Here is a 57,671-nt window from a genome sequence, read left to right on the forward strand (position 1 = left end):
CGGCTTGGGCGCCACGGAGCTGAGCGGTAGCCCCGAGCGGGTAGAAATCCGACACGGCGAACAGCGTTGGCTGAGTTTGGATCCGGCCGCAGATTTAGCGCAAATGACGGGGGTAGAGTTGCCCGTGGAAACCTTGCAAGCGTGGTTGTTGGGGACTCCTCGCGCCCAATTTCAAGGGGCGCTGGTGGATGAATGGTCAGCCCAGGGCTGGACGGTAGAGGTCGGAGCTCGGGAGCAGGTAGAGCAAGCCTGGGTGCCAACGGAGCTGCGCTTGTACAGTGCGGAGCAAGAGCTGAGCTTGAGCCGGATGCGTTGGTCGCCGCTGCCCGCGCTGGCCCCATGAGTGCGCAGTTAGCGGCCGGGCAACGCTTTGCGGCTCCGGCCAAGGTGAACCGATGTCTGCATGTGCTGGGGCGCGGTGCCGATGGTTACCACCGCCTGCAAACCGTGTTTCAGTTCCTGGACTGGGGCGATGAGCTTGAGATCGAAGCCCAGCCTGAGCCTGCCATCAGCTTGGCCGGTGATCTGAGCGGGGTCGCGGTGCCAGATAATTTGGCCTGGCGTGCTGCTACGCTGCTTCAGCGCGCGGCAGGAGTGCGGCGTGGGGTGCATATTCGACTGTTCAAGCGCATTCCTCCCGGTAGTGGGCTAGGCGGGGGAAGCTCCGATGCTGCCACGGTGTTGTGTGTGCTCAATCGCCTTTGGGGCTTGCATTGGCCCTTGAGCCGATTGGAGCAACTCGGTCTGGAGCTGGGCGCCGACGTGCCTGTGTTTGTTCGCGGTCGAGCTTGCATTGCCGAGGGGAGAGGCGAGCATATGCAGCCTGTGGAACTACCGGAATCCGCAGTGTGTGTAGCGTTGCCCGCCGTGCATTGCTCAACGGCTAAGGTGTTCGCACGCCCTGAAGTGAGGCGGAATACGGCGCGTTTCGAGTGCTCTGATTGGCCGCAGGCCGTGGCGCAGGCGCGCAATGATTGCCTTCCGGGGGCCCTGGCCTTGTATCCGCAGCTAGCCTCGCTGGAACAACGCTTGCATGACTGTCATAACAATTTCACAATGAGCGGAACTGGCAGCGCGTTTTTTTGCACTATGCAAAACCGTGAAGAAGCGCGTACAATTGCGGGCTTCGTTAAGGCGGCAGGCATTCAAGCAGTCGTTACCAATCTGAGCAATGTTTCGGCGTTGCATCAGGCCTGGGATCAACTGTGAGGGCAAGCCTTTAGCTTTGACAAGCCAGAGACCAAATACTGGGGCGTAGCCAAGTGGTAAGGCAGCGGGTTTTGATCCCGCCATGCGCAGGTTCGAATCCTGCCGCCCCAGCCATCTCCATGTCTAGCGCGGGGTCTCTGCTCTGGCTCCGTGACCTCTCGGGGGCCATCGTGCAAGATTCTTCGTTAATGTTGTTTAGCGGCAATGCCAACAAGCCGCTCGCTTTGCAGATTGCTGAAGCCATGCGTTCGCGCTTGGGCAAGGCGACCGTGGGTCGATTCTCGGACGGTGAAGTTGCCGTCGAAATCGAGGAAAACGTCCGCGGAAAAGACGTGTTTGTGGTGCAGCCAACCTGCGCACCCACCAACGACAACATCATGGAGCTGCTGACCATGATCGACGCCTTACGGCGTGCGTCAGCGGGTCGTATCACGGCTGTCATTCCGTACTTTGGCTACGCCCGGCAAGATCGCCGGCCGCGCAGTGCGCGTGTGCCGATTACGGCCAAGTTGGTTGCCGACATGATTTCTGAAGCCGGCGCTAGCCGGGTGCTCACCGTGGACTTACACGCGGAGCAGATTCAAGGCTTCTTTTCTGTTCCTGTCGACAATGTCTATGCGTCTCCGGTGTTGCTATCCGATATCTGGAAGCAGAAATACGCCAGCCAAATTGTGGTATCGCCCGATGTTGGCGGTGTGGTGCGGGCGCGAGCCGTGGCGAAGCGCTTGGATGCCGACCTGGCCATCATCGACAAGCGCCGGCCGCGCGCCAATGAGGCCGAAGTGATGCATATCATCGGTAGTGTCGAGGGGAAAACCTGCATTATCGTTGACGACTTAGTCGACACGGCAGGCACCCTGGCGCAAGCCGCCAAGGCCCTGAAAGATCGCGGCGCGTTGGCTGTGCATGCTTACGTGACTCACGCCGTTTTGTCGGGCAAGGCTCCGCAGAACCTCGTGAGCTCTGCGCTGGACTCTTTGGTTGTTACCGACACCATCCCGCTCTCCGAGCCCATTATCGCCACCGGAAAAGTGCGGACCTTGCCCATTGCTACCCTGTTAGCCGAAACCATTCGCCGGGTGTCTGCAGAAGAGTCGGTGAGTTCGCTGTACATGGACTGAGGCCCTAGGCCACACGCTCCTGCAGCAGGGCTACGTAGGCCTTCACTTGCTGGCGCCGTGAACAAGCCGCTAAAATGGCGGGCTGACCAAGCTGAGCTGGTCGGTTTAGATGTGGCGCTTAAGCTGGTCGCGGCTAAGGCCCACAATATTTCTCCATAGCTATACCCCGGCTGGAAGACCTTCCTCCGAGGTAGTAGGACATATCTCATGCAAGAAGATTTCATCATTAATGCGCAGCCGCGCACCGCGCAGGGTAAGGGTGCGAGCCGCCGCCTGCGCCGTGAAAACCTGGTGCCGGCTATTCTCTACGGCGGTCATGCGGAACCGGTGAACCTGCAGGTCAACCGCTTCGAGCTCGACAAGCATCTGGAGCACGAGTCTTTCTACTCACATGTGCTCACCGTGAAACTGCCGGATGGCGAAGAAAAAGCCGTTCTCAAAGACGTACAACGCCACCCAGCTAAGCCTTTGGTGCTCCACCTGGACCTGCAGCGTGTTGTTGCTGGCGAAGCCATCAAAATGCAGGTGCCTGTGCACTTCATCAACGAAGGCGGTAGCCCGGCCAAGAAAGCTGGCGGCGTGATCGAGCACTTGGTAACTGAAGTGGAAGTGACCTGCCTGCCTAGCAAGCTGCCGGAGTACATTGAAGTGGATTGCGCCAATTTGGAATTGGATGCGTCTATTCACATGACTGAGCTGGCACTGCCCGAGGGTGTGAAGCTGGTCGCCCTGATGCATGGTGACGATCAAACCATTTGTGTAGCTCACAAAACGCGTGCACAGGTTGAGCCGGATGCCGAAGACGCTGAAGAAGAAGAGGGCGGCGACGAAGACTGATCAAAGATCAGTTCTCATTGCAGCACATGCGGGGCCGGTGGGCGATAGTCCATCGGCCCTGTGTTGTTTTTAGGAGGCCCTGAGCATGCCAGTACAACGCACTCTCATCGCCGGCCTGGGTAATCCGGGTGACAAGTATTCACGAACCCGGCACAACGCTGGATTCTGGATGGTGGATCTCTTGGCTCGTTCCGGACATACCAGCTGGAAGCTTCAGTCAAAGTTGCATGCCGAGGTGTGTGAGATTGAATTGGCTGGTGGGCGGCGCGCGCTACTGGCCAAACCCCAGACATTCATGAATAAATCCGGGCTCGCGCTGCGCGCCATCATGGATTTCTACAAAATCGACCTCGCTCAGGTGCTGGTCGCTCATGATGAACTGGATCTGCCACCAGGGCGGGTGCGGATGAAACGGGGTGGGGGAGCTGGCGGACACAACGGCCTTAAAGACATCATCCAACACTGTGGCCCCGACTTTCTGCGGATGCGCATAGGCGTCGGTCACCCCGGACGTAAGGAAGCGGTGCTGGGGTACGTGTTGTCTGCGGCGGGCGCAGAGGAACAAGCGCAGCTTGATCAAGGCTGTGACTTGGCGGCCGGCGCCGTTGAGGACTGGATGCTTGCGGGTTGGGACGCTGCCGTGCAAAGGCTGCATAGTGCTTGCTAAGGCGAATTTAGGCCCACACACACTCTCAAACAAGGGCGGGGCTCCCGCGCTGGTCAAAGATTAGGATAGGACATCAAATATGGCGATTCGTTGCGGCATCGTAGGTCTTCCCAACGTGGGTAAGTCGACGCTCTTTAACGCGCTGACCAAGGCGGGTATTGCAGCCGAGAACTACCCCTTCTGCACCATTGACCCCAATGTTGGCATTGTCCCGGTGCCCGATCCCCGTCTACAGTCCTTGGCCGACATTGTTTCGCCGCAGAAAATTTTGCCGGCAACCTGCGAGTTTGTGGACATTGCAGGCTTGGTTGCTGGGGCGTCAAAGGGCGAAGGGCTAGGCAATCAGTTCTTAGGGCATATTCGGGAAACCCATGCCATCGCCCATGTTGTGCGCTGCTTTGAGGATGATGATGTCATTCATGTGAGTGGCAGCATCGGCCCTGTGCGCGACGCAGAAGTGATTAATACCGAGCTGGTGCTGGCCGATTTGGAAGTTGTCATGCGTACCCGCGAGCGGAGCGCCAAGGTGGCCAAAAGCGGCGACAAATCGGCACGCGCAAGGGTTGAGCTGCTGGATCAGCTTATTGCGCATATGGATGAAGGCAACCCTGCGCGCACCTTGGAGCTGGGCGACGAGCAGCGCCTGAGTTTGCGGGACCTCAACTTGCTCACGCTCAAGCCAATTCTGTACGTGGCCAACGTTGCCGAAGATGGCTTCAGCAATAACCCGTTGCTCGACGCCGTGCATGCTATGGCGGAGCGTGAAGGGGCTCAGGTGGTGGCCGTATGCGGTGCTATGGAAGCGGAGCTGGCGGTCCTGGACGCTGACGAACAAACGGAGTTTCTGGCCGACCTTGGCCTGGAAGAGCCTGGCCTCAACCGGTTGGTGCGCGCTGCTTACGAGCTGCTCGGGCTGCAGACCTATTTCACTGCAGGCGAAAAAGAAGTGCGCGCCTGGGCCGTGCGCAAGGGTGCGACTGCTCCGCAGGCCGCTGGCGTCATTCATACCGATTTTGAAAAAGGTTTCATCCGGGCCGAAGTGGTGGCCTATGATGATTACATCGCCTGCGGTGGCGAGGCCAAAGCTAAAGAGGCCGGAAAGTGGCGCCTGGAGGGCAAGGATTACATTGTCCAAGAAGGCGATGTGATGCACTTCCGCTTCAATGTTTGAATTATCTTTTGACCAGAATTTAAAAGCCCGCTAAAATGGCGGGCTTGCCAAAGTGGCACCGTGGCTACGTAGCTCAGCTGGTTAGAGCGCGGCACTCATAATGCTGAGGTCGGTGGTTCGAGTCCACCCGTAGCCACCATCTAATATTCCCTAGTGGAAAAACGGGGCTGTCCAGTCCACCCAACACGGGTGTGGTGCAAGCCAAGCATGGTGCTTTGCTCTTTGATCCCTTGGAAGACTCTTCCAAACGTCCCTAGAACATCTGCTCCAGGCCTTCACTGAGCTCGGCCAGGGGCGGCATTTCATCCAGCGCTTCTATAGGGATGCTGGCTTTGCGTAGCCGCTCCAATAAGCCTGCGTGCTCTTCCTTTTCTAGCTCACGCCCGGCCTCTTCTTGACCTACGATCCATGCGCCGACAGCGACGGCCGTGCCCAAGGGGCTGGCGGAGGCGTATTGGCTAGTGTCCGACTGGGCCAGGATAGCGATGAGCTCTTCGGGAAAGTTCCACTGGCGCGCCAGGGCACAGGTGATGTCAACGTAGTTAAAGCCCAGAGTCTGCGTTTCTTGGTGCAAACGCTCAGCCTCATAAAACGGGGTTTGTCTATTGATCTCCATCATTTGATCTTGCATGGCGGAGGCGGCCAGCGGCTCCCCAATCGCCCGAATGAGTCCAGTGGCGAAGGCTGTTTCTGGGTCTTTACGCCCACTACGAGCGAAATAGCGCGCCGCTACACCGGTATGCAGGCTAAAGCGCCAAAAGTCTTTTTTAGGAAACCAATTGGGGAACCGAATGCTGGCGGCCAGCCCAGTTGCCAACACGAGGTTACGAGTGGCGTGGGTTCCAATGAACACCACGGCGTCGTCAATACGGCTCACTGTGCGCGACCGATGATAGAAAGCAGAGTTCGCTAAACGGAGCAACTTGGCTGCAAGCACAGGGTCGGCGCCGATCAACGCCGCAATCCGGTCGATGTCGGCCTCCTCCTGGTTAAACTCGTCCATCAGGGCGAGGATGGTTTTGGGCATCATCGGTAGGTCATTGATGCGGGCGAGTAGGCTGTCGACGTCCGATTGGCTCATGAGTTCTGGGCTCCGGTAATACAGTCTTTAGGCCGGGGTAGGCGGGGTTGGTGCTAACCCTGGCTAGCGCTGGCCGTGAACATGGGGCGCCTTGCTGAAGCTCAAAACAGCAATGCGCTGAATCTGCCGGGATGCAAGCGCTGGGCACTCAGGGCCGCAGCCTAAGCAGCCGCACTGCTGCGGAGTAAGGGCTAGCAATATTTATGACTCTCTAGTGCCATAAAACCACCTAGACTTAAGTGCTTGGCACGCGCGGGTTTATTAGTCGCGTGGCCGCGAACCTGACAACGAGGAGACACCATGAAAACCCAACTCACGCTGGCCGGCGTGTTGGCCCTATTGCTGGCCTGTACGCCAGGCGGGCGCACAGACTCTGCCCTGGACGGGCGGGCTGATGGAACAGGTTCGCGCGACAAACTGACTCTAGAAGTTTTATCCAACCGCGCAGACCTGGTCAGTGCCGGTGATGTGCTAGTGGCTGTAAAGGGTGCAGATGCGGCGCAAGCGCCCCTGCTTCAAGCCTGGTTGAACGGAGACGAGGTCAGCGACCGCTTTGCCTGGCGTGGCGCCGAATTTGGGATCATGGCGCTGCTTGAGGGCTTGCGCTTGGGGTCTAACCAGCTGCGGGTGAGCTTGGCTGGTGCGGGTGATGATGAGATCGTGATTCGTAATTACCCCAACGAGGGGCCAATTTTCTCCCGGCCTGAGATCAAGCGTTTACGCTGTCAGGATGGGGCTGTAGATATGTTTTGCAACCAGCCGGCGGAGTACAGTTTTCTCTACCGTCCGCAGGCGGCCTTGCAGGATGGGCTCAATGATGCGCTTGGTCCGCTGGCTCCGGCCCGTCTGGGGGTTGAGCTGCAGCCCTATGATCCGGCGAACCCACCAGGTGATGTGGCCATGACCACCACGCAGACTGGCGAAACGGTGCCATTCATTGTGCGCCAGGAAGTGGGCTATCAAGATCGCGATCAGTACAAGATCCTGACACTGTTCAACCCTGAGGATGACTGGCAGTCCTGGGCGCCACAACCGCAATGGAATGGCAAGCTATTCATTCCTCATGGCGGCAATTGTGGGGCATCGTATACGCCGGGTCGGGCGCCGCTGAATGATTACTCCGGCACCTTGAATGATGTGCCGCAAGTCGAGCAAAGCTATGTCTACGCTCTGAGCCAGGGATATGCGGTGCTCTCCACCGCCTTGAACAACGGGGGCCATAACTGCGACCCCATCCTGCAGGCCGAGTCGATCATGATGGCCAAGGAGCGTTTCGTTGAGCAATATGGGCCGCTGCGCTACACCATTGGCTCGGGCTGCTCCGGCGGTGCCATCGCGCAGTTGACCATGGCGAACGCCTATCCAGGGCTGTATCAGGGGCTGATTACTCAGTGTGCCTACCCGGACTCATTGTCTCCAGGTTTGCAGTTCTTCGATTTGCATCTCATGCGCCTGTACTTTGAAAACCCTCAGAATTGGGGGCCAGGCGTCGTTTGGAGCCCACACCAATGGGGTCTCGTAGAAGGGCATATTTCTCATGTCAATGCCGTCACGGCTGATGAGGGTCTGTTCAAGGCGGCCACTCGTACGACGGGAAGCTGCTTTGGCGACAACAGTTATGACCCCGACACCAATCCCAGCGGGCAGCGCTGCGGCATCATCGAGTGGATGCCACATGTTTTTGGCCAACGCCCGCCGGAGGTATGGTTTGCACCAGAGCAGCAGGTCGGTTTTGGTTTCACCGGCATCCCGCTCGGGAACGTCGGCGTGCAGTACGGCTTAGAAGCCCTGCGGAACGGGCAGATCACCACCACCCAATTCGTAGACCTCAATCAGCGTATTGGTGGCCTGACCTTAGATATTCAGCCACAAGCCGAACGTACCCAAGCCGACCCCATGGCGGTTGCGAATGCCTACAAGAGTGGTGCGATCAATATGGCCAATAACCTGGATACCGTTCCCATCCTGACGCTGGTGGGGCCGGACCCAGGTATTGCCCACGACTCTGTGCACGCCTGGTGGGTTCGCTGGCGTATTGAGCGCGAGCATGGCAGTGCTCGCAACCATGTGATGTGGGCAGGGCCCGCGCCTTTAGTGGGCGATCTGGATTATGTGTATTCGGGCTTAGATGCCATGGACCGCTGGTTGGCCGCTATAGAGGCAGACAACAGTGCCACGCCGCTGGCCGACAAAATTTCGCGGAGTCGACCCGCAGATATCGAAGACCAATGTGCGCTCCTGAGCGGGCAGAGGGTGCTCGGTGAGGTTTGCGTCGACCTTCTTCGTCCTCTGTATGCTTATGGCACGCCGCGCACCGTGGCGGGAGATACCCGTACCGCCGACAACTTCAATTGCCAACTCAAGCCCTTCTCCAGAGACTTCGATTATGGGCCGGTGCCTTTCACCGAAGAGCAGTGGAGCGTGTTGGAGGAGGTGTTTGCCGATGGCGTTTGTGATTACCGCGCACCGGGGCAGGGCAAACAGCCCACGCAGACATGGTTGCGTTATGTGGATGACAGTGGCCGCATGATTGTGGGTGGCGAGAAGCTACCCGCTCCTCCTATGCAGTCAGGAACAGGCCTTTACGCCCCGGCTTTCGTCTACCCGCAGCGCTGAGGCTGAAGGCGCTTGGACATGGCGCTTAGCGCCGCCAGTCCAGGCGCATATGCCATTGCACGGTGGGGTCATCCATAGGTGTGCGTCGTCCATCTGAGCTCCATTGGCCGTAGCTCAGTTCGGTGTATACACGGTGGCCCCGCCAAGGCATATTGGCGCGAACTCTGGGAATGGGCCGAATGAGATTTTGCCCATCCCATGTGCGATAGCCCTTAATGACGGTGCCCAGCGACCAGCGCAGGCGGTTGTCGCTACGCGGTTCAATGCGCCTAGACCAGCGTAGGGGTTGCTTGTCCGGGTTGTTGCGCTCATGCAGCTGCAGATGCAGATTGCCCTGGCTAGTAATGGGCCAAGCGATAGCAATGCCATTTTTGATGGCGCCCGTTGCTGGCGCCGCGCTGGCAGCGCCACTTGTACAAAGCACTAAGCTTGCTAAACCCAACAGCGTGGATCGCATGCTGCACCGTCCCGGCAGCCGGCGGCTGCGCTTGAAAAGGATGGCTCCTAGTCAAGCGCAGCAGCTGTAATAGAAACGTTAAAGGGCAGTAAAATCAGCGGCTTGTAGCGCGTCTGGGTACGCTGGCTGCGTTACTCAGCGATCCTGAACAACTCCGTGTTGCCACCGATGGCGGTGGTATTCACGCTCAGGCAGCGTTCCGTTGCGAAGCGGTACAAGTAGTGCGGGCCACCCGCTTTGGGGCCAGTGCCTGAGAGGCCACTGCCGCCGAAGGGCTGTGATCCCACGACTGCTCCTACCATGCTGCGGTTGATGTAGGTGTTACCCACACCCATGAAACGCGCCCAATTATCCTGGCGCCGGTCCAGTCGGCTATGCACACCAAAAGTGAGGCCATAGCCGGTGGCTTTGAGATCCTGCATATGTTGATGTAGGTTGCGGGCATTCCAACGCAGCACGTGAAGAACCGGGCCAAACACTTCTTCCGGAGCTTGGTTGATGCCATCAATCTCGATGATGTGCGGCCCCACAAAGTTTCCGCTGCGCAGGCTGCTGGGCACGCCGAGATGGGCCACGGGACGCGCTTCAGACTGCATGCGCTCGAGGTGAGCTTGAATTCCTTGCCGGGCCTTTTGATCAATCACCGGCCCCACATCTGTGGACAGCTCCCAGGGTTTGCCCAGGCGCAGCATCTGCAGCGCTTCCTTGAGCATGGCTAGGAGATCTTTGGCGATGTCTTCTTGCACCAACAGCATTCGCAATGCAGAACAGCGCTGACCGGCTGAGCCAAAGGCCGAGGCCAAAATGTCGTCGCAGGCGCGTTCCAGCAGGGCGGTGGAATCAACCACCATGGCATTTAAGCCGCCGGTTTCAGCAATTAGCGGCAAGATGGCCCCAGAACGTTGCGCCAAAGCCAATTGAATGCGCTTGGCGGTGGCGGTAGAGCCAGTAAAGGCCACGCCATCGATGTCACCTTGCGCGATCAATGGAGCAGCGACCTCGGCCCCGGTTCCGAGCAGAAGCTGCAAGACCTGGGGCGGCAGGCCTGCTTCGAAGAAGCGTTGTACTGCGACCTGCGCAATGATGCTGGTCTGCTCGGCGGGCTTCGCCAATACGGTGTTTCCCGCGGCCAAGGCGGCGGCGACTTGGCCGGTGAAAATTGCCAGCGGAAAGTTCCAGGGCGAGATGCAGACGAACACACCCCGGCCATGCAAACTCAGAGAGTTAGCTTCCCCTGTAGGTCCAGGTAGCACCTGTGGCTGCTCGAACTCCGCCTCCGCCTGTGCGGCATAGAAGCGCAGGAAATCCACAGCTTCGCGGACTTCGCTAATGGCATCCGGAATGGTGCGCCCGGCTTCCCGGCTAATGAGATCCAAAAGCTGGGCAGGTTCGGCTTCCAGGGCGTCAGCCATGGCTCGCAAGATGCGCCCGCGGTCCACACCGCCACGCGCATCCCATGCGGGCTGCGCGGCACGCGCCACGCGCTGGGCTTCGTCCAGTTCGGTGGGCGTTGCCAAGCGCACGCTGCCCACGCGCATCTGCTGATCAACGGGTGAATACACGTCGATGGGGTCGCCGCCGCAGGGGAGGCCATTCACCAAACAGCTCGCCTCGGGGCTTGCTGCGCGCCGGTGACGCTCCAAGGCTGACTCCAAAGCCTGTCGGCTCATGGTGCCAAATACATCCATGCCTTTGGAGTTCTCGCGGCTTTCTCCATACATCTCATGGGGCAAGGGAATGCGGCCATGAGCATGGTCGTGCGCGTGCGCCCGGCTCTCTCGGATGAGTTCAGCGGGGTCGGCGATCACATCGCTAATGGGAAGCTGCTCATTGAGGAAGCGGTGGACAAAGCTGGAGTTCGCTCCGTTCTCTAATAGGCGACGAACCAGATAAGGGAGAAGGTCGGCGTGCTCGCCCACAGGGGCGTAAACGCGGATTGGAACCTTGGGGTCAACCGCATGTTCTCGGGCCGCCTTGTAGAGCAGCTCACCCATGCCGTGCAAGCGCTGGAACTCAAATGGCCGCCCCTTGGACATGGCCATCACAGCCGCCATGGTGTGAGCATTGTGGGTGGCGAACTGAGGGTAGACGCAGTCGCCACAATCGAACAGCATTTGGGCGCACACCAAGTAACTCAGGTCAGTGGCGGCCTTGCTGGTGTAGACCGGGTAGCCCGGATGGCCCTGCTCCTGGCTGTGCTTGATCTCGGAATCCCAGTAGGCACCCTTAACCAAGCGCACGGGAATCTGATGCGCGGTGTCTTCAGCAAGCTGTTGCAACCATTCGATAATGGCCGGTGTACGGAGTTGGTAGGCCTGTAACGCAAGCCCCAAGCCGTTCCAGCCACGAATCTTGGGCTCTTGCAGCAGCTGCTCCAGAATTTCCAGGCTGGTCTCCAGCCGGTCAACTTCTTCAGCATCCAGCGTGATTGGAACATCGCGCTCCGCGGCTTGAACGATGAGACTACGGATGCGCGGATAGAGCTCATCCCAGACCCGCTGGGGCTGCGTGGCCTCGTATCGTGGATGTAGAGCCGAGAGCTTGATAGATACCGAAGCGCGGCGTGTCAGCGGTTCGGAGCTGTTTGCGTCGCGGCGGCCCACGGCCTGAATAGCATTGGCGTAATGCTCGAAATATCGGCTGGCCATGCTGGGTGTGCGTGCGCCTTCCCCAAGCATGTCGAAGGAGAATAGTCCTGGCACGTAGCCTTTTTTGGGGCGACGCTCCAGGGCGTCTTCAATGCGCTCGGCATAGACAAACTGGCCGCCCATAATGGCCATCGCTTGGCGCACCGCCCCACGAATGGTGCTTTCGCTGCTTTTGGCGACCCACTTGCGGATACGGGTGCCCAAGGCGTGGGCTTCTTGTTGCTCAGATTCGAGTAGCCGCCCGGTCAGCATTAATGCCCACACGCCAGCGTTGACAAATATTTTCTCCGAGTGGCCGCGGTGTTCAGACCATTTGCCAGCCAAGATTTTTTCCGCAATGAGTGCATCTTGGGTAGGGGCATCTGGCACGCGCAGTAACGCCTCGGCCAGACACATCAAGGCAACTCCCTCCTGATTGCTCAAACCGAATTGATTCAAGAAGGCGTCTAATGTTCCCTGCCGGGAACGTTGCTCCCGGGATGCAGCAACCACTTGCTGGGCAACCTCTCCCACATCTGCGGCAGGGTAGGGCTTGGCTTTGACACGCCGGAGTAGTTCATCAACGGCCAGCTCTTCGCTGAGGTGCTTTTGCTTAAGCACACGGTTCCAGCGTTGGGTGCGTTGGGGGAGGTCGGCGTTGTCCATCGGTATGGTTCGCATTGGTATCACGCGGGATACGAGTGATATCCCACCCTAACAGCCAGCGCAAGCGAAATGGTGTAGTTGCGCCTTTGAGGTCCGCAAATAGCCCTAAAGTCAGGAGGCGTGTTTAATCCAGCGAAAGGTGAGATTGATGCGCCAGTCCTTGACCCGCAGGCGTTTGGGAATAGCGTGTTGCCAAAGCTGCTGGGTGCGGCCAGACATTACTACCAAGTCGTCATGAGCCAGTTCAATGCTCCACGGTGGGGACGGCCTGGGCCGAGATTTGGGGCGCATTTGGAAGCTCCGTGTGGCCCCTAGCGAGTAGGAGGCTATAACGGGACGCTCTCCAAGCTCGGCCTCGTCGTCCGCATGCCAGCCCATACTGTCATGGCCGTCCCTGTAGGCATTACACAACACGCTGTTGAATGTGTGCCCAGTCAAGGTTTCCAGGCATTTTTGAATCCGCAATAGAGAATCTGGCCAGGGACGCGGGTGAAACCGGGTTCCTGAATAGGAATACGCTGCCTCAGGGTCGCCGATCCAGCAGCTTAGCCTGGGCTGCAGATGCTGTTTGCCGTAGATTTGGATGGACTGTTGTTCCCAGGGGAGTGTCGCGCGTAATTCCGCCAACGTGCGCGCGGCATGCTCTGCGCCCAATGCTTCGCGGTAAAGTACGAGGCTGGCCCCGTCACCCGGTTGCAAGGCTACTGGCGTCGATAGTGTCGAGCGTTCGGGATCATTCACGCGACTAGTTGCCACCTTGGCGTCCATAGAGTTGTCATGCGGGTAACACATCATAGGCACATGACTATGTTCACTCGCGTAGGTTGAGGCCCGCGTCGCCCATACTAAAGGCTACCTTATGGTCCATGAATGGATGTTCCTTGGCAGCGGCAACAGCCAAAGCCCAGATTTAGGAAATGCCGCCGCCGTTTGGCTAAGTGACGGCAAGCCGCGTTTGTTGGTGGACTGCGGCTGGTCGGTTCCCCAGCTGTGGCAGCGAGATTTTGATGCGCTGCCACCGGCGATATTTCTGACTCATGTGCACATGGACCACTGCGCTGGCTTGGAGAGTTGGTACTACCAGCTTGCCGTGGCAGCAGAAAATGGCAATCCGCAGCCACTGCTGAAATTGTTCTGCCCGGCGGAGTTGGTGCCCTTACTTCAACAGCGGTTGGGCTCTTATCCGGAGGCTCTGGCCGAAGGTGGAAGCAACTTTTGGGATGTTTTCCAGCTCATACCTGTGCATCGCCAGTTTTGGCTGGATGGAATCCGCTGCGAGGTCTTCCCTACGCGCCACCATCGCCCAAACTCGGCCTTTGGCCTTGCTGTGCCCGGCTTGTTTTTCTACAGCGGAGACACCCGGCCGATTCCAGAATGGGTGACTGCCTTGGCTGGAGCTGGGGAGACTATCTTCCATGACGCTGGGCTTAGCGGGAATCCGGCGCACACCGGCATCGAGGACCTAGTACGCGAGTACAGCCAGGGGCAGCGGGAGCGCATGGTGCTCTACCATTTGGAGAACGAGTCGGCGGTACAGCAGGCTGAAGCGGCAGGCTATCGTGTGGCGAGACCAGGAGATGTTTTTGATTTGGGCCGCCATGGACAGGCAACCACGCACAGCTCTCACCCGGCTTCCGCTCAAGAGCCCCGCTCCAAAGATCCCGGCCCTGCTTAGAGATTGATGCTGACTTTAGCCCTGGGTGCGGCAGGAGTGGAGCAAGCCTCGGTACACTAGCGCTCTTGACCAGGGACGTGTTCAGTAGAGTGAGAACGAGCTGATGTGTGGAATCGTAGCGGCGGTTGGCAGCCGAAATGTGGTGCCAATCTTGATGGAGGGCTTACGCCGTTTGGAGTATCGGGGATACGACTCGGCAGGTTTGGCCATCCAAGATTCGCCCTCGACACTGACAACGGTTCGGGCCGTGGGCAAGGTGGCTGCGTTGGGGGAGGCTGTTGAGCAGGCGAAGACGCAGGGCAGTTGCGGCATCGCGCATACTCGATGGGCCACTCACGGTGGGGTCAGCGAGAACAACGCGCATCCGCAAACCGTCGCTGACCAGCTGTCGGTCGTGCATAACGGCATTATTGAAAACGATGTGGAGCTCCGCGAGGAGCTGCGCGCCGACGGCGTCGTCTTTCACTCGCAGACAGATACGGAAGTGGTTGCCCACCTCATCGCCCGCGCCCTGCAGGGGGGCGATCTCCATGCCGCCGTGCAGGCAGCGATAGAACGTTTGCGGGGCGCTTATGCCATCGCGGTGATGTGGTCTCATGCTCCGCAGCAGTTAGTGTGTGCCCGAATGGGTTCGCCGTTGGTTCTCGGCCTTGGAGTGGGGGAGCATTTTGCTGCCTCCGATGCCCAAGCCCTATTGCCAGTCACCCAGCGCTTCATTTATTTGCAGGACGGGGATACTGCTGAGCTTAGCGCCGATAGCTTGACAATCTACGATCGCGACAAGCAGTTGGTGGAGCGCCCCGCCAAAGAGCTGGCGGCATTGGGCGATGCCTCCGACAAGGCCGGGTATCGTCACTACATGCTCAAAGAGATATTTGAGCAGCCACAGGCTTTGCTCGACACCTTGCAGGGGCGTTTGACCGAAGCGCAGCTGCTGGAGAGCTCTCTGGGGCCCGCGGCCACCGATATTCTCAGTCAGGTGCAGCAAGTCCATATTGCGGCTTGTGGAACCAGCTGGCATGCCGGATTAGTCGGGGGAGGTTGGATAGAGCAGTTGGCACGACTTCCTGTACAGGTGGAGCTCGCCAGCGAGTACCGCTATCGCGAACCTGTTGTGCCTCCCAATACTTTGTTTATCACCCTCTCACAGTCTGGGGAAACGGCTGATACCTTGGCTGCGTTGCGCTACGCCAAGCAGGCGGGCTACCTGGCGACACTCACGATCTGCAATAGCCCGCAGTCGTCTATGGTGCATGAGAGTGATCTGGTGATGCTGACGCGTGCCGGTGTCGAGATTGGTGTGGCCAGCACCAAAGCCTTCACCACGCAGTTGCTCAGCATGCTTTTGGTCGCCGGCTATGTCGCCAAGCAGCAGCAGCGCTTGTCGGCGCAGGCTGAGTCAGCGCTGTGCCGAGATTTACTCAGCGCTCCGGGTGTTGTTGAGCGTGCCCTGCACATGGACCGCAGCTTGAATGTATTGGCTGAGCAGTTCGTGGAGAAACACCATTGCCTGTTTTTGGGGCGCGGATTGCATTATCCCGTCGCCATGGAAGGAGCTCTTAAGCTCAAAGAAATCAGTTATATCCACGCTGAAGCCTATGCTGCGGGGGAGTTGAAACATGGCCCGCTGGCATTGATTGACGAAGACATGCCGGTGGTGGCGGTCGCCCCTGGAGATGCACTGGCGGATAAGCTGCGCGCCAACCTCCAGGTCGTGCGCGCTCGCGGCGGCCAGCTATACGTGTTTGCAGATCCAGGTGCAGCATTAGAGTCCGAACCCGGCGTGCACGTTATCCACATGCCGGAGGCGCCAGCCAGTATTGCGCCACTCTTGTTTACTGTGCCGCTGCAGCTTCTCTCTTATCATGTAGCGGTATTGAAGGGTACGGACGTCGATCAACCACGTAATTTGGCGAAGTCGGTGACAGTGGAATGAGGTTCAAGGCCTTTGCCTAAGCTATTGAATCTACGTATGATCGACGAGGTTATGTTTTTACCCAGGGGAATCACCCGTTCTGGGGTGCTGAGGGAACCAAAGTAATGCGACGCTTAACCAAATTTTCGGCCCTGTGGGCTGTGCTGCTCGTGCTCACAACCGCATGCGGTGGGGGCAGTGGGGGGAGTTCAGATAACCCCGACCCGAACAACATCCCACCAGAGGCTGATGCTGGCGCTAATCGTTCAGTGAACAGCAACGCTACGGTTCCTCTTGTCGGGTCTGCGAGTGACCCTGATGGTGATGACGGTGAGTTAGAGATCAGCTGGAGGCAGATTGAAGGATCGCCGGTAGTAACCATCTCAAACGCGAACTCTGTAAGCGCCAGTTTCTTCGCCCCGGAGGTCAGCAGCACTCGGACTTTGGTGTTTGAGTTAGCGGTGACCGATGAGCGCGGCGCGACTGTGAGACGCACTGTGGCTATCACCTTGTTGGTTCCTGAAAGCCCAGTAGCACCCACAATTGTTACGCCGATCCCGGAACAAACCGCCAATGAAGGCGACACGGTTACCTTAACGGCTGAGGCTTCAGATGCCGATGGCAGTATTACTCGATACCAATGGTCCTTCGAGGGAGCAGAGCCTGCCCTTCTTGAAGGTGTAGCACTGGGACCAATCCTAGGCAATAACGACGATACGGCGGCGGCGACATTTACTGCGCCTGCTGTTGCGGAAGTGACCATACTCGAGTTCGAACTAACGGTTGTCGATAACTCGAATGCACAAAATACCGCCTCAGCCAGCGCATTCGTGACGGTATACCCGCTACCTGCAGAGGCCGACGATAGTGACCTTTACGTCCTATCCTCAGCCGGGGAGATTCTGCGGTATCAATATCGACCTGGGCCGCAAACCAACTTGTTCATTGCAGACCAAAATTTTGGGAACCTCCAACTTGGAGGCACTGACGGAGCCATCATCAATGACGGCATGCGGATGCTTCCTGACGGTAGGCTCGTCGCTGTAGATGATGATGACAATAATGGGGTGCGTGAACTTTGCGCGGTGCCGCGTAGGACGGCCGTCTCATCATTCGATGATTCCGAAAGTACCGGCTACGATCGAAGCTTCTCGCAAGAGACCCTTGTTGAAAATTATGGAGACGTGACTGTAGCGGTGAGCAAGGGCTATTTGATTGCCCTTGATAACTTCACCGATGACTCCGAATTACGTGGCATACACGTCTATGGGTCAACGGCCGCAGCGGGGACCCCGCCTCTTGTAGCGAGTATCCCCTTAGGCCCAGTTGCGAACGGAGTGATGTATTTAGAGGATGTCGACCAACTCTTTGTAACTTTGGCGACAGGGCGCATCGCTATCTACGATGACTTTATCGCGGAGGTCGAATTTGCAAGAGCTGCGGTCGAAGCCGACGAAACGCCCGGTTCTACGATCTTGGCTGACGCCGTGGTTGCTGTGCGGGAGCCCGCCAGTGGTGAAGAAGTCGGCATTAATCCACAGGGCATGGCATATCACGCTCCCAGTGATCGCCTAATCGTCGTCGATGCCGGTCTGCTGATTGACCCCGCGGCGCCTCAAAGCGCAGCTGACGGTCAACTTTTTGTGATTGGCGAAGCCACAGCTCTTGTTGAGGGTGGGTTTGGGACCAATGCTGTGGCTGACGCCGTACTATCCATACCCGGTGGGGATAATCGTCTTGGTGATCCTGTTTCCGTAGTGCTCAACGGACGCGATGCGGTCGTCGCAGATGCGGGCAATGATCGAGTGGTTGTCATCGAAGATGTCTTTGCGTTGGACGGCGTTAGCCCGCCCACGGTCGCTCAAGCCATTGTTGTGAGTACACCCACAAGCCTAGTGCTGCGCCCACTGGATCTAATCGCTCAGCCCAGCGTTGATACGCTAGGTTCGGATCAGGCTGCGGTTGCTGGCGACGCTTCATTTGTGCTCACAACGCAGTTCGACAGTGCCAACAACCAGATGCGCATTCAAAGGCTGTCGCGCGATTTGGGCGATCTTGGCATGGTGCCTGCGTTGAACGTCCCGCTCACGGGTGACTTGCAGCCAGCCGGTTTGGCCCTGGATGTTTTGGGTAATGTATATGCTGCCAGCTTCATTGAAGCGGAGCAGGGCCTGTTCCCGCCGCTGGACCCCGATGTTCCAGGTGTCACTCGGCTCGATGTGTTGAACGCGGCTGCAAAAAACCGACTGAGCCCGGAAGGGGTTTCAACCCAGGACTTTCGTGACCGAACCATACTGGCGCAGGAAACGACTGCTCAGGTCGAGACCCCTTTAGGAATGACCATTGTTGATGAGTTCGGAGTGGCTCTGATTGCCGACGGCGGAGGTGCCGGCCCTGCGGGTATCAAAGTGGTGAGTCTATGCGGCGTGGGAGGCACGCTGGGTGCGAATATTCCGGTGGAAGGGAATATTCCCACTGGCGTTGACTTTGATAGTCGCACGGGAACCCTTTATGTCAGCCTTGCGGCAAATGCCACCAACTCAAGTGTTGGTCGCTTTGCCGTATACCAGAACTTCTCTTCTTACTTGGGTAGCCTGATTGCAGGTAGTCAAGACAACACGCCGCCAAACCCCTCTGAAGTGGTGTCGGTGGTACGTAACGATGGCTTTGATACCGCAGCGGCGGCTGGCTACACGGCGATTGAGTACATCCCAGGTGCAGATGTTTTGGTGTTGGCCACGAATACTCAGGGGCAAGAGGCAAGTGTTGGAGGCCTGCATGTGATTCGTTCAGCCAATCTTGCACCTCCGCAGCTACTCGACGGGCAGACTTTCGTGGACGCGGAGATCACTGGCGATGGCACCTTCCTCCAGAACCCTGTCGATCTTGCATTTGATGGCAGCAACCTTTTTGTGGCCGAGCTTGGCAACGGTCGGGTCCTATCTTTTGCTGACATCACTGAAACCTCAGGCGGTAACCTCGCTCCCCAAGCAGAGCGAGATGCGGTGGGTGTACGCGGCGTAGTCCCCGTTCCTGAATATGTGGGGACCCTGCGGCAACGAGCTGTCGCAGCACCGTGACTGAGCTCAAAAAGTAGGACAGTGTCTTATTCAGGCGGGCCTTCGGGCCCGCCTTTTTTTAAAGCACTATTGCAGGGTATTGAACGGCGCGGCCGCTCATGCCGCAATAACGGTCATGAGCGGCTGAGTGACGGCTAGGGGCGTTTCCCCAGGTCCAGTCGTTCGTCGAGCAAGCACTATGTGCGCAGACGGAGTAATGCTGGCAACAAAGTGAGGTTCGCAACAAAGGCCAGCAGCATGGCCAGTCCCGTCAATAGCCCAAAGAGGATGATGGGCGTGAAATTGGAGAAGCTCAGCACCGAAAACCCCGCTGTGACGATGACGGATGTGAGGAAGATGGAGCGGCCCACGCTGGCATGGCTGCGCAAAATGGCGACGCCGACCTCATCTACGCGGGCCTGTTCTTCACGGTAACGATGCAGATAGTGAATCGTGTCGTCTACGCCAATGCCAATGGTGATGGCTGCAATGGTAATGGTCATGATATCCAGCGGAATCCCCAGCCAGCCCATGAGGCCGAGAATGGTACTGGCGGTGAGCAGGGTGGGAATGATGCCGATAGCCGCAAAGCGCAGCGATCGAAATAGAACCGCGAGCATCAGAGTAATGGCCGCAAAGACCAGCCCTAAAGTCATGATCTGGGAGGAGAACAGGCTTTGCAGGACATTGTTGTACAGAACCAAGGCCCCGGCCAGGCGGAGTTGCTCTGGCTCCAGGTCGAAGTTGGTAATTAAGTCCTGGCGAATCTTCTTGAGAAGATCGTTGCGGTTGAGGTTCTTGTCGGAGTCGATCACGCGCAGGCTAAAGCGAACCTCATTGCCATCTGGGCCCAAATATGGGTCGAATAATGTGCTTTTGATCTGCGCTGGAACGCGGTTGTAGAGAATCGCTAAGCTGAAATTGTCCAGTGGCTCATTGTTGTTCAGCTGTTCTAGCAGGCCCATCGTTGACGCCATGGACAGTACCTTGCCTGTTTCAGGCAACTGGTCGAGGTAGCTATGAATGGCGTCGACGCGTTCCAGGGCAAAGCGGTTAAACCAATAACTAGAGCCCGAGATGCCGCCGCTTCCAAAGTCGTCCCCGAATTCCTCCGCGAATAGGGCTTGTTCTTCATAGAAGCTCTGCGGAGCGTCGATGATGATGTCCAGAGGGGTGGTTCCGCCAAGCTCCTTATCGATGAGCACCAAGCCCTGGTAAATCTCGGTATCTTCCTGGAAATAATCGATAAAGCGGTTCTCAACGCCTAGGCGACTGATTCCTAAACCCATGGCAAGGGCCAAGACGGAGTAGCCAAGCAAGACCGCATTGCGACGCCGTAAGACCAACTGCCCCAGGCCAACAACAAGCCCCTCTGTGCGATCGTGCTCTTCCTGGGGCAAACCTGGAGCCGGTAGCGCTAGAGCGAGGAGGGGGAATAACAAAAATCCAAAACTAAAAGCACAGGCAATGGAGGCCACCATCATCAAGCCAAAGTCGATTACTGGCCGAATGTCGGCGATGAGCAATGACGCAAAGCTAATCATCGTGGTCATGGTGGTAAACAGCGAGGGGGCTAATTTGTTGGTCAGCGTCCCTTTGAGCCATTCCATTTTGCTGGCATTGGGTGTTAGCCGTTGGAGTTCGCGATAACGCACCACCAAGTGGACCATTAATGACAGGCTGAGAATCAAGGTCAATGAGGTGAAGTTGCTCGACACCACAGTTACGGGCCAGCCGCGCCATGCAATCAACCCAACAACAATGCATAAAATCGCCGCGCATACGGTCACCGGCACCAGTACCCATTGCCATTGTCGAAACGCCAGGCCCAGTAATACCACCAAGACCACGAGCACCAGGCCGCCGAAAAGCTTGAGGTCCTGCTCCACAAAGCGAATCATGTCGGCCGCAATCATGGGCACCCCACCCAGGAATATTTCGGCCTCATCTTCGTAGGTCATGAGGATGTCGCGGACCTCAGCAACCAGCTCTCGCTGCTGAGCTTGGCGCTCAGCACTCAATGCTTTGTAGCGCTGCTCAACTTGCTCCAGGCGTTGCGCCTCATCGGGGGGCAGTTGCTGAGCTTGCTGCCGGGCCCGCAAGTTTTCGCGCTCCTGCAGTAATGACTGGGTCGCGGAATCCTTGCTGAGGGTCGCCAGGATAGCCGTCACTTCACCATCGGTATCGGTCAGTAAGCTTCGATAAAGCGGACTGTTCGCGAACTCATCGCGCGCCATGTCTCGATTGGTTCCAGGGTCCAACAACGTGCGCGTGCCTTTTTGAATTTCGCTCAGTGACATTGGCGGGCTGGCTACCAGCGGCACATCTAAGATGGACGTCACCTCGGCAATACCGGCTTCAGCAGCAAGCTCATCACGTAATGCCTTGAGCTGCTGCAGGGTGGCATCAGCGAACAAATCGCCATAGGGGCGGTAGGTGATGATGAGGAACTCAGACTCTGAGTAGCGCTTGCTCAGCTCACGGTAGTAGCGCAGGTCGTCATCGTTCTCCAAGATCAAGGAATCGGCCGATGCATCTAAGCGGAACTGGGGTATTTGACTGGCGGCCAAGGCTAATAAGCCCAATACCAGCAGCCAGCCTAGCCAAGCGCGGTGCAGCATAATCGCGAAGTAGGCGCGCCAAAGTCGCTCGGTCATGGTGGTCATTGAATGTCCTTTCCGTCTATGAAGGCGCGCCGTACAGGCGAGGTCGCCGGCGCGATATCAGCGTGATTCAAATACGGTCGCCTGAGCGTGATGCTGGGTGTCTGCCGCCCTGCGTACTGAGTGGGTGAGCAAGCCGACTATATCCTGCGCCGTAACAGCCATAGCGGCCTGTGTTGTTGCGGCGCGCCTAATCGGTCGTGCAAAAAGCTTGTAGGGTGGCACCCAACGCGGCGGCATCATAATCACTGCTCACCCGAGTTTGGCCAATGCCATCGAAGAGCACCAAGCGAATCTGCCCGTCCACATTTTTCTTATCGCCGCGCATGAAGTTCAGCATACTGGCGGCGCTTAGGCCTGCCGGAGGCGCTAGGGGAAGTCCGGCACGCTCTAGGAGTCTGGCGATACGGTGCACAGCATCGGCATCCAGCCAGCCCTGGCGGGCTGAGCAGTCAGCAGCCATCAGCATTCCGCAACCCACAGCTTCTCCATGCAGCCACCCTTTGTATTGCAGATGCGCTTCAATGGCGTGGCCGAAGGTGTGACCTAAATTGAGAAGTGCGCGTTGGCCAGCTTCGCGCTCGTCTCGCGCAACCACGCGGGCCTTATGTGCGCAGCTGTTGTACACCGCTTCTAAAAGAAGCTTGGGGTCGCGCTCTAACAAGCCTTCGATGTTATTTTCCAGCCACGCAAAAAAATTGGCATCACCAATCAAGCCATATTTAATGACTTCCGCTAGGCCTGCCTGAAGTTCGCGCTGGGGCAGAGTGTCCAAGGTGGCCAAGTCGGCAATCACCACTTGCGGTTGATGGAAGGCGCCAACCATGTTTTTTCCGGCCGGGCGATTGACCGCCGTTTTGCCCCCCACCGAGGAATCCACCTGTGCCAACAAAGTGGTGGGCACTTGGATGAAGGAAATGCCACGTTGGTAAATTGCCGCCACGAAGCCACAAAGGTCCCCGACAACGCCACCGCCTAAGGCGATGAGTGTGGTATCGCGGCCGAGCTTGTGCTCGAGCAAAAAGTCGATCAGCGCAGCGGCCGTATCCAGTGTTTTGAAGGCCTCGCCATCTTCTATCAAAAAGTGCAAGACCGGCTCCGACCACGTGGATTTCAGTGGCGCCAAATAATGCTGGGCGATGGTGGCATTGCTGATAATGACCGTAGATTGCGCGCGCGCTTGATGCGGCAGCAAATCGGCTTGGCCGATTAACCCTTGCCCAATATGAATGGGATAGTGCCGTCCAGGGATATTGACGTCCAAACGAACAGGTTTCATGACTTCATAGTTTGGGGCAGGGGTGCATTGAGGCGGCGCTGAAGGTGGCGGCTTAAATCGTCGATGAGCTCACGGGTGCTGCGCATGGCGCTGGCCACGATGAGGTCTGAACATTGTCTATATAGGGGGTCGCGCTGACAGAACAAATCGTTCAGCCGGGAGCGCGGGTCCGCGGTCTGCAATAAAGGTCGGTGGGTGCTGTTGCGAGTACGCTTGTACTGTTGGTCCACGCTAGCCAGTAGATAAATCACGTACGGGCCGCTGCGCAGCAGCTTGCGGTTCTCTTCTTGTGTTACCACTCCACCACCGGTCGCGATGACGCTATCGGGGAGAGCGACAAGCTCACGGAGGAGCTCGGTTTCGCGTTGCCGAAAACCCGCTTCACCCTCTTTTTCGAAGATAAAGGGGATCTCTACACCGCAGCGTTGCTCGAGCTCTTGGTCGGCGTCGATAAAGTCAAAGCCCAAACTCCGTGCGAGCGCGCGCCCTACGGTGGTCTTTCCCGCTCCCATGGGCCCAATGAGAATCACGCTGCGCATGCGCGCAAGGCTACCAATTTCCGTCATTTCGCGCTCGTGCGCAGTGCTCTGCCAGCTGGAGGAGGAATTGACGCACTGCCGCAATATCAGCTATATTTGACTGGATTTGGTCAGGGGTGCAGCGCTGGTGCACGGTTATCCTCGCACCGCCCGCGCAATACTAAAGTGGCAAGGCAAGTTGGCAGTGTTTGCTGCCATAATCTGCGCGCCCTTTGGATGGGATGCAGCTCTGGCCTCACTGGCGGGTTCAGTCATCGCAATCGTGCCAACAGCGTTAGCCGCTTGGCGAGTTTACGTTGCGCTAACTCGGGTCGGAGCGCGAAATCCTCGAGATTTCGTGCGGCTTGTGCAGCGGGCGCAATTGCTTCGGCAGGTGCTCACACTATTGCTACTCGCGATGGTGATGGCGCAAGCGGCAGAACATTTTGTACCTATCATGACGGGGTTCGTCATGTGTTTGGCGGCGTATTGGCTAGTAGCCAGTAGCCGTGGTCATCGAACGTAATTAGGGAGCGCAACGCGCAATGGCAAGCGGAACAGGTGAAAACAGCGCCACAGATTATGTGGTCCACCACTTAACCAACCTCAAGTTGGATCTGCAAACCATGACCATTGATCCGCATGCGACGGGTTTTTGGGTTTTGCATGTCGACAGCATGGTGTTCTCCATCGTGCTTGGCTTGGTCTTTGCCCTGGTTTTCCGCGGTGTTGCCAAGAAGGTCAGCTCCGGTGTGCCCAGTGGTACGCAAAACTTTGTGGAAATGGTGGTCGACTTTGTTGACTCCAACGTCAAAGAAACCTTCCCTGGTCATCACCCTTTAGTCGCACCGCTGTCGCTGACCATTTTCGTCTGGGTTTTCCTGATGAACTGCATGGACTTGGTTCCGGTCGACCTGCTGCCTTGGATGGCGCATGGCGTTGGCGTGGACTATCTCAAAGTTGTGCCCAGTACCGATGTGAACATCACCTTTGGTCTGTCGCTGTCCGTGCTCGCCATCATCTTCTATATGAACATCAAGATGAAGGGCTTCGTTGGCTTCGGTAAAGAAGCACTGACCCAGCCCTTCGGGCCCAAATTGGCGCCGTTCAACTTGCTCCTGCGCATCGTGGAAGAGTTGGCCAAGCCCATTTCCTTGTCCTTGCGTTTGTTCGGCAACCTCTTTGCCGGCGAGCTCATCTTTATTTTGATCGCCCTGCTGTTTACTCAGGGGGCTGTGTTGTTTGCGGCCGGTTTGGCGCTGCACTGGTTGTGGGCGGTGTTCCACATCCTGGTGGTGACCTTGCAGGCCTTCGTGTTCATGGTGCTGACCATCGTCTACTTGGGACTGGCGGCTGAGCACCACTAGCCTTACCGCTTTGCGGCTCGTTTTTTTCTTTAACTACTTATCTCCAACGGAGTTACACAATGATCGAGGCAATCTCCAACATTCAGGGGTTCACCGTGCTGGCCGTAGGCCTGATTCTGGCCTTCGGTGCCATCGGTACCGCGATTGGTTTCGGCCTGCTGGGTGGCAAATTGCTGGACGGCGTTGCTCGCCAGCCAGAGCTGGCCGGGGTATTGACCGGACGTATGTTCCTGATTGCTGGTCTGCTTGACGCCGTGACCTTCATCGGGATCGGGATTGGCATGTTCTTCACCTTCGCCAACCCTTTCGTCGCTGCCCTGCAAGCCGCTGCAGGCTAAGACGGTTCTTGCTCGCCAAGACCCGTTTGCCGACCAAACCTCTAGCAGGAGCCTGATTAATGGCTATTAACGTCACGCTCATCGGCCAGATGATTGCCTTTGCAATCTTCGTCTGGTTCACGATGAAATACGTCTGGCCGCCCATTGCTCAAGCAATGGCGGACCGCCAGCAGAAAATTGCCGATGGACTGGCCGCGGCCGAGAAAGGAGCGCGTGCTTTGCAGGACGCCTCTGCCCAAGCCGATGCTGAACTCGCCAAAGTCCGTGAGGAAGCGCGTGAAATCGTCGCCAGTGCGAACCGTCAAGCCACGGCACTGGTTGAAGAGGCGCGTGAGCAGGCCAAAGTCGAAGCCGAACGCATCCGCGAAGCAGCTCAAGGCGAGGTGCAGCAGCAGGTGTCACAAGCACGTACGGCCTTGCAAAAAGAGGTGGGGCGTTTGGTTATTGAGGCCAGCGAGAAGATCTTGCGTAAGGAGGTCAATGCCGATACGCATGCCGACCTTCTGAAGCAAGTTGCTGAGCAGGTATAACCGATGGCAGACGTCCAAACCCTTGCTCGTCCATACGCCGTAGCGGCCTTCAAGCACGCTCAAGCTTCCGGCAAGGTGGCCGAGTGGGGCCAAGCCCTGGAAAAGCTAGCCGAGGTTGTGAGCAGCGATGTGATGCAGGTTGTTATCCGTTCGCCTCAGGTGAGCGGTGAGCAGGCGGCGGCCGTATTGGCCGCCACCGTTGAAGGTCAGTCTGCTGACGTTGGAACCTTCATCAAGCTGCTGGCCGAGTACGACCGTTTGGCTCTGTTGCCTGCCATCTCGCAATCATTCGCTGAGCAAAGCGCCGCAGCTGACAATCGCCTTGAAGCCGTTGTACGCACTGCGTTCGCTCTTAGCGATGACCAGGCCAAAGCGCTTCAGGACGGTTTGGCCAAGCGTTTGGAACGCACGGTGGAGTTGGAGTTCGAAGAAGACACCAGTCTGATTGGCGGTGTATTCATCGAGTCTGGCGACATTGTGATCGACGCATCCATCCGAGGGGACTTGGACCGCTTGGCCCAACAACTTCACTGAAGAACTAGATATCAAATTGAGGATTGCTTCATGCAGCCGTTGAATCCCGCAGAGATCAGTGAACTGATCAAGGCGCGTATAGGGAACTTCGAATCTCTGACCGAAACCCGGAATACCGGCACCATCGTCAGCTTGGCTGACGGCATCGCTCGCGTTCATGGCCTGTCCAACGCCGTGCTGGGTGAAATGCTGGAATTTACCGGCGGTGTTTATGGTCTGGCTTTGAACCTCGAGCGCGACTCAGTTGGTGCCGTAATCCTGGGTGATTACAAAGGCCTTTCTGAAGGCGACACCGTGAAGACCACGGGTCGTATTCTTGAAGTGCCCGTAGGCGAAGGCTTGCTCGGCCGCGTTGTTGATGCCCTGGGTAACCCCATCGATGGCAAAGGCGAAATCAAAGCTGATTTGACCTCCCCCATCGAGAAAGTCGCCCCCGGCGTTATCGATCGCAAATCTGTGGACCAACCCGTTCAGACCGGTTACAAATCGGTGGACGCCATGGTTCCAGTCGGTCGTGGCCAGCGGGAGCTGATCATCGGTGACCGTCAGACTGGTAAGACGGCTCTGGCGATTGACGCGATCATCAACCAGAAAGACTCTGGCATTAAGTGTATCTACGTCGCGATTGGCCAGAAGGCCAGCTCCATCGCCAACGTAGTGCGCAAGCTGGAAGAGAACGACGCCATGGGCCACACCATTGTGGTAGCGGCGACGGCCTCTGAAACGGCAGCCATGCAGTTCATCGCACCTTATGCGGGCTGCTCCATGGGTGAGTACTTCCGCGACCGCGGCGAAGACGCTCTCATTATCTACGACGATCTTTCCAAGCAGGCCGTAGCTTATCGCTCGGTGTCCTTGCTGCTGCGTCGTCCCCCAGGTCGTGAGGCCTACCCAGGTGACGTTTTCTACCTGCACTCTCGCTTGCTCGAGCGTGCGGCACGCGTGAACGAAGATTACGTCGAGAAGTTCACCAACGGTGAAGTCAAAGGCAAAACCGGTTCCTTGACCGCTTTGCCCATCATTGAGACTCAAGCTGGTGACGTGTCGGCCTTCGTGCCCACCAACGTGATCTCGATCACCGATGGTCAGATCTTCTTGGAAACTGACCTCTTCAACGCGGGTATCCGCCCAGCTATGAACGCCGGTATTTCGGTGTCTCGTGTGGGTGGCGCAGCTCAAACCAAGATCATTAAGAAGCTTGGTGGTGGTATTCGTCTGGCCTTGGCTCAGTACCGAGAGCTCGCAGCCTTTGCGCAGTTTGCTTCGGATTTGGACGAGGCGACCCGTCGTCAGTTGGAGCGCGGGCAACGTGTGACCGAATTGATGAAACAGCAGCAATACGCGCCGCTGTCCGTTGGCCACATGGCGGTTTCGTTGTACGCCGCTGACAAGGGCTACCTCGACGATGTGCCGGTGGACAAGGTTGTGGCCTTTGACGAGGCTCTGCACCGCTATCTGGCCAGCGATCAACAGCCGTTGATCGACAACATCAATGCTAGTGGTGCCTACAACGACGAGATCGAGTCCGGCATTAAGTCGGCACTGGAGTCATTCAAAAAACAGTGGGCCGCGTAAGGCGAAGGGGCTGACATGGCAGGCGCCAAGGAAATTCGGACCAAGATCGGAAGTGTAAAAAATACGCAGAAGATCACCAAGGCGATGGAAATGGTCGCGGCGAGTAAGATGCGCCGCGCTCAGGACCGTATGGCCGCATCGCGTCCGTACGCGGAGCGCATGTTACGCACGATTGGGCATCTTTCTCAGGCCAACCCTGAGTACCGTCATCCATTTATGGTGGAGCGGCCGGTGAAGCGGGCCGCAGTGGTTGTGGTGAGTACCGATCGCGGCTTATGCGGCGGCCTCAACGTGAACCTGTTCCGCCAAGTGCTGAGCAAACTGCGCGACTATCAGGACGCTGGTGTAGAAGCAGAGCTGCTGCTGATTGGCAGTAAAGCAATTGCCTTCTTTAAACGCATGAAGTTTAAGTTGGCGGGTACGCTGGCCAACCTTGGCGATAACCCCCACTTGGACAGCCTCCTGGGCAGCATCAAGGTGGCTTTGGATGGGTACCGTGAAGGGCAGTATGACGAGGTTGTGCTGTTTGGTAACCGCTTCGTCAACACCATGACCCAGCAGCCCACTCCATTGACTTTGCTGCCTTTGCAGCCGGCCGACAACACTGACGCACTGCCGAACTTGTGGGATTACATCTACGAGCCAGAGCCGGTCGAATTGTTGGACGCAGTTCTATCTCGCTACATCGAAAGTCAGGTGTTCCAAGCTGTGGTCGAAAATGTGGCCTGTGAAATGGCCGCACGGATGATTGCCATGAAGGCCGCTTCCGATAACGCCGGTGACATCATCGACGGGCTGCAGCTCGAATACAACAAGGCTCGTCAGGCTGCGATTACCCAAGAATTGGCGGAAATCGTTGGTGGCGCCGCCGCGGTTTAAATCTCGAATTTCAAGAAATTGGTCCGATAGCATGCTATCGCGGCCCCCTCTCAAGAGGCTATCAAGATGAGTAACGGAAAGATTGTTCAGATCATCGGCGCAGTTGTCGATGTGGAGTTCCCTAGCGATAACTTGCCTAAGGTCTTCGACGCATTGCTTGTTGAAGACACAGGGCTAACGCTGGAAGTCCAGCAACAAATGGGTGATGGCGTTGTGCGTTGCATCGCCATGGGAGCTTCTGAAGGCCTGAAGCGTGGTTTGTCTGTCAAAGGCACCGGCGCCGGGATTTCCGTGCCCGTCGGCCAAGGCACACTCGGCCGCATCATGAACGTTTTGGGCGAGCCTCAAGACGAGCGCGGTGAAGTCAAGACGGACGACAAGTGGGAAATCCACCGCGACGCTCCAGCCTATGACGAACTTTCTGGCGCGACGGACCTCTTGGAAACGGGCATCAAGGTGATCGACCTTCTTTGCCCCTTCGCTAAGGGCGGTAAAGTCGGCCTCTTCGGTGGTGCGGGCGTGGGTAAAACCGTGAACATGCTCGAGCTCATCAACAATATTGCTACCGAGCACTCGGGCTTGTCCGTGTTCGCCGGTGTGGGTGAGCGTACTCGTGAAGGGAATGACTTCTATCACGAGATGTCCGATGCCGGCGTCATCAAGCTGGACAACCTCGTCGAGTCCAAGGTGGCCATGGTTTACGGCCAGATGAACGAGCCACCGGGTAACCGTCTGCGTGTGGCCCTGACCGGCCTCACCATGGCGGAGTACTTCCGTGACGAAGGTCGTGACGTTCTGTTCTTCGTCGACAACATCTACCGTTACACCTTGGCGGGTACCGAGGTGTCGGCACTGCTGGGTCGTATGCCATCGGCTGTGGGCTACCAGCCTACTTTGGCCGAGGAAATGGGTGTGTTGCAGGAGCGTATCTCCTCCACCAAGAAGGGCTCTATCACCTCCGTGCAGGCCGTTTACGTTCCCGCGGATGACTTGACCGACCCCTCTCCGGCGACCACCTTTGCTCACTTGGACGCCACCGTGGTTCTGTCGCGTGACATCGCCTCGCTGGGTATTTACCCGGCTGTGGATCCGCTGGACTCCACCAGCCGCCAGTTGGACCCTAATGTGATTGGCGCCGAGCACTACAACACGGCCCGCGCTGTTCAGGGTGTGTTGCAGCGCTATAAAGAGCTCAAAGACATCATCGCCATTCTTGGTATGGATGAGCTGTCCGAAGAAGATAAAAAGGTCGTTGCTCGGGCTCGTAAGATCCAGCGCTTCCTCTCGCAGCCCTTCCACGTGGCTGAGGTCTTCACCGGCGCTCCTGGTAAGTACGTGTCGTTGAAGGACACCATCCGTGGCTTTAAAGCCATTGTGGATGGTGAATACGATGACCTTCCCGAGCAGGCCTTCTACATGGTGGGCACCATTGAAGAAGCGGCTGAAAAAGCGGCTGAGGTTTGATCCAAATTCCTTGCTTCACGGTGTTGCGGCAAACTCCCTCTGAGAGCTTGCTCGCGGTGTGGAATAGGTCCAGGATAATTACGCTATGAAATTGCATGTAGATATCGTCAGCGCTGAAGGAGAAATCTTTAGTGGTGACGCAGCAATGGTCTTTGCTCCGGCCGTGATGGGTGAGGTCGGTATTGCTCCACGCCATGCGCCTCTACTGACGCAGCTCAGTCCAGGTGCCGTGCGCGTGCGCGACGCGGAGGGCAAGGACGAAGCAATCTTTGTAAACGGCGGGATCCTGGAGGTTCAGCCTCACCACGTCACGGTCATGGCGGACAGCGCTGAGCGTGCTGCGGACATCGACGAGGCCCGTGCAGAGAAGGCGAAGCGCGATGCTGAAGATGCGGTGGCAAATGCGAAGGCCGATGTGGACCTGGCGCGCGCCCAGGCAGAGCTTATTGAAGCGGCGGCCCGTTTACACCTGATCAAGAAGATCAAGGGTCGCAATTAAGCGCCCAGCTTTGGTTCTCATGTTTGTATTGAAACCCCGCCCAGTGCGGGGTTTTTTGTTGTAGAGAGTATTGTCATGAATCTGCATATTGTGATTCTTGCTGCCGGTGCGGGGACTCGCATGAAGTCGGCACAACCTAAGGTGCTGCACTGCCTAGCTGGGCGTCCTTTGTTGGGGCATGTCTTGCACACCGCACAGTCCTTAACACCGGCGCAAACCCATGTGGTGTATGGCCATGGCGGCGACATGGTGCGTTCCGAGTTTGCCGGGTATGACCTCAACTGGGTGCTGCAAGATCAGCAGCTTGGGACCGGTCATGCCGTACAGCAGGCCATGCCCGCGATACCAGATGAGGCCCATGTGTTGGTGTTGTACGGCGATGTGCCAGGGCTACAGCCCGACACTGCGAAGGAGCTGCTGCGAGCGGCTGCCGATGGATTGAGCATCTTGACCGTGCACATGGAAGACCCCAGCGGTTATGGAAGAATTATTCGCTCCGCTGATGGAACGGTCCAAGCCATTGTTGAGCATAAAGATGCCGACCCAGCGCAATTAAGTGTGCAGGAGGTCAACACCGGGTTTATGGCTGCCCCGGCGAAGCGGCTGCGCAATTGGTTGGGTCAGCTTTCCTGCAACAACGCCCAAGGCGAGTATTACCTGACCGACTGTGTGGCCTTGGCCCGCGCGGATGAGCAGATGGTGGAGGCGGTTCAAACCGCCGACCATATGCAGGTGCAGGGCGTCAATGATCGTGTTCAATTGGCCGATCTTGAGCGCCGTTGGCAGCGTCGCTGTGCTGAGACCCTGATGCGTCAAGGCGTCACCCTGGCGGACCCGCACAGACTGGACCTAAGGGGGTCCCTCAAGGCGGGAGAAGACTGTTTCATCGATGTGAACTGCGTTATCGAAGGTGAGGTGCAACTGGGAGCCGGTGTGCGAATCGGTCCGCATTGTGTGCTGCGCAACTGCACATTAGAGAAGGGCGTTGAGGTCAAGGCCTTCAGCCATATTGAGGGCGCCCAACTCGGTGCTCACTGCGTTATCGGTCCTTATGCTCGACTGCGGCCGGGCACCAAGCTTGCCGAGCAAGTTCGCGTGGGTAACTTTGTAGAGACAAAGAAGGCTGAGGTGGGTAAAGGCAGCAAAATTAACCACCTGAGTTATGTTGGAGATGCGCAGCTTGGCTCTGGCGTCAATGTTGGGGCAGGCACGATCACCTGTAACTATGACGGGGTGAATAAGCATCAGACCCATATCGGCAATGATGCCTTCATCGGGTCGAACTCTGCCCTCGTTGCACCCGTGTCTATAGGTACCGGGGCGACCATTGCGGCTGGAAGCACCATCACCAAGGATGCACCAGAAAATGCACTCACGGTCGCTAGAACGAAGCAGCGCAGCATTGCCGACTGGGCCCGCCCCCAGAAAAAACTGAAGTAAACGTAGGGAAAAACTGACAAAGCTCTTTAGGAAGTCGTACAGATTGTCTGCCTCCACCTATGAGCGAATGCCGTAGTAGTTCGTGATGCTCGCGTTCCGGCGTGGTGTAACAGCCGCGTCGAGCTAGGCATCAGCTACACGGAGCGTAGTTAGCAAGCTGACTACGCTAATCGTTATCAGAGGAGACAACATAATGAAGAACTGGTCCTATTGGGGGACGGCGAGTCTGTTGCTGGGGAGCAGCGCGCTAGCCGTGCCAGCCTTCGCGGCGACGTATGAGTGGGGCGAGGCCTCACTACAAGTCGATACGGTACTGAGCGTCGGCGCTTCGATTCGCATGGAAGACATGGACGAAGCCCTCATCGGCATCGCCAATGGCGGTACCGCGCGTTCGGTCAACGGCGATGATGGCAACTACGGTTTCGAAAAGGGAGACTTAATCGCTGGCGTGGCCCAGGGTACGGTAGACCTAGATTTTGTATCCGGGCGCCGCTGGGGCGCCTTTTCCCGGATTTCCGGCTTTTATAACTACCAAGCGGATCAGGCCGGGAATCTGAACGATCGCCTAGCCGCCAATGATGGTTTGGGCCGAGCGCGAGCCCGGGGCGAAGACGAGCTTGGGGATCGCGGCCAAGAGCGCACCGAAATGGAAGGTGAGCTGCTGGACCTTTTTGCCTGGGCCGATCTAGATGTCCTCGGCCGGCCCATGCTGGTGCGGGCCGGGCGTCAGGTGGTGAACTGGGGGGAGGGCACCTTTATTCAAAACGGCCTCAACGTGGTCAACCCCATTGATGTGGCGCGTTTTCGCCTGCCCGGAGCCGAGCTCCGGAATGCTCTTCGCCCCATCAGCATGCTTTGGGCCAGTACGGCGCTGACCAGCTCGCTGAGTATCGAAGCCATGTGGATCACCGAGTTTCAGGAGATCGAAATCGATCCCCGTGGCAACTACTTTTCCACCAATGACTTTGCCTCTGACGATGGCGACAAAGTGGTGGTGAGTTTTGGGCGTCGCCAGGACGATAACTCCCGACCCTTTGCCGTGCTCACTCCAGACCCGACTGATGACGGTGCCCAGCAGGTGTGGGCGCCGCGGGAAGGCAACCGTATGCCCGAAGACGCTGGTCACGAAGGTGGTTTTGTGCTGCGGTATTTCTCGACGGCACTCAATTCCACCGAGTTCGGCCTGTACTACCTGAACTACCACAGTCGCATTCCCTTCGCGTCCGCGATCCGGGGCGATGCGACAACGCCAGGGAATCTGAGTGCACCGCTGTGCTCGCAGGACCCGGCTGCTGAGGGTTGTAGGGCCAGCTACTTCGTGGAGTATCCCGAGGATATTTCCCTATACGGCCTGAGCTTCAACACCAATGGCCCGCTGGGCATTGCGGTCCAGGGTGAGGTCAGCTATCGCCCCAACAATCCGGTACAAATCAGCGGAGCAGAGGTGGTGCTCGCCGCCCTGGTTCCCGCTGGTTCGCGTTTGCGGCCCGCCGGCGCCGCCCCGGGCGAGACCATCACCGGCTTTGATCGCGTCGCCACGACACAGGCCCAGGTCACCTTTACCCAGATTTTTGGGCCCAGCTTTGGGGCCGTGCAATGGGTGGTGCTGGGCGAAGTAGGCTATACCCATCAAGACCTCAGCGACGTGCCCTTTAATGGCCCCGGCGCCGCCCTGCCATCCTGTGCGCAGCCCGGTGGCGCCGCCTTGCTGGCCGCGGTGTCCAATGGCTCCTGTCAGGAACAAGTCGGTGGCGGCTTCGCAACAAACTCATCTTGGGGTTATCGCTTAGTCAGCCGCCTGGACTACAACAATGTCTTCGGCTCCATCAATGTGTCCCCCCGGGCCATCTTCTTCCACGACGTGAATGGCGTGAGCCAAAACTTCAACGAAGACACCATGGTGGCCGGTCTGGGTGTGCGCTTTGACTACCTACAGCGCTGGCAGGCCGACCTCTCTTACACCGCCTACTTTGGTGGCCGTACTTTCCGTGGCACCGACCCCGTAGCACCGGGTACTCAACTCAACGAGACCACCTTTGCACCGGGCTCTCCGGATCAGGCACAGAGCTTCGCAACCTCGGCCAACCCCTTTGGCGACCGCGACTTTGTCTCGCTCTCCGTCAGCTACGCCTTTTGATCCATGCCCCGAACAAACAAGGACAACCCTATGTTGATATCTGATCACTTGCGGCGGCTGGCGTTGATGCTCGCTGCCACTAGCCTGCCGGCCCTGGCCGCCGTCCCCGCCGAAGAGGCTGCACGTCTCGGCAAAGATCTCACCCCCGTTGGCGCTGAGCGCGCCGCCAATGCCGAGGGGAGTATTCCAGCCTGGACCGGCGGCTATGACAAAATTCCAGCCGGCTTTAAGCCCGGTGGGCATTACCCCAACCCCTTCGCGGATGACGAGCCTCTGTTTGTCATCGATGCCAGCAACTATAAGCAGTACGCCGACAAGCTCAGTCCGGGGCAGATCGCCCTCTTCGAGCGTTATCCGGACACGCGCAAAATGAAGGTGTATCGCACCCGGCGTAGTGCGCGTTATCCGCAGGGGATTTATGACGAGACACGCGCCAACGCCACCAAGGTAGAGCTGGTGGACGGCGGGAATGGCTTTCGCGGCACCTCTGGCGGCTATCCCTTCCCGATTCCACAAGATGGCGTCGAAGCGATCTGGAATCACCTGACGGTGTACAAGGGCGATACCTATGCCACCAGCTGGGCCCAGGCCCCGGTGACGGCTAATGGGGATTACAACCTCGTCACCTTCGATTACGAATACGACTTCGTCTATGGGCACCAGGGCAAGCGCCCGGAAGAGCGTCAGGACAACCTGCTGTTCTATTTCTTGCAGGCGGTCACCGGGCCCGCTCGTCTGGCCGGCTCGATCTTGCTGGTTTACGACTATGCGGATCAGGTGGCTCAGCAACGTAAGGCCTGGGTCTACAACCCCGGTGCCCGCCGGGTGCGCCTGGCTCCAAACGTGGCTTATGACAACCCCGGGACGGCTTCAGATGGGCTGCGCACCAACGATGATTTTTTCATGTTCAATGGTGCCACCGACCGCTACAACTGGGAGCTCGTTGGTAAAAAGGAGATGTACATCCCCTACAACGGCTACAAGATCAATGGCCCCGATCTGAAGTTGTCGGATGTGCTCACGCCTGGACATGTGAATTCCGAGCATGCTCGTTATGAACTGCATCGGGTCTGGCATGTGCGGGCCACCTTGAAGAAGGGCACCAGCCACATCTACAAGACCCGTGACTTTTTCCTGGATGAAGACAGCTTCGTGGTGCATGTCACCGACAAATACGACAACCGCGACAGCCTCTGGCGGGTGTCCGAGCAACATAGCTATTTGTACTACGACGTGCCCTTCCTGGCGCCGGGGCTGGAGGTGCACCATGACCTCAACGCCGGACGCTACGTGGCGCTGTCGCTGCGTAACGAGGAAAACATCGTCTACAAGCCGATTGAGCGCGAGCCATCGGACTTTCGTCCGGACGCGCTAAGAATGCGCGGGCGTCGTTAATCGCTCCCTGCGAAGACAAGCCGGCCTGCGGGCCGGCTTTTTTTTGATTATTTGTGCGGGTATTGCGTTTCTCCCACCTCTATCGAGGGGAGTGGAAGCTGTGGGCGGCCAGGACGGGTGTTTCTCAGGCCGGTAACGGAGGTTGAAGGCATGTTGGCCCATTAGGACCGCTGTCCTCCGCGCCGCTTCGCGGTCCCCTCCGGCGCCTTGCGCTTGGTGTGGCCGGCTTGACGCGACGTCGTGTCGCGGCAAGCCTCAATCGGCCGTCCGTGGCCGATTGACCACAGTCACTCCAGGCACCGGAGGCGCGCCGGAATGCGGCCCTAACGGGCCAACATGCCTCTAACCCACGAGCCGAGAAACGCTGGCCCCTCCGTCGATGCCGGGTTTAACGCTAACTCCACTGTCTGTCGAGGACGCGGATGCAGACTCAAACAGCCATCTCGGGCGAACCCAGTCCAAGATCCTGCTGCATAGCGAAGCATCTTTTCTATGCCCCTGCGCTTTGGAAATGCAGCAAAAGATTATTAGCCGGCATGGGTATCACTTCGGCCAGGTCCAGTCCGGCGTCTTGGGCCAGTTCCGACACTTGGCTCAGCTTACGCAATCCCATGGCCGGGTCTTGTGCTTTGAGCTGTGCATCAAAGGCGAGATTGGAGGGGCTGGTGGGGGCATCCTCACGCACGAAGGGGCCATAGACCAGCAGCCCTCGGTTCAACTGCAAATGGGTCTTCAAGCCCGCAAAGGTGGCCTGGACCTGCTCCCAGGACATGATGTGAAAGGTGTTGGCGGTGTACACCCAGTCCACATCCGCGGGCAGGGCGGTCCAATGCTCGGCATGGTCTACATCCCAGGGTAATGCTGGTGGAGTGTTACGACCGGGATTCTGCGCCAGCCAGGCCGCGATGCCGGATAGGGCCGATGGCCGATCGGCGGCCTGCCACAACCATTCAGGCTGCTGGGTTGCGAAGTACAGTGCATGCTGTCCGGTGCCTGAACCCAGTTCCAGAAAGTGCTGCTGACCGGCGCCGCAGATGCGCAGCAGCTCGGTATGGATGACCGATTTGTTGCGCTCGCAGGCCGGAGAAAAGGGCGGGTTCATGGGCATCTATAAATAAAGCCTGTGAGGCAGGGGTTGGTTGTCCTGCTGGGTATTGCTGGTGCACCCCATCTGGCAGGAGGCGAAGCGGGCCTCACGCCTCGGCCAACACGGCTTGAATCCCACGTCGATTGCGCTCCCAGCTCTGGGCGCACTCTTGTTGAATATAGTCCTGAGCGGCTTCTACGTCCCAAATGGCTTGGCGTTCCAAAGCGAAGGGGACTCCACATAGGCTCAGGCTCTTGAACTCAGACGTCGCCAAGGTTTGCAGGCGTTGCAGCGCCAGATCCTCCTGCCCCAGCAAGGCGTGCACGGTGCTGGCTTCCAGCAGCCGTTCGGCACCCTCGATGTAGTCACGTTCAAGAGGCTGCGTTGCGAGGATATCCGACACCAGAGTCGTTGCCTCTCCCGTACGGCCCAGCAGAGCCAAAGCCTTGGCCATGGTACTGCGGCGCGTTTGGCTATCGGACTCGGCGCGCCAGCGCGTGATCTTTTGCAGGGCGGCTTCGGCTAATTCCTGAATCTCGGCTTGCGGCGCCCGGGCCGCATGCAGCGCCAGCGCGGCACGCAACTCTGGGGGCTCACGCCCATGGCCGGAGGAGGGCTTGCTTTGATCCTTGGCCTCATCGACCAAACGCCGTACTTGCTCCCAGTCCCCTTCCCGCCGGGCTAACTCAATGTCGACGTAGACCACCATGTTCTTGTAGTGAGCATTTTCCGCAACCGCGGAGCGTCCAGCCCGAAGAAAGGGAAGATGCCCGCTAAGTTGATAAGCAAAGCTGGCGATCTTGACCGCCGCGTCACTGTTCTGACCGAAGCGTTCAGCCACCACCTGCAGCGTCTGGACGGCCTCAGCCCCACGTCCTTGAAAGGCCAAAATTTCCGCCTTGGTTTCCAGTGCCACCATGGCGGAGGGGTCCTGGTCAATGATTTCATCGAGGATCTCGAAGGCCTCATCTACGCGGCCGATCCGTCGCAGCATGTAGGCATAAAACATGGCCGATTCGGTATTGCGCACCAGTTGACGGCGAAACGGGGCCAGTATTTCGACCCCTCGGCGTGGGTCGTGGTCCAGGTAGTACCGCCGAACCGCCCGCGCCGTTGCCAGCTTCAGTGGCGGCGTATCTTGGGCTTCGAGCACGCTCAGATGCTTGGCGATGATGTCTTCAGACTCCGCGCGGGTGGCGAAGGAGAACCAGTAGTCGCGTGCGGCCTTGAGCAAGGCCAACAGATGGGCGTCGATGAATCGAGGGTCCAGGCTCAGCGCCCGGTCGAGGGCCTGGGCCAGCCTGTCGTCTTCGGCTAACCCTAAACCCTGCTTCCAAAGTGCTAAAGCCGCCAAGTAGGCCTCATAGGCCGCATTGTTGGCTGCGGCATCGGTGGGTGTGGCGAGCTGCGTGCCCAGTCCGCTGGCGAGGGCCTGGGCAATCTGCGCTTGCACGGCAAAGAGGTCGCTGCGCGTTCCTTCAATGGCCTGGCCCCATGTGGCCTCTCCACGAGCGGCATCCACAATTTGCAGGTTGACCCGGACTTGCTCACCCAGCTGCTGAATGGAGCCACGAACGAGTTGATCGGCGTTCAGGGCCTCGCCGATTTGCGGCGACGGTGCGCCGACCAAGCCCAGAGCATCCAGATTTTGTCCATGGACCAAGCGAATGCCGTCCAGGTTGGCCAAGTCCGCCATCAAGGCATCTTGAAGCCCGCCCATGACCGTTTGGGTTTGGGCGTCCAGCCCGAGCAGCTCGAAAGACAAAATAGCGACCCGCTGATTCGCAGATGTCAGGTCTCCGGCAGGAGAACTCCCGAGGTGGTTCGGCGGACTGGACTGCTCGCCTCCCCAGATCATCCAGGTTATGCCGCCCAGAGCCAGCAGGAGCATCGCCAGGGCCAGAGCCGGAGTGCGCGAGGGCGTCCGCACAGTGGAGGGCTGTTCAACAGCAGACTTTGGCGACCCGAGCGCTTCGCCGGGCTTCCAGGCGCGCAGCCGTTGGGCCAAGGCTTCCATGCTGGAAATCCGTCTGGACGGCTTGCCTGCACAGGCCTCAGCAATGATCGCGCGCAGGCCTACATCCTCAACATCCTCTTCCCAGCCTGCGGCTAGCGGCTCATTCAAATTGCCGATCACAAGCTGGTACAAGAGGATACCCAGGGCATAAATATCGGACTGCTCCGAGAACACGCCCCCTTTCAGGACTTCCGGCGCCATGTAGGCCGGTGTGCCGCTGGTTGATGGGTCAGCCAGTACGGTCTGGGTAAACCCCATTACGGTCACGCCCACCTGATCCAAGCGGTCGCGGCTCTTCACCGTGCCACTGCCAAAATCGCAGAGCAGCAGCCGGAGTTCGTCCGTACCATCTTCGACCAGTAAATTCCCGGGCTTAATGTCCTTGTGCATCACGCCCAAGGCATGTGCGCGCGCTAGCGCATCGGCCGCTTCAGCTACGATCATCAGACGCCGCTGCAAGGGCAATTGCGCGGGGCCGCCATGGGCGTTCAGCCAGTCGGCCAGGCTGCCCTTGGCATACCAGGGCATCTGAACCCAGGCCGGGCTGCTGTCAAAATTCCACTCCAGTAATGGCACCACCGGGAATTCGTGGCCCAGTTCGTTGCGCAGCACCTTATTCAGAGTGACCTCGCGCTTGAGAGCTCGCTGGGCGCGTTCATCCAGAGCCAGCTTGACCACCCGGCGCTCGTCTGTGGCTGCATGCCGCACCCGCCACAGCTCATTGGCTGGTCGAGTTTGCAAGCGCTCTTCTAGTAACCAATCCGGCAGATTGGGCAAACACTGGCCGGCTTCGAGCTCCAGACGTGTGCCCGGATCGTCCCGGCCTTCAATCTCGATGGGTACATCTAATCTATAGCCATAGCCGTGCACCGTACGCAGCATGGTCTTGCCATGATCCGCCAACACTTCACGGATTCTGCGGATCGCCTGCGAGAGCACACCGTCGGTCACCACGCGTCCGGCCCAGACGGTGTCAAAAATTTCTTCCTTGGTAACTAGCTCCCCTTCTGCGCGCAGCAAGCAGAGCAACACAGCCAGCGGCTTGGCCTCCAAGGCAACCGCCGCGCCATCCACAACCAGTTCATGGTTGCGTTCATCGAGTTCGGCGTTGGCGAAACGCCATCGCAGTGGTGGGCTGTCCTCGGTCGACGGGCGATCTGATGCTTGCATCTCGGGTCCTTGGCCAAGCGCGGAGTCATTGGCGAGACTTCCGAGTGTAGCCGAGGCCTTCCATCCAAGAGAAAAGTCGGAGTCTTTGTCGGTCACAGAGTTGACCATGGCGACCGGGTCTTTTCGTATGCGGTGGTGGCCAAGCCCTACTATTGCGCAGCACCAGCGCTGCTGAACGCCACCACAGCAGTGTGAGTTGGGCTGGCTCCGGTTGCGAGCCCCTGTGGGAGCGCTCTGTCCAGCATTTGACCCATGGACTTGGGAATATCCTGGGTCAAACTCTGGCGAATCTCGACCAAGGCGGCGTCACCCTGGAGCGCAATTGCCAGGCCCAGAGGGACCTCGGTCACGAGGTTGTCGCGGTTATCCTGGGCCAGAGCAGTATTCGCGCAGCTCAGCAGAGTTAGGGAAGCGGCTATCATTTTGAGGGGGTGGTTCATGTTGAAAGTCCTTTTTCGACATTGCGGGTGGCGTACCCATCGCAGCGGGTGAGGCTCGCCGATGAGCTGGACTCTAGATTGCCGGTAGGGGGGCGGAATCGCTTGAGAGATTCCCTAAAGATTTCTGAAATTTTTCTGAAGCCAGATAATTCGCTGAATAAATGAGAAAAACGTCACTTTGTGGCGAGGTGATAGAGCGTTGAGGGGGAATGCCGACGGCCCCTGATCTACCTGCTAGCCGTCGCGGCGCGAGCGCACGGGACGGCGTGTCGTTGCTGCTCGCCGCTGGGCCTTTGGATAGGTCGCCGCACAACCGCCGTTGCTTCGGTTTGCCAGCACAGCGATTTATTCAGCCTTTCCTTAGGAGTTCAGAGCGAATTGCAGGCTCACATAGGTCGCGGCGGGGCCCAGTAGTAGTAGGCCGCGCGAGCACCAAGTCGCCCAGGCTAGGGCTTGGTCAAGAATCTGGGCCTGGCTGTGCGCTACAGATTGCCAGAGGGCCTGGTCTAGGCGACCGGCGGCTTCGGCCGTGAGGATCCATTGTTGTTGCGTGGCATCGACCAAGCTCAGCGCCGGAAGCATGTCGCCCAGGTTGGCTCCTGCCGCAAGGCCCGTAGACAGCCTTCGCCATTGTTCGGCCAGCTTGGGCTGCGGGCAGAGTTTGGCAGCGCTGGCGGCGGCTTCACTGATCGGGAGGCCAGCACTATAGGCCAAGGTGAATTGCTGCATGGCCTCTAATCGCAGCCGATGCTGCCATCCCAGACCCGTGCAGCGCCGCGAGGGGCATAGCGCGGCTAATCGAGCCCGCCAGCGACTAGCTGCAGGAGCCAGCCACACCCAACGCGTAAGACGAATGCCCACCAACAGGCTCACCCAAAGGCTGAAGGCGTGTTGACAGTAAGCCGTCCAGTTCGCCGGGCCGCCAAAGAGGGCCGGCAAGGGGGCAAGCAGGGTTGCGAGAAGCATGGCCGCCAGCGGAAGGCTGAGGCCACTACGCCAGCGGTATAGGATCTGAGCGCGGTCCCGCAGGCTTGTGGCCAGACTGCGGAGCAGAGCTTCCAACTGGCCGTGGTCCTGAGCCAGTCGCAACTGCTGGCTGAAGCGACGCGCCCAAAGCCCCTGCAGCTCTGCTTGTCGAATCCAATCACGGTCCGCTCTTGCGCATGCTTTTGGTAGCACTGCGCCTAGCGGCAGGCCAGCCTGTTGGGCGGCGAGCAAACCTTGGAAGAGGGCCGCGAGAGCGGCTGGAGAATCCCTCGGGGGCTGGCTCATCGCTGCATCACATCGCAGTTAAGCAACCAGCAATGGCTGCGCTGCGGGCTGAGCCGTAGTGCAACCAATGAATGTAGCTTTTGCCCTTGGAAAGCGCTGAAGACATCCGCGAGCCAAGCTAGGTAGCCCGCCGCCGGAGCGCAGAAAACGCAGCACATAAACCATATGTGAGGCTTCCGAGCGCCGCCGGCGGGGCAGATTGCAAATGCAGCGATTGATTCCGTGTTTTCTTAGCTGTCCAGCCGTTCCACAGCCATGGCAACGGCTTCGCCGCCACCAATACACAGCGTAGCAATACCTTTTTGCAGGTCGCGCTGCTGCATGGCGTAGAGCAGGCTCACCAAAATACGCGCCCCCGAGGCCCCGATGGGATGGCCTAAAGCGCAGGCACCGCCGTGCACATTGACTTTGGAATGGTCCAGCTCCAGCTCTTTCATGGCTGCCAGCGTGACCACGGCAAAGGCCTCATTGATCTCCCACAGGTCAACCTCTGCCGCAGTCCAACCTACGCGCTCCAAAAGCTTTCGGGTCGCACCGACTGGTGCGGTGGTAAACCATTGTGGCTCTTGGGCATGGCTGGCATGACCGACTATGCGTGCCAGTGGCTTCAGGCCTTGGTTGCGTGCATCGGTTTCGCGCATGACCACCAGCGCCGCTGCTCCATCCGAGATCGAGCTGGCATTGGCTGCGGTTACGGTGCCGTCCTTGCCGAAAGCGGGTTTGAGTTGGGGGATCTTATCCGGACGAGCTTTACCCGGTTGCTCGTCCACTGTCACTTGGGTTTCGCCCTTACGCGAACGCAGCGTGACCGGTGCAATCTCGTCGCTGAACTGGCCCTGCTCAGTGGCTTCTTGAGCACGCCGCAGTGACTCAATAGCAAAGGCATCTTGTTGCTCGCGGGTGAAGTCATGTGCGCTGGCCGTGGCGTCGGCGAAGCAGCCCATGAGTTTGCCGCGGTCATAAGCATCCTCCAGGCCGTCCAAGAACATATGATCCATGACCTGCCCGTGGCCCAGGCGCATCCCCTGACGCCCTTTGGGCAGTAGGTAGGGTGCAGCGCTCATATTCTCCATACCGCCTGCAACCATCACCTCGCTACTTCCTGCGCGAATGAGGTCATGCGCCAGCATCACAGCCTTGAGGCCAGACCCGCACATTTTTGAGATGGTGGTGGCACCGGCTGATGTGGGCAGGCCAGCACCTAATGCTGCCTGGCGAGCCGGAGCCTGTCCTTGGCCGGCCATCAGGCAGTTGCCCATGATCACTTCGCTGACGGAGTCTGCGGCCAGCCCGGCGCGTTCGATCGCAGCGCGGATGGCGGTGGAGCCTAGTTCCGCAGCGGGGACATTGCTTAGGTCGCCCAGCATCCCACCCATGGGAGTGCGCGCTGCGCCAACAATGACAATGGAATCGCTCATGGTGGTGTTCATCCTTTATTTCGGAGCCATGCGTATAGCGCCATCAAGCCGGATGGTTTCGCCGTTGAGCATGGGGTTAGCAAAAATTTGTTCGGCCAATTGAGCGTACTCGGCCGGACGACCAAGCCGCGAGGGGAAGGGGACCTGAGCACCCAAAGAGGCTTGAGCTTCCTCGGGCAGGCTGGCCATCATGGGGGTGTGGAACAAGCCCGGAGCAATGGTCATGACCCGAATGCCAAATTTGGCGAATTCGCGAGCAATAGGCAGGGTCATGCCCACGACGCCGCCTTTGGAGGCTGAGTAAGCTGCTTGGCCAATCTGGCCATCGAAGGCGGCGACCGAGGCCGTGTTGATGATGACCCCGCGCTCCCCTTCGGCATTGGCCTCGCCGTCTATCATGGCTGCAGCAGCCACGCGGATCATGTTGAAGCTGCCGATGAGGTTCACTTCAATAATGCGGCTAAAGTTGTCCAGCGGCATGGGGCCGTCGCGGCCTACCGTGCGTTGAGGTGCACCAATGCCGGCGCAGTTCACCAGTCCGGTTAACTTGCCAAAGCGCTCCAGAGCAAGGTTCACTGCAGCCTGGGCATCCTCACTGGCGGCGACATTACAACGAATAAATGCCCCGCCCAACTCGCTGGCAATAGCTTCGCCTTGGTCGCTATTGAGGTCGGCAATGATGACCTTGGCGCCGGAAGCGGCGAGTTGACGCGCTGTGGCTTCGCCCAAACCCGAGGCGCCGCCGGTAACAATGACAACGCTGTGATTTAAGTCCATAACTTGGCCTGTCTCCTGAAAAAAATCGACCCGATTGTAGCCTGAGCCCGCCATCTACAAGGGCAGAAAGGCTTAGCAGGAATAGGATATGTCGTGATTACAGGCCGCTACAGGATGGCCCGCGAAGATTCAGCGCGGTTCGACGTCTTGATGGCGACGGCTAGCGCCATGCGCCCACTCTTGGCTTAGAGGCCTCGTTCGCGCTGCGGCATGCGGCACAGATCGGCCACGATGCAGTCGGAGCACAATGGTTTGCGGGCCTTGCAGACGTAGCGGCCGTGCAGGATTAACCAGTGGTGAGCATGCTGCAGGTACTCTTCCGGGATGCGGGCCAGTAAGCCTTGCTCGACGGCTAGCGTGGTTTTTCCTGGTGCAATTCGGGTGCGGTTAGAGACCCGGAAAATATGGGTGTCCACGGCCATGGTGGGCTCGCCAAAGGCCACATTCAGCACCACATTGGCGGTTTTGCGGCCAACGCCAGGCAGGGCTTCTAGGGCAGCCCGATCACGCGGGACCTGGCCATCATGCTCGCGCAGCAAAATGGCACACATCGCGATGATGTTGTCGGCCTTGGAGTTAAACAGCCCAATGGTCTTGATGTAACTCTTGAGGCCATCCACGCCTAAATCCAGGATGGCCCTCGGCGTGTTGGCCACTGGGAAGAGTTTGGCGGTGGCTTTGTTAACGCCAATATCTGTGGCCTGGGCCGACAGCGTCACTGCGACTAAGAGCTCAAAAGGGCTGTTGTACTGCAGCTCTGTCTCAGGGTGTGGGTCCTCAGCTTGCAACCGCCGGAAGAATTCGGCGATGTCCTTGCGCGGCATGGGGCGCGGAAGGCTAGTCTTTGCAGGCATGGTTTAGGCGCAAACAGACTTGACCCAGGCGCCTGCAATGACCAGAGCGCGGCGGCCTTCTGGCACCCATTCCGGTACGGCCATGAAGTCGTGGAAAAGGTCGGCATACACGTCGAGTTTGGTGCTGACATTCGCGGCGCGTGCCGCCTTGGCAATTTCTCGGGCGTCATCCAAAAGCAAATCGTGCCCAGCGGCTTGCACATATATCGGAGGAAGGCCCTGGAAGTTGCCCAAAGCCGGCGATAGATGGGGCAGGCTCAGATCGGCTCCGGCCGCGTAATACTCTGCGAACATGGCTAAACCATCTTTGCTGAGCATGGGTTCGTTGTCGCGATTGCGGGTCAGCGAGTCGTTTTGCAAACGCAGATCGCCCCAGGGGCATAACAACAGTACGCCTGCCGGTGGGGTGTGTTGTTCCTGCTGGAGTTGCTGAGCCAGCGCCAGGGCGAGGCCACCCCCAGCAGAATCACCTGCGATAACAATTTGTTCAGGTGCAATTTCGGCACAGAGTTCGGCGTAGGCTTCGCGGGCATCCTCAAGCGCTGCGGGGGCTGGGTTTTCCGGTGCCAGCCTGTAGTCCACCGAGATGACTCGGCAGCCAGCGCTTTGCGCAAGTTGGCCCGTCAGTGAGCGGTGGGTATGCGGGCTGCCAAATACGTAGGCGCCGCCGTGAAAATATAATATTGCGCGATCTTTGCGTGCCTGACGCCCGTATTGGTGCAGGGCCGGGCGGCCACCAATTCTGAGGTCTTCACTCCTTAAGCCTGCGGGGAGCCGGGCAATGCGCGTAAAGTTCGCAACATGCCGACGAATGGCTTCTACCGGACGTGCGCCATCCAGGCCCGGCCGCAACAAATGCCGTATGGACCACGCTAATAAATGACTGCGCAAACTCGTCAAGGCGAAGACTCTTATCCAGTTGAGGGCGCGATGGTAGCGCAAACCCCTCTATTGCAGGCACGCGGCTTACGCAAAAGCTATGCCGAAGTCGAGGCGGTACGTGGCGTAGACCTCGACCTGATGCCCGGCGTGTGTTTTGGCTTGCTGGGCCCGAATGGCGCTGGGAAGACAACCACCATCGAAATTCTAGAAAAGGTGCTGGAGCCCGATGCCGGTGAAGTGCTGTACAAGAACGCGCCGCGCGGCGCCCAGTTTGTGCAGAACGTGGGTATCGCCTTCCAGGCTACGGCGCTACAGGATTATTTGACGGTTAAGGACCAGCTCAATTTATTCCGCAGTCTGTATGCCAAGCCCTTGCCGCTGGAAGATCTGGTGGTTCTTTGTGACCTCAAGGACATTCTCAACCGCGACTCTCGCAAACTATCCGGAGGCCAGCGCCAACGCCTGTTACTGGCCCTGGCTTTGGTGAATGACCCAGACCTGGTGTTTCTGGATGAGCCTACAACGGGCTTGGACCCACAAGCCCGGCGTAAGGTCTGGGAACTGCTTGAGGGCATCAAAGCGCGCGGCAAGACCATTCTGCTATCCACGCATTACATGGAAGAGGCTTACCGGCTGTGTGACGAGGTCGCCATCATTGATCATGGCCGCATCATCACCCAGGGCTCGCCACAAGCTTTGCTCGCCAGCCATTTCGACGAGACGGTGATTGCTTTGCCGGTTCCGGCCTCAGCATTACCGCTGGACTTGCCCTTGGATTACGTGGAAACCCCACAAGGGGTAGAAATCATTACTCCGGATGTGGATTCGGCGGTGAAGGCCCTGGCATTCGCGGGCACGCCGCTGCATGGCTTGGAGCTGCGCAGCCGCACTTTGGAAGACCTTTTCATTGAGCTCACCGGCGAGGAGCTGCGCGGATGATCAAGCGAATTGGTGCATTGATGTGGGCGCGCAACTTAGAGTTCATGCGCGACCGCTCTACCTTGGGCTGGAACATCCTGCTGCCGGTGCTGCTGGTACTGGGACTTTCGGCAGTGTTCGGGAACGGCGTGCGGCCCTTGCTGAAGGTGGCGGTACTGGGAGAGCTGCCAGTGGCCCAGGAGCAAACCCGCCTAGAGTTTACGCAGTACGTCGCCGTTGAGGACCGGCAGTCCTCTCTGGCTAAGGTTGGTCGGCACCAGCTGGATGCGCTGCTGATCCCGGCCGAGCAACGCTATTTTTATAACCCCAGCTCACCCAAAGGCGCGGTGATTCATCGCATGCTGCAAACGCTGCCCAACTGGACGGCTGAAGTCGAAGAAGGAGCAGGCCTACGCTACGTCGACTGGTTACTACCGGGCATTCTCGGCATGAACATCATGTTTTCCTGCCTCTTTGGTGTGGGTTACGTCATTGTGCGTTACCGCAAGAATGGCTATCTCAAGCGTTTGTCGGCCACGCCAGTTTCGGCGCTAGATTTCATCATTGCGCAGGTCTTATCACGTCTGGTCCTCATCATGGTCATCACCGTGGCCGTGTTCGCGGGTGTGCATGCCGTGTTCGATTTCCCTGTGCAGGGGGCCTATTTGGACCTGTTTTTGGTTACCCTACTGGGCTGCGCGTCCATGGTGTCTATTGGGCTATTGGTGGCGTCTCGCCTCACTAGTGAAGAGCTGGCCGGGGGGCTGCTGAACTTTGTGGCCTGGCCCATGATGGTGCTGTCGGGAGTGTGGTTCAGCTTGGATGGGGCGCCGCAGTGGGTGCAGCAGGCCTCGTTGCTGCTGCCACTGACCCATTTATTGCAGGCGGCTCGCGCCATCATGTTTGATGGTGCAGGCTTGGCCGAGCTGTCCCTTCAATTAGCTGCCCTTGGGGGCTTGACCGTGGTGTGCATCATGCTGGCGGCGGCCAGCTTTCGCTGGCGCCAGCAATGATGAGTGAAGGCCCTGCATAGCCCGCTGTAAGCCCAACGTGGTCGGGGGCGATCGCCGATTGAGCTGCTGGTTGGTGGGGCGCGTACAATATGGGCCCCCTTGAAGCCCAAGCGCAGTGCGATGACCCAATTCCAAGCTCCCGAACGCCACCTGATGGGCCCCGGCCCAGCCCCTGTTGCACCCCAGGTTTTGGCAGCCTCGGCTGAGCCCACCTTGGGGCACCTGGATCCGGTCTTCATCGACCTGATGAACACGGTGCAGCAGCAGCTGCGTGAGGTTTTTCTCACCAATAATCCCTTTACGGTGCCTATCTCAGCCCCGGCGACCGGGGCCATGGAAGCCTGCTTGGCCAATGTGCTGGAAGAGGGCGACCATGTGCTGGTTTGCGTGAATGGCGTGTTCGGCACGCGCTTGGCGGAAATGGCCCGGCGCTGCCGCGCAGAAGTGACTGAACTCCATTTCGACTGGGGACGTGCCGTGGAGCCCCAAGTCGTGGCGGAAGCTTTAGCGAAGGCACCTGCCAAGTTGGTGTGCTGGGTGCAGGCGGAAACGTCCACGGGCGTGCTGTCCGACTCTGAGTCTTTGGCCAAAATTGCCCGTGATGCCGGTGCCCTCACGCTGGTGGACTGTGTGACGGCCATTGCCGGCGTGCCCATCAAAGTGGACGAATGGGGCCTGGACATGGTGTATGCCGGCACCCAAAAGTGCTTGTCGGCACCGCCGGGGCTAGCCCCCATCACGGTGGGACCACGGGCTCTGGAGGCTATTGCTGCCCGCAAGACGCCGCCGCAAAGCTGGTTTATGGATTTCAGTCTGCTCGGTGGTTACTGGGCCGGCGGTGGCAAGCGCGCCTATCACCACACTGCGCCTGTGAACGCTGTGTACGGCTTGCATCAAGCTTTAAGCATGCTCCAAGAGGAAGGTTTAGAGGCGAGCTGGGCCCGCCATGCGGCGAATGCCGAAAAACTCTGGGCCGGCTTGGAAGCTCTGGGTATTGAACTCGTCGTTCCCAAGGGTGAACGTCTACCGCCCTTAACCCTGCTACGCATCCCGGCAGGTATTAATGACGCCGACTTCCGCAAATATCTGCTGGAATCCCATGCCCTGGAAATTGGGGCTGGATTGGGCAAGTTCGCTGGCGAGTGCTGGCGTATTGGCCTGATGGGCTACGGCTCGAATGACGTGGCTATTGCGCGTTGCCTACGCGCCATTGCCGATGGCTTAAAACACTTTGGGCAAACGGTAGACGCCGCGGCAGCCTTGGAAGCCGCCGGTATTCAAGCGGCCTGAGGAAGCACTGATTTAATCGCTGCGCTTGTGATCCAGGCTGCCGGCGGTACTCGGAGTCCTCACATAGACCCGATATGCTGCGGCTCCTGCGTTCCGGCGGCAGCCCACCTAACTGTGCTCGCGGATGGCTTTAGCTGCGTTCTCAACTTGCTCTGATTGTCGAAAAAAGGCGCTGCCAGTGGTAGCGCCTTTTTAATGCGGTAATGACTCCGGGGGGGCAGAAGGGCTGATAGCCGTAGATGCCAATTGTCCCACCGCCAAATCCATGGGATTCATGCCATACCCCACGAAATACATATTTTCCAAGGGGCCGCCGATACGATCCAGCGTCAGCGTATATCTGCCAGCGCCTTGCTCTACATTGATTGTGTCGGAGGTGCCCAGCTCGGCTAGGCCAGTCTCACCAGTAAGAACGCCTTGGGGGTGGTCAATGCGGAACTCGGAGAGATTGGCATTCATATTCGCAAAGTAAATGCCGGAGATAGGGCTATTGAGTAGCAGGCTGTACTGTCCGTCAATCGTAGCACTGGCAACCGTATTCCCGGCAGGGGCGACACGGGCGTAAGTTCCTTCGGTTTGACTGTGTGAAAGGACTCTCCCCTCGCTCCCAAGCGATGCCGAGCGAATAGTGAGCTCCGATTCGCACTCAATGGAAAGTGCGGTTCCAAAGCCAGTAGAGCTGTTTTCAGGCGTCGGCACAGATCCATTGCTGAAGAAGTTCACAGTCGTTACACCAATCGCCTTCTCGGAACTCACAGTGATCGTGTTGTACCACTCGTTATCCTGAACTAAGAATGAGTCCTGGCTAATTAAGTTACTGCCAAAGGCAGCCTGAGAGCTGTATGACCAGGCACCATAAAAATGTGAGCCGTTTCCGAAGGTAACTTCGTAGTAGAAGATCGGCTCCGCACCTTGTGTTCGCATGTTATTTGCAATATTCAGTTCACAGTACTCAGGCTCGCTCGCTTCATAACTAATGCGCAGCCCAATGAAGTCCATTTCTTCATAACTGGCCCAATGATACTCGCGCATGCTGGAACGCTCTGACGCGTCCAAAATTGTAGGTCCAGAGCGGGTCATTGGCTGATTGATCTCATCTGAGCAAGACGAGGTGGTTACGACCACGACCATCACAGAAGTAAACCAGAGAGCATAATGCACCACAGCCATCGGGTTCTTGATCATTGTTATTAGCTGTATTGCCAACGGAAGTCGGCTGCACGGCCGTGCAAACATTGCTGCGGTCATATTTGTCGTTCTCCACCCCTAGGTGTGCCTGCGCAACGTCGGCACATAAGGCCATCAGTCACTGCATTGGCAACCTTTGATTGATTGTGTGGGTCGCTACCGACCCAGGTTCTCCAGTCTGTCCTGTGTTTGGCAGGACGCTTGTAATCATTTTTATAAGCCTGATCTGGTGTCAAGTTTGGCATCACGTGGGGCGCACCTTCCTCAAAAATCACGCCTTAAAACTTAGCTCCGCATGCCTATTTCCTGGCGTTTATGCACAGAGATCAGAAATTTATTGAGATGATTGGCAACTTTATTCACCATGCGGTTTTTGTTGTGTTTTTTCTTGCCGCGCTAAATTCATGATGCCCGCAACTATGACTGCAAGCGTTCTGCTTAAGGTCGCCTACTGATTGAGGACGTTTTCAAACTCGCACGCTTATTGCTAATCTCGGGGTGGGAACCCGAGCACCGATCCGTCCGCCTGGACCGACTCGTTTTGCAATGGAGAATGCGAATGATGACTCCCCTGAGTCGACGGCTACGCGCCGTCATGAGTGGCGCCGTATTGGCGCTGAGCTTGGTTTCTATACACGCCCATGCGGTGGAGCCGCGCGGGCTGCAAGCGCTGCGCACCACCGTGGCCGCAGCGGATCAGGCCCTGGACTCCGTCCTGGGCGTGGTGATGCTCGATACCATTCCGGATCAGAGCCGCGTGCAGGCCTTGGAATCGCTGGGCATCACCGTTCAGCCCATGCGCCATCTGCCTATGGCCTTGGCCCGTGCGCCTTTGACGGCCTTTGTAGAGGCCGTGCGCACCGGTGTGGCGCGGGATGTGTATCCCAATCAGCCCTTGAACTATCACTCGGTGGAGTCCAATGCCTCCATCGGTGCTGATCGCGTGCAGATGGAAGGCATTGATGGAGCTGGCGTGGGCATCGCCATCGTGGACTCCGGTATCGACGGCTCGCATGCAGACCTTATTAACAATGTGGTGCGCAATGTGCGGGTTTACGGCCCGGAGTACCTGAGCGTGACCGGCATCGAGTCGCTGATTGGCCCTCTGCCGGCGCAGCCTTCACTGGTGGTGCCCTTTGATGACCTGCCCTACAACAACACCGATACCGTGGGCCACGGCACCCACGTCGCTGGTATTGCCGGAGCGGATGGTGCGGGTGACCCCAACCTGATTGGTGTGGCGCCCGCGGCGGACCTCGTTGGTTACTCCACCGGCGAAATCCTGTTCATCTTCACGGCGGTGGCCAGCTTTGATGACATCCTCGCCACCCACGAGGAGTACAACATCAAGGTGGTGAATAACTCCTGGGGGAGCTCCTTCTCCACCTTTGACCCGGAGTCGCCCATCAACGTGGCCAGCAAGGCCTTGCATGACGCGGGCATGGTGGTGGTGTTCTCGGCGGGCAATAGCAGCACCGAGATGAGCACCAACCCCAATTCCATGGCGCCTTGGGTTATCAACGTGGCCTCGGCGACCACCGGCAAAGAGCGTTCGGGTTTTAGCTCGGCCGGCCTGATGTATGACAACAGTCGCGGTGAGCCACTGAGTGCCGATGGTCATGTACGTTATGAAGGCAATGGTTTCGGCGCTACCTGGCCGGATGTGACCGGCCCAGGTTCAAACATTGTGGCGCCCGGGACGCCGACCGGCGTGACGGTCACAACCGGCACCATGCCGGATGGTTCGGCCTCTTTGTCGGGCACTTCTATGTCGGCTCCGCATGTAGCAGGCGTAGCCGCCTTGATGTTCCAGGTGCGCCCAGAGCTCACCCCGGATGAAGTGCGGATGGTGCTGGAACTCACCTCCGGGCCCATGGCCGACGAGTCTGAGGTGTGGCAAATCGGTTACGGCTACATCGACGCCGCCGCCGCTGTGGCCTATGTGCAAAACCCCGGCTACAGCGTCGAGGCGCTGCAGCGTGAACATGCGGCGCGTACCCAGCAATTGCTGGATCAGCGCCCCTTTGCTGTGGTGGCCTCCGATCACTGGCGCATCACCCCGCTGCCGGTGTCCGTACAGGGATTGGACAGCTATTCACTGCCTTTTGCTGTGGACGAGCCACTGGATGCCATCCGCGCCAGCGTGGCCTTCCCAGGTGATCTGGGCTTGCTTGGCATCAATCTGCTCTTTGGCTGGACGGCGAATCTGATTGATCCGGCTGGAACCGTTGTGGCCAGCTCAGAACTGTTGGGCTCCTCGCCGGTGGCGACCCTGCAAGCCGATTTCGAGACGCCGGCCACCCCTGGTGAGTGGACGCTGGAACTGGTTGGCGACCTGCAACTCACCCAGCCCGCCTTCCTCTACGGCGGCTTTGTGAGTGCGTCTGCGGTGCAGCTCAAGTCGCAAACGCCGCAGGCTGCGGCTGCAGCTCCTGCGCGGGACTTGGGTACGGCCACCAGCGGTGGTGGTTCTGTCGATCCGCTGCTGCTGATGCTGCTGGGCTTGATGCTCGTAGCCCTGCGTCAACCGCAGTGGTTCAGGCTGGTCGTGCAACGCCGCGGCTAATGTAAGTCCAGGGCTTCGGGCCTGGTAGATAGCGCTGACGGAGTTCGGTGATGTGAAAGCCGGACTTCGTCAGCCATGCCGGCCCATCACGGTCCAGCCGGCAGCCACCAGCCAGTGGCGACCACACTCGATTGATCCGGCTCTGCCAGCGGGCGACGCCGGTGTCCGGCGCTAAACCATGCTCACAAAACAGCAGTTGGCCCTGAGGTTTGAGCACCCGCCGCATTTCGGCCAGGGCAGGAGCAGGGTCGGGAATGGTACACAGCGTAAAGGTGCACACAACGGTGTCGAAGCTATGGTCCGGCGCGGGAATGCGCTCGGCCCCGAGCTGCAGTATTTCCACCTCCAATCCGGCTTCCTGGGCGCGCGCCGCAGCTTTGCGGGTGAGACCAGCATGCGGGTCTAAGCCGCAGAGGCGCTCGATCTTATCGGCCTGGTAATGTGGCAGGTTCAGCCCGCTACCAATGCCAATTTCCAGCACGCTTCCATAGGCTGCCGGCAACAAGGCCGCGCGCTCCCGCGTGACAGCGGCCAGCGAACAGGCACAATCGAGTAACGGCGGCAATAAATGAGCTTCGTACCACTCACGCATCATCTTTTACACCCTGGAGTAAGCCGAGGTCGTCAAAGGCTAGGCGAATATCTTGAATGCGCTGCTCCGCCTTTGCCCGGATGTAGCTTTGCGCCGGATGCAGGCCCCACACTGGCTTGGGCCAGGCGGGGTCATCGGAATAACGGGCAATGTAATGCAGGTGCAGTTGGGGGACTTGGTTGCCCAGCGCCGCGACATTGATTTTGTGCGGGTTGAAGAGCTGCCTAATGACCCGCATCACGGCCAGCGTTTCCTGCAAGAAGAGCGCTTGATCAGCGGGTTCTAGTTCATCGATTTCACGCAGCTGTGGACGGCGCGGAATGCCAATGAGCCAGGGGTATTGGCTGTCGTTCATGAGCCGAAGGTGCAGTAAGGGCAGATCCAATACCGGCAGGCTGTCGGCTTCAAGCTGGGGATGCAGGGAAAAGTCATCGTTCATGCTGGGTGCTCCCAGGGTGTTTCAGTTGCGCCACTCGCGGCAGCCAACACTCTGCCGAGGACGAAGCAGAGATCAGATAGGCGGTTGAGATACTGCGCCGGAGTGCTGCGTAGGACCTCGGTGTGATCGAGCTGCCACAGGCTGCGCTCGGCGCGCCGGCACACCGTGCGCGCCATATGCGCCCAGGCCACGGGCGGGGGTCCGCCCGGCAGGATGAACTCCTTCAACGGTGGCAGGGTGGCGTTCCACTCCGCGATGGCAGCATCCAGTTTTTCAAGGGCGGTCAGAGGCAGTAACTCCTCACCGGGCATGGCGAGCTCACCGCCCAGGTTGAATAGGTCTTGGCTCACGACCTCGAGTAGGCTCTGTATCCGGGGGTCGATGACATGTCCGCGCCACACACCGATGACGGCATTGAGTTCATCAATCTCACCCATGGCCACCACGCGGGGATGGGTTTTGTGGATGCGCTCACCCGTCGCCAAGCCAGTTTGGCCGGCATCACCTGTCCGGGTGGTGATCTTGCTCAATCGGTGTCCCATGTGCCTCGCCTGTGGCTGATTCGTTGTAGGTGCACCAGCATAGTGGCCTAGGCTGATCACTGCTTTGGGGGCGATTGGCCGAACCTGCGACCGCGTTGCTTAGGCGCAACGGTAGCTGACGGTTTCATGGGGGGATGGAGTAAGCGATAATGCCGCGCTTGCCCCTGGGCCCTGGAGAAAAATGATGCTGATTGGCGTCCCCAAAGAAATAAAAAATCACGAATACCGTGTTGGCCTCACTCCGGCCAGCGTTCGCGAAGCGGTTCTCGCCGGCCACACGGCGGTGGTCGAAACCGGTGCTGGCTTGGCGATTGGCTTGACCGACGAAGACTATATTGCGGCCGGAGCCGAGATCGCGGCTAATGCGGCTGAAGTATTTGCCCGCGCCGAGATGATTATCAAGGTCAAGGAGCCGCAAAAGGCGGAGTGGGAAATGCTCCGTGAGGATCAAATCCTCTTCACCTATTTGCACTTGGCCCCCGACCCGGAGCAAGCCAAGGGTTTGATGGCGTCGGGTTGTACGGCCATTGCCTATGAAACGGTCACCGATAATTTTGGTGGTCTGCCTCTGCTCAGCCCCATGAGCGAGGTCGCAGGCCGCATGAGCATCCAGGCCGGTGCGCACTCGTTGGAGATGTACCAAGGAGGCCGCGGGATGTTGCTGGGCGGCGTTGCCGGGGTAGCAGCTGCCAAAGTGGTGATCATCGGTGGCGGTGTGGTGGGCACCAACGCTGCGCGGATGGCTATGGGAATGGAAGCATCGGTGACCGTATTGGACCGCAGCTTGCGCCGGTTAAACGAGCTGGATATGCAGTTCGGCCCCATGCTCAACACCATTTACTCCACCACCGATGCCATCGAGCAATACGTCACTCAGGCCGATCTGGTGGTGGGCGCCGTGCTCGTGCCCGGCGCGGCTGCGCCGAAGCTTGTGACTCGTGAGTTGGTGTCCGCGATGAAGCCCGGCTCGGTTTTGGTCGACGTGGCCATCGACCAGGGCGGCTGCTTCGCTACCTCCAAGCCCACGACGCATGCTGACCCGGTGTATGTGGTGGACGATGTGGTGCATTACTGCGTGGCGAACATGCCAGGCGCTGTGGCGCGAACCTCGACTTTTGCGCTGAACAACGCCACCCTGCCATTCGTTTTGGCCTTGGCGAACAAAGGCTGGCAACGGGCCATGGCCGATGACAAGCATTTGGCCCAGGGCCTCAATGTTCACGCTGGACACATTGCGAATGCGGTTGTGGCGCAGGCGCTGGATCAGCCACTCAAAGAGTTCGTGTAATTGATGGGGTTTTCAGTGCCGTCAAAACGCTGGCTTTAAGGCCTATGTGACGGTGTGCTGGCGGCGGGGGCAGAAAATTGCCACTGTTACCCAAGGCCGGCACGGTTTATGCTCCTGGGTTCGACATGCGGCCGCATGAGGCTGTCGCGTGTTCCCCCTTGGAGTGGAGTATTTACCAAATGAAAACGCAAAGCCTAGTTGCCGTCACTGCACTGACGGCGACGGCGGCCGTGCTGGGTTGGCAGGCTTTTCAAGCCGAGCCAACCACCGTAGCGCAGCTGAGCGCGGAAGATTGTCCCCCCGGTTATCACTTGATGGACCCGGTGGCCTATGCCCGCGAATTTAACCCCAATCTTCCTGCAGCTCAGGTCGAGCGCATTCGCGCTGAGTATGGCGAGCAGGCCTGTGCCTACAACAGACTGCCCGAGTCTATGGCGGAGATCGACGAATCTCTGGCGGCACGCAATCAAGGGGTCGAGCAGATCCCGCCGGGTGCTCTCAAAGCGGCTGTGAAGCAAAAAGCGCAGATGAAGTCGCTGCAGAGCAAAGTCGCGAATGCGGATGGCGTCTGGAGCAACTACGGCAAAGGCCCGCAGATTTCCCTACAGGAGTTTGTTGACGGTTCCCGCGACGGGATTCCGTCGGTGGCGGGTCGTGTTGATGACTTTGCCTACGATGAAGCCAACATGCGTCTGTTTGCGGCCGTGGGTACCGGTGGTATCTGGATGAGCGAAGCGGTCGACGGCGATGTGGGCACTCTGGCCGACTTCTGGGTGGATCTTGGCAAGAACATGCCCACCACCATTGCCTCGGCTGTGGCCTGGACCACCTGGCAAGGCGGCCGCCTGCTGGCGCTGACCGGCGAGATGGTGCAGGGCGGTAACACCTACGTGGGCTTGGGTGGCTACTGGTCGGATGATCTGGGCGCGACCTGGAATGAATCCGCCGGCCTGCCCGAAGGCGTTGGTGCCAGCACCCTCGCTGTGGACCAAGCCAACCCCAACATCGTTTACGCGGCCACGCACCGTGGCTTGTACCGTTCCATTGATGGCGGCGAGTCCTACGTCAATGTCAATTTGCCGGTCTCGGAAGAGTGCGCAGGCAATGAAGAGGCGAGCGGCCCCTGTCAGCTGGCCAATGTGATTTCCGATGTGGTTGTCCAAGAGCCTGGCGGCGTCAACACAGCCGGTCTGGGCTTCGTCGAGTGCGCGCCGGAGGGTTGTGCCGTGTTAGCCGCAGTGGGTTACCGCGGTGGTAATACAGCGACTTATGCCGACGGCACGCCACAAGCACCAGGTAATGGCCTGTATCGCTCGCAAACCGGGGAGCCTGGCACCTTTGTGCGTGTGGACAGCCCGGCTATTCCAGCATTGGGTGGTATTCCTCCTATCGGTTTTGCTCCGCAAGAACGTATTGGGCGCATCGAATTGGGGCCGGTTATTGGCCCTGAGCAGGATCACAACATCGTGTACGCCATCGTGCAGGATGCCGTGTTGCTGAATGGCGGCATTCCGGTTCTGGACATTCCGTTGGATGAAGAGTCTCCTTCACTGCCCCTGGAGTGCGAACAATTCCCAGATGGTGATCCGCGCTTTATCTGCGAGACATTGGCTGGCGGATTCAGCCCGACCTCCATTAACGGCGTGTACGTCTCAACCGACTTCGGTAGCTCCTGGACACGTCTGGCGGACGATATTCAGCTGGCCTATACCTCGGTGGTCAATGGGTCCTCGCTGTCGGCGGTGGTGGCATTGGGTATCAGCGCGGGTATCCAGGCCTGGTATGACCTTTGGATTCAGCCCGACCCCACGCAAACTGACCTGGTCCTGAACGCACCTACGCGGGTGGCCTTTGGGATGGAAGAGATCTGGAAAAATACGCTCTCTGGTCTGCCGCCAGCGCCTGTGGTCGATGATTTGGTGGACAGTATTGCGGACGAAGTTGGCTTAAACGCCGCGCTGAATGATTTGGCTGCAAGCAGCCTGGTGCCAGTGTTGGGTGTGGCTGAGCAGCTGCCGGCCTTCGACTTTGAAGTCTTTGGTACTTACTTCGCCGGAGAAACCTGTGCCTTCCTGATTGGGAACATCGGTCCTCCTGCGCCGGTTTGCCCCTTCTATGACGGCTTCATCAACGGCACCACCACTCACCCCGACCAGCATGACGGCATCTTCATTCCGGATCCTCAGCGCGGTGGTGTAT

The 57,671-nt window shown here is 58.5% G+C and carries 47 protein-coding genes and 2 tRNA genes (2 of these 49 only partly in view); 30 read left to right on the forward strand and 19 right to left on the reverse strand.

Translation table 11 applies throughout. The annotated features are described in order from the left end of the window. From KI787_07855 to KI787_07890, 8 genes are all read left to right on the forward strand, one after another. Positions 1-343: the 3' portion of a hypothetical protein gene (locus KI787_07855; protein MBV6629865.1), read on the forward strand. The gene continues 149 nt to the left of window position 1, outside the view; the window shows 343 of its 492 coding nt (coding positions 150-492); the start codon falls outside the window, past its left edge; the stop codon is at positions 341-343. Then, positions 340-1,209, forward strand: a complete 870-nt coding sequence (gene ispE / locus KI787_07860) for a 4-(cytidine 5'-diphospho)-2-C-methyl-D-erythritol kinase (protein ID MBV6629866.1) — start codon at positions 340-342, stop codon at positions 1,207-1,209. Before KI787_07855 ends, ispE begins: the two co-directional genes overlap by 4 nt. A gap of 39 nt (positions 1,210-1,248) precedes the next feature. After that, a tRNA-Gln gene (locus KI787_07865) sits at positions 1,249-1,323 on the forward strand. Between the two features lie 74 nt (positions 1,324-1,397). Beyond that, positions 1,398-2,330 (forward strand): ribose-phosphate pyrophosphokinase, encoded by a 933-nt coding sequence (locus tag KI787_07870; protein MBV6629867.1) that lies wholly within the window; start codon positions 1,398-1,400, stop codon positions 2,328-2,330. A gap of 207 nt (positions 2,331-2,537) precedes the next feature. Then, positions 2,538-3,167, forward strand: a complete 630-nt coding sequence (locus tag KI787_07875; GenBank protein ID MBV6629868.1) for a 50S ribosomal protein L25/general stress protein Ctc — start codon at positions 2,538-2,540, stop codon at positions 3,165-3,167. Positions 3,168-3,252: 85 nt separating this feature from the next. Next, positions 3,253-3,834, forward strand: a complete 582-nt coding sequence (pth, locus tag KI787_07880) for an aminoacyl-tRNA hydrolase (GenBank protein ID MBV6629869.1) — start codon at positions 3,253-3,255, stop codon at positions 3,832-3,834. Between the two features lie 79 nt (positions 3,835-3,913). After that, complete coding sequence (gene ychF, locus KI787_07885) at positions 3,914-5,005, forward strand: redox-regulated ATPase YchF (GenBank protein MBV6629870.1); 1,092 nt, start codon at positions 3,914-3,916, stop codon at positions 5,003-5,005. A 62-nt stretch (positions 5,006-5,067) separates the two neighbouring features. Continuing rightward, positions 5,068-5,144 (forward strand) — tRNA-Met (locus KI787_07890). Positions 5,145-5,258: 114 nt separating this feature from the next. On the opposite strand, the gene KI787_07895 is transcribed toward KI787_07890, so the two are convergent. Further along, positions 5,259-6,086 carry an HDOD domain-containing protein gene (locus KI787_07895; GenBank protein ID MBV6629871.1) on the reverse strand — a complete coding sequence of 276 codons (828 nt, stop codon included), beginning with the start codon at positions 6,084-6,086 and terminating at the stop codon, positions 5,259-5,261. A gap of 300 nt (positions 6,087-6,386) precedes the next feature. Here KI787_07895 and KI787_07900 point away from each other — a divergent pair, with 300 nt between their 5' ends. Next, positions 6,387-8,702, forward strand: a complete 2,316-nt coding sequence (locus tag KI787_07900) for a hypothetical protein (protein MBV6629872.1) — start codon at positions 6,387-6,389, stop codon at positions 8,700-8,702. A 25-nt stretch (positions 8,703-8,727) separates the two neighbouring features. Here KI787_07900 and KI787_07905 read toward each other — a convergent pair whose 3' ends face one another. The 3 genes from KI787_07905 to KI787_07915 all read right to left on the reverse strand — a co-directional run bounded on the left by KI787_07905 (position 8,728) and on the right by KI787_07915 (position 13,220). Beyond that, positions 8,728-9,159 (reverse strand): hypothetical protein, encoded by a 432-nt coding sequence (locus KI787_07905; GenBank protein ID MBV6629873.1) that lies wholly within the window; start codon positions 9,157-9,159, stop codon positions 8,728-8,730. A 131-nt stretch (positions 9,160-9,290) separates the two neighbouring features. Then, positions 9,291-12,467: a bifunctional proline dehydrogenase/L-glutamate gamma-semialdehyde dehydrogenase PutA gene (putA, locus tag KI787_07910; protein MBV6629874.1), complete on the reverse strand. Its 3,177-nt coding sequence runs from the start codon at positions 12,465-12,467 to the stop codon at positions 9,291-9,293. A 96-nt stretch (positions 12,468-12,563) separates the two neighbouring features. Beyond that, the gene (locus KI787_07915; protein ID MBV6629875.1) at positions 12,564-13,220 is read right to left on the reverse strand and encodes an alpha-ketoglutarate-dependent dioxygenase AlkB; all 657 of its coding nucleotides are present in this window, start codon (positions 13,218-13,220) and stop codon (positions 12,564-12,566) included. Positions 13,221-13,311: 91 nt separating this feature from the next. Between KI787_07915 and KI787_07920 the strand changes: the two genes are divergently transcribed. The 3 genes from KI787_07920 to KI787_07930 all read left to right on the forward strand — a co-directional run bounded on the left by KI787_07920 (position 13,312) and on the right by KI787_07930 (position 19,122). Further along, entirely contained in the window at positions 13,312-14,127 is an 816-nt protein-coding gene (locus tag KI787_07920) for a ribonuclease Z (GenBank protein ID MBV6629876.1), read from the forward strand. Positions 14,128-14,230: 103 nt separating this feature from the next. Beyond that, positions 14,231-16,063 (forward strand): glutamine--fructose-6-phosphate transaminase (isomerizing), encoded by a 1,833-nt coding sequence (glmS, locus tag KI787_07925; protein ID MBV6629877.1) that lies wholly within the window; start codon positions 14,231-14,233, stop codon positions 16,061-16,063. Positions 16,064-16,167: 104 nt separating this feature from the next. Further along, entirely contained in the window at positions 16,168-19,122 is a 2,955-nt protein-coding gene (locus tag KI787_07930; protein MBV6629878.1) for a hypothetical protein, read from the forward strand. A gap of 176 nt (positions 19,123-19,298) precedes the next feature. Here KI787_07930 and KI787_07935 read toward each other — a convergent pair whose 3' ends face one another. The 3 genes from KI787_07935 to KI787_07945 form a co-directional block, all read right to left on the reverse strand. Beyond that, positions 19,299-21,767 carry an MMPL family transporter gene (locus KI787_07935; protein ID MBV6629879.1) on the reverse strand — a complete coding sequence of 823 codons (2,469 nt, stop codon included), beginning with the start codon at positions 21,765-21,767 and terminating at the stop codon, positions 19,299-19,301. Between the two features lie 187 nt (positions 21,768-21,954). Further along, on the reverse strand, positions 21,955-23,043 hold the full coding sequence (gene aroB, locus KI787_07940; GenBank protein ID MBV6629880.1) for a 3-dehydroquinate synthase: 1,089 nt from the start codon (positions 23,041-23,043) through the stop codon (positions 21,955-21,957). Further along, the gene (locus KI787_07945) at positions 23,040-23,582 is read right to left on the reverse strand and encodes a shikimate kinase (GenBank protein MBV6629881.1); all 543 of its coding nucleotides are present in this window, start codon (positions 23,580-23,582) and stop codon (positions 23,040-23,042) included. The genes aroB and KI787_07945 overlap by 4 nt, the downstream gene beginning before the upstream one ends. Before the next feature lie 184 nt (positions 23,583-23,766). On the opposite strand from KI787_07945, the gene KI787_07950 reads away from it, so the two are divergent. The 12 genes from KI787_07950 to KI787_08005 all read left to right on the forward strand — a co-directional run bounded on the left by KI787_07950 (position 23,767) and on the right by KI787_08005 (position 35,719). Beyond that, a complete protein-coding gene (locus KI787_07950) occupies positions 23,767-24,087 on the forward strand; it encodes an ATP synthase subunit I (GenBank protein ID MBV6629882.1) in 321 nt (106 codons plus the stop codon). 19 nt (positions 24,088-24,106) lie between these two features. Further along, complete coding sequence (gene atpB / locus KI787_07955; GenBank protein ID MBV6629883.1) at positions 24,107-24,928, forward strand: F0F1 ATP synthase subunit A; 822 nt, start codon at positions 24,107-24,109, stop codon at positions 24,926-24,928. Positions 24,929-24,987: 59 nt separating this feature from the next. Continuing rightward, a complete protein-coding gene (gene atpE, locus KI787_07960) occupies positions 24,988-25,266 on the forward strand; it encodes a F0F1 ATP synthase subunit C (GenBank protein ID MBV6629884.1) in 279 nt (92 codons plus the stop codon). Between the two features lie 59 nt (positions 25,267-25,325). Then, positions 25,326-25,796 carry a F0F1 ATP synthase subunit B gene (locus tag KI787_07965; protein MBV6629885.1) on the forward strand — a complete coding sequence of 157 codons (471 nt, stop codon included), beginning with the start codon at positions 25,326-25,328 and terminating at the stop codon, positions 25,794-25,796. A gap of 3 nt (positions 25,797-25,799) precedes the next feature. Beyond that, positions 25,800-26,330 carry a F0F1 ATP synthase subunit delta gene (locus KI787_07970; protein MBV6629886.1) on the forward strand — a complete coding sequence of 177 codons (531 nt, stop codon included), beginning with the start codon at positions 25,800-25,802 and terminating at the stop codon, positions 26,328-26,330. Positions 26,331-26,360: 30 nt separating this feature from the next. Further along, positions 26,361-27,905: a F0F1 ATP synthase subunit alpha gene (atpA, locus tag KI787_07975; GenBank protein ID MBV6629887.1), complete on the forward strand. Its 1,545-nt coding sequence runs from the start codon at positions 26,361-26,363 to the stop codon at positions 27,903-27,905. 15 nt (positions 27,906-27,920) lie between these two features. Continuing rightward, positions 27,921-28,784: a F0F1 ATP synthase subunit gamma gene (gene atpG / locus KI787_07980; GenBank protein ID MBV6629888.1), complete on the forward strand. Its 864-nt coding sequence runs from the start codon at positions 27,921-27,923 to the stop codon at positions 28,782-28,784. Positions 28,785-28,850: 66 nt separating this feature from the next. Further along, entirely contained in the window at positions 28,851-30,248 is a 1,398-nt protein-coding gene (atpD, locus tag KI787_07985) for a F0F1 ATP synthase subunit beta (protein MBV6629889.1), read from the forward strand. 85 nt (positions 30,249-30,333) lie between these two features. Next, complete coding sequence (locus KI787_07990) at positions 30,334-30,747, forward strand: F0F1 ATP synthase subunit epsilon (GenBank protein ID MBV6629890.1); 414 nt, start codon at positions 30,334-30,336, stop codon at positions 30,745-30,747. Positions 30,748-30,822: 75 nt separating this feature from the next. Then, positions 30,823-32,187 (forward strand): bifunctional UDP-N-acetylglucosamine diphosphorylase/glucosamine-1-phosphate N-acetyltransferase GlmU, encoded by a 1,365-nt coding sequence (gene glmU / locus KI787_07995; GenBank protein MBV6629891.1) that lies wholly within the window; start codon positions 30,823-30,825, stop codon positions 32,185-32,187. A 193-nt stretch (positions 32,188-32,380) separates the two neighbouring features. After that, positions 32,381-34,324: a DUF1302 domain-containing protein gene (locus tag KI787_08000; protein MBV6629892.1), complete on the forward strand. Its 1,944-nt coding sequence runs from the start codon at positions 32,381-32,383 to the stop codon at positions 34,322-34,324. Between the two features lie 30 nt (positions 34,325-34,354). After that, the gene (locus KI787_08005) at positions 34,355-35,719 is read left to right on the forward strand and encodes a DUF1329 domain-containing protein (GenBank protein ID MBV6629893.1); all 1,365 of its coding nucleotides are present in this window, start codon (positions 34,355-34,357) and stop codon (positions 35,717-35,719) included. A gap of 490 nt (positions 35,720-36,209) precedes the next feature. Here the strand turns inward: KI787_08005 and KI787_08010 are convergent, their stop codons facing one another. The 8 genes from KI787_08010 to KI787_08045 form a co-directional block, all read right to left on the reverse strand. Further along, complete coding sequence (locus KI787_08010) at positions 36,210-36,821, reverse strand: DUF938 domain-containing protein (protein MBV6629894.1); 612 nt, start codon at positions 36,819-36,821, stop codon at positions 36,210-36,212. A gap of 91 nt (positions 36,822-36,912) precedes the next feature. Continuing rightward, entirely contained in the window at positions 36,913-39,993 is a 3,081-nt protein-coding gene (locus KI787_08015) for a winged helix-turn-helix domain-containing protein (protein ID MBV6629895.1), read from the reverse strand. A gap of 149 nt (positions 39,994-40,142) precedes the next feature. Then, a complete protein-coding gene (locus tag KI787_08020; GenBank protein MBV6629896.1) occupies positions 40,143-40,433 on the reverse strand; it encodes a hypothetical protein in 291 nt (96 codons plus the stop codon). 360 nt (positions 40,434-40,793) lie between these two features. Beyond that, positions 40,794-41,705 (reverse strand): type II secretion system F family protein, encoded by a 912-nt coding sequence (locus tag KI787_08025; GenBank protein ID MBV6629897.1) that lies wholly within the window; start codon positions 41,703-41,705, stop codon positions 40,794-40,796. Between the two features lie 230 nt (positions 41,706-41,935). After that, positions 41,936-43,135, reverse strand: coding sequence for an acetyl-CoA C-acyltransferase (locus KI787_08030; protein ID MBV6629898.1), 1,200 nt, complete (start codon positions 43,133-43,135; stop codon positions 41,936-41,938). A gap of 3 nt (positions 43,136-43,138) precedes the next feature. After that, entirely contained in the window at positions 43,139-43,900 is a 762-nt protein-coding gene (locus KI787_08035) for a 3-hydroxyacyl-CoA dehydrogenase (GenBank protein MBV6629899.1), read from the reverse strand. A 185-nt stretch (positions 43,901-44,085) separates the two neighbouring features. Then, the gene (nth, locus tag KI787_08040; GenBank protein MBV6629900.1) at positions 44,086-44,724 is read right to left on the reverse strand and encodes an endonuclease III; all 639 of its coding nucleotides are present in this window, start codon (positions 44,722-44,724) and stop codon (positions 44,086-44,088) included. A 33-nt stretch (positions 44,725-44,757) separates the two neighbouring features. Then, the gene (locus tag KI787_08045; protein MBV6629901.1) at positions 44,758-45,654 is read right to left on the reverse strand and encodes an alpha/beta hydrolase; all 897 of its coding nucleotides are present in this window, start codon (positions 45,652-45,654) and stop codon (positions 44,758-44,760) included. A gap of 30 nt (positions 45,655-45,684) precedes the next feature. On the opposite strand from KI787_08045, the gene KI787_08050 reads away from it, so the two are divergent. From KI787_08050 to KI787_08060, 3 genes are all read left to right on the forward strand, one after another. Next, positions 45,685-46,575, forward strand: a complete 891-nt coding sequence (locus KI787_08050) for an ABC transporter ATP-binding protein (protein ID MBV6629902.1) — start codon at positions 45,685-45,687, stop codon at positions 46,573-46,575. Next, positions 46,572-47,567, forward strand: coding sequence for an ABC transporter permease (locus KI787_08055; GenBank protein MBV6629903.1), 996 nt, complete (start codon positions 46,572-46,574; stop codon positions 47,565-47,567). Before KI787_08050 ends, KI787_08055 begins: the two co-directional genes overlap by 4 nt. 120 nt (positions 47,568-47,687) lie before the next feature. After that, entirely contained in the window at positions 47,688-48,857 is a 1,170-nt protein-coding gene (locus KI787_08060) for an alanine--glyoxylate aminotransferase family protein (GenBank protein MBV6629904.1), read from the forward strand. A 192-nt stretch (positions 48,858-49,049) separates the two neighbouring features. On the opposite strand, the gene KI787_08065 is transcribed toward KI787_08060, so the two are convergent. Continuing rightward, positions 49,050-50,105 carry a hypothetical protein gene (locus KI787_08065; protein MBV6629905.1) on the reverse strand — a complete coding sequence of 352 codons (1,056 nt, stop codon included), beginning with the start codon at positions 50,103-50,105 and terminating at the stop codon, positions 49,050-49,052. A gap of 499 nt (positions 50,106-50,604) precedes the next feature. On the opposite strand from KI787_08065, the gene KI787_08070 reads away from it, so the two are divergent. Next, positions 50,605-52,611, forward strand: coding sequence for a S8 family serine peptidase (locus KI787_08070; protein ID MBV6629906.1), 2,007 nt, complete (start codon positions 50,605-50,607; stop codon positions 52,609-52,611). Here the strand turns inward: KI787_08070 and KI787_08075 are convergent. The 3 genes from KI787_08075 to KI787_08085 are packed head-to-tail and all read right to left on the reverse strand — an operon-like array spanning position 52,583 to position 54,184. Beyond that, entirely contained in the window at positions 52,583-53,206 is a 624-nt protein-coding gene (locus KI787_08075) for a class I SAM-dependent methyltransferase (protein ID MBV6629907.1), read from the reverse strand. The genes KI787_08070 and KI787_08075 overlap by 29 nt on opposite strands. Beyond that, entirely contained in the window at positions 53,196-53,642 is a 447-nt protein-coding gene (locus tag KI787_08080; protein ID MBV6629908.1) for an HIT family protein, read from the reverse strand. Before KI787_08080 ends, KI787_08075 begins: the two co-directional genes overlap by 11 nt. After that, complete coding sequence (locus KI787_08085; protein MBV6629909.1) at positions 53,639-54,184, reverse strand: cob(I)yrinic acid a,c-diamide adenosyltransferase; 546 nt, start codon at positions 54,182-54,184, stop codon at positions 53,639-53,641. Before KI787_08085 ends, KI787_08080 begins: the two co-directional genes overlap by 4 nt. 184 nt (positions 54,185-54,368) lie before the next feature. Between KI787_08085 and ald the strand changes: the two genes are divergently transcribed. Beyond that, entirely contained in the window at positions 54,369-55,472 is a 1,104-nt protein-coding gene (gene ald, locus KI787_08090; GenBank protein MBV6629910.1) for an alanine dehydrogenase, read from the forward strand. Positions 55,473-55,651: 179 nt separating this feature from the next. Then, positions 55,652-57,671 carry the 5' portion of a hypothetical protein gene (locus KI787_08095; GenBank protein MBV6629911.1) on the forward strand. The gene runs 1,244 nt beyond the window's last position, so the window shows 2,020 of its 3,264 coding nt (coding positions 1-2,020); the start codon lies at positions 55,652-55,654; the stop codon falls past the right edge of the window.

Source organism: Oceanococcus sp. HetDA_MAG_MS8, assembly GCA_019192445.1.
Taxonomy (GTDB): domain Bacteria; phylum Pseudomonadota; class Gammaproteobacteria; order Nevskiales; family Oceanococcaceae; genus MS8.

Coding starts and splice junctions, on each gene's coding strand:
- atpD (MBV6629889.1), top strand. CDS start 28,851: ATGAGTAACGGAAAGATTGTTCAGATCATCGGCGCAGTTGTCGATGTG.
- KI787_08000 (MBV6629892.1), top strand. CDS start 32,381: ATGAAGAACTGGTCCTATTGGGGGACGGCGAGTCTGTTGCTGGGGAGC.
- KI787_07930 (MBV6629878.1), top strand. CDS start 16,168: ATGCGACGCTTAACCAAATTTTCGGCCCTGTGGGCTGTGCTGCTCGTG.
- ispE (MBV6629866.1), top strand. CDS start 340: ATGAGTGCGCAGTTAGCGGCCGGGCAACGCTTTGCGGCTCCGGCCAAG.
- atpB (MBV6629883.1), top strand. CDS start 24,107: ATGGCAAGCGGAACAGGTGAAAACAGCGCCACAGATTATGTGGTCCAC.
- KI787_08055 (MBV6629903.1), top strand. CDS start 46,572: ATGATCAAGCGAATTGGTGCATTGATGTGGGCGCGCAACTTAGAGTTC.
- KI787_07900 (MBV6629872.1), top strand. CDS start 6,387: ATGAAAACCCAACTCACGCTGGCCGGCGTGTTGGCCCTATTGCTGGCC.
- ychF (MBV6629870.1), top strand. CDS start 3,914: ATGGCGATTCGTTGCGGCATCGTAGGTCTTCCCAACGTGGGTAAGTCG.
- KI787_08010 (MBV6629894.1), bottom strand. CDS start 36,821: ATGAACCCGCCCTTTTCTCCGGCCTGCGAGCGCAACAAATCGGTCATC.
- KI787_08025 (MBV6629897.1), bottom strand. CDS start 41,705: ATGAGCCAGCCCCCGAGGGATTCTCCAGCCGCTCTCGCGGCCCTCTTC.
- KI787_07895 (MBV6629871.1), bottom strand. CDS start 6,086: ATGAGCCAATCGGACGTCGACAGCCTACTCGCCCGCATCAATGACCTA.
- putA (MBV6629874.1), bottom strand. CDS start 12,467: ATGCGAACCATACCGATGGACAACGCCGACCTCCCCCAACGCACCCAA.
- KI787_07945 (MBV6629881.1), bottom strand. CDS start 23,582: ATGCGCAGCGTGATTCTCATTGGGCCCATGGGAGCGGGAAAGACCACC.
- ald (MBV6629910.1), top strand. CDS start 54,369: ATGCTGATTGGCGTCCCCAAAGAAATAAAAAATCACGAATACCGTGTT.
- atpG (MBV6629888.1), top strand. CDS start 27,921: ATGGCAGGCGCCAAGGAAATTCGGACCAAGATCGGAAGTGTAAAAAAT.
- KI787_08080 (MBV6629908.1), bottom strand. CDS start 53,642: ATGAACGATGACTTTTCCCTGCATCCCCAGCTTGAAGCCGACAGCCTG.
- pth (MBV6629869.1), top strand. CDS start 3,253: ATGCCAGTACAACGCACTCTCATCGCCGGCCTGGGTAATCCGGGTGAC.
- KI787_08060 (MBV6629904.1), top strand. CDS start 47,688: ATGACCCAATTCCAAGCTCCCGAACGCCACCTGATGGGCCCCGGCCCA.
- KI787_08085 (MBV6629909.1), bottom strand. CDS start 54,184: ATGGGACACCGATTGAGCAAGATCACCACCCGGACAGGTGATGCCGGC.
- KI787_07990 (MBV6629890.1), top strand. CDS start 30,334: ATGAAATTGCATGTAGATATCGTCAGCGCTGAAGGAGAAATCTTTAGT.
- atpA (MBV6629887.1), top strand. CDS start 26,361: ATGCAGCCGTTGAATCCCGCAGAGATCAGTGAACTGATCAAGGCGCGT.
- KI787_07970 (MBV6629886.1), top strand. CDS start 25,800: ATGGCAGACGTCCAAACCCTTGCTCGTCCATACGCCGTAGCGGCCTTC.
- KI787_08020 (MBV6629896.1), bottom strand. CDS start 40,433: ATGAACCACCCCCTCAAAATGATAGCCGCTTCCCTAACTCTGCTGAGC.
- KI787_08030 (MBV6629898.1), bottom strand. CDS start 43,135: ATGAACACCACCATGAGCGATTCCATTGTCATTGTTGGCGCAGCGCGC.
- KI787_07965 (MBV6629885.1), top strand. CDS start 25,326: ATGGCTATTAACGTCACGCTCATCGGCCAGATGATTGCCTTTGCAATC.
- KI787_08015 (MBV6629895.1), bottom strand. CDS start 39,993: ATGCAAGCATCAGATCGCCCGTCGACCGAGGACAGCCCACCACTGCGA.
- KI787_08005 (MBV6629893.1), top strand. CDS start 34,355: ATGTTGATATCTGATCACTTGCGGCGGCTGGCGTTGATGCTCGCTGCC.
- KI787_08050 (MBV6629902.1), top strand. CDS start 45,685: ATGGTAGCGCAAACCCCTCTATTGCAGGCACGCGGCTTACGCAAAAGC.
- KI787_07935 (MBV6629879.1), bottom strand. CDS start 21,767: ATGACCACCATGACCGAGCGACTTTGGCGCGCCTACTTCGCGATTATG.
- KI787_07905 (MBV6629873.1), bottom strand. CDS start 9,159: ATGCGATCCACGCTGTTGGGTTTAGCAAGCTTAGTGCTTTGTACAAGT.
- KI787_07875 (MBV6629868.1), top strand. CDS start 2,538: ATGCAAGAAGATTTCATCATTAATGCGCAGCCGCGCACCGCGCAGGGT.
- aroB (MBV6629880.1), bottom strand. CDS start 23,043: ATGAAACCTGTTCGTTTGGACGTCAATATCCCTGGACGGCACTATCCC.
- atpE (MBV6629884.1), top strand. CDS start 24,988: ATGATCGAGGCAATCTCCAACATTCAGGGGTTCACCGTGCTGGCCGTA.
- KI787_07870 (MBV6629867.1), top strand. CDS start 1,398: ATGTTGTTTAGCGGCAATGCCAACAAGCCGCTCGCTTTGCAGATTGCT.
- KI787_08070 (MBV6629906.1), top strand. CDS start 50,605: ATGATGACTCCCCTGAGTCGACGGCTACGCGCCGTCATGAGTGGCGCC.
- KI787_08075 (MBV6629907.1), bottom strand. CDS start 53,206: ATGATGCGTGAGTGGTACGAAGCTCATTTATTGCCGCCGTTACTCGAT.
- KI787_07915 (MBV6629875.1), bottom strand. CDS start 13,220: ATGGACGCCAAGGTGGCAACTAGTCGCGTGAATGATCCCGAACGCTCG.
- nth (MBV6629900.1), bottom strand. CDS start 44,724: ATGCCGCGCAAGGACATCGCCGAATTCTTCCGGCGGTTGCAAGCTGAG.
- KI787_08065 (MBV6629905.1), bottom strand. CDS start 50,105: ATGACCGCAGCAATGTTTGCACGGCCGTGCAGCCGACTTCCGTTGGCA.
- KI787_07920 (MBV6629876.1), top strand. CDS start 13,312: ATGGTCCATGAATGGATGTTCCTTGGCAGCGGCAACAGCCAAAGCCCA.
- KI787_08035 (MBV6629899.1), bottom strand. CDS start 43,900: ATGGACTTAAATCACAGCGTTGTCATTGTTACCGGCGGCGCCTCGGGT.
- glmU (MBV6629891.1), top strand. CDS start 30,823: ATGAATCTGCATATTGTGATTCTTGCTGCCGGTGCGGGGACTCGCATG.
- glmS (MBV6629877.1), top strand. CDS start 14,231: ATGTGTGGAATCGTAGCGGCGGTTGGCAGCCGAAATGTGGTGCCAATC.